The sequence below is a fragment of the Propioniciclava sinopodophylli genome (assembly GCF_004324755.1).
Classification (GTDB): domain Bacteria; phylum Actinomycetota; class Actinomycetes; order Propionibacteriales; family Propionibacteriaceae; genus Propioniciclava; species Propioniciclava sinopodophylli.
The window spans coordinates 1-57033 of the sequence record NZ_SDMQ01000015.1; the positions used below are offsets into that span (position 1 = coordinate 1).

Annotated in this window: 52 protein-coding genes and 1 pseudogene (1 of these 53 only partly in view); 40 read left to right on the plus strand and 13 right to left on the minus strand. The window is 69.9% G+C overall.

What is annotated here, in order from left to right; translation table 11 throughout:
* Positions 1-196 (minus strand): hypothetical protein (locus ET989_RS12615; protein ID WP_131169541.1); only part of this gene is annotated, 196 nt, incomplete at its 3' end.
* Between the two features lie 327 nt (positions 197-523).
* On the opposite strand from ET989_RS12615, the gene ET989_RS12620 reads away from it, so the two are divergent.
* On the plus strand, positions 524-1135 hold the full coding sequence (locus ET989_RS12620) for a cytidylate kinase-like family protein (RefSeq protein ID WP_165490167.1): 612 nt from the start codon (positions 524-526) through the stop codon (positions 1133-1135).
* 6 nt (positions 1136-1141) lie between these two features.
* Here the strand turns inward: ET989_RS12620 and ET989_RS12625 are convergent, their stop codons facing one another.
* A complete protein-coding gene (locus ET989_RS12625; protein WP_131169545.1) occupies positions 1142-2482 on the minus strand; it encodes a GntP family permease in 1341 nt (446 codons plus the stop codon).
* 84 nt (positions 2483-2566) lie between these two features.
* Between ET989_RS12625 and ET989_RS12630 the strand changes: the two genes are divergently transcribed.
* The 9 genes from ET989_RS12630 to ET989_RS12670 all read left to right on the plus strand — a co-directional run bounded on the left by ET989_RS12630 (position 2567) and on the right by ET989_RS12670 (position 12610).
* The gene (locus ET989_RS12630; RefSeq protein WP_206662352.1) at positions 2567-4189 is read left to right on the plus strand and encodes a sensor histidine kinase; all 1623 of its coding nucleotides are present in this window, start codon (positions 2567-2569) and stop codon (positions 4187-4189) included.
* Positions 4182-4865: a response regulator gene (locus tag ET989_RS12635; RefSeq protein ID WP_131169547.1), complete on the plus strand. Its 684-nt coding sequence runs from the start codon at positions 4182-4184 to the stop codon at positions 4863-4865. Before ET989_RS12630 ends, ET989_RS12635 begins: the two co-directional genes overlap by 8 nt.
* Positions 4866-5042: 177 nt before the next feature.
* Entirely contained in the window at positions 5043-6569 is a 1527-nt protein-coding gene (locus ET989_RS12640) for a sodium:solute symporter family protein (protein ID WP_131169549.1), read from the plus strand.
* Positions 6566-7789: an AGE family epimerase/isomerase gene (locus tag ET989_RS12645; protein WP_131169551.1), complete on the plus strand. Its 1224-nt coding sequence runs from the start codon at positions 6566-6568 to the stop codon at positions 7787-7789. The genes ET989_RS12640 and ET989_RS12645 overlap by 4 nt, the downstream gene beginning before the upstream one ends.
* Positions 7790-7802: 13 nt before the next feature.
* Positions 7803-8546, plus strand: a complete 744-nt coding sequence (locus ET989_RS12650; protein WP_131169553.1) for a 6-phosphogluconolactonase — start codon at positions 7803-7805, stop codon at positions 8544-8546.
* Positions 8539-9294: a sugar isomerase domain-containing protein gene (locus ET989_RS12655; RefSeq protein ID WP_206662353.1), complete on the plus strand. Its 756-nt coding sequence runs from the start codon at positions 8539-8541 to the stop codon at positions 9292-9294. Before ET989_RS12650 ends, ET989_RS12655 begins: the two co-directional genes overlap by 8 nt.
* Positions 9285-10409 carry an N-acetylglucosamine-6-phosphate deacetylase gene (locus tag ET989_RS12660; RefSeq protein ID WP_131169555.1) on the plus strand — a complete coding sequence of 375 codons (1125 nt, stop codon included), beginning with the start codon at positions 9285-9287 and terminating at the stop codon, positions 10407-10409. The genes ET989_RS12655 and ET989_RS12660 overlap by 10 nt, the downstream gene beginning before the upstream one ends.
* Positions 10406-11644, plus strand: coding sequence for a neutral/alkaline non-lysosomal ceramidase N-terminal domain-containing protein (locus tag ET989_RS12665; protein ID WP_165490168.1), 1239 nt, complete (start codon positions 10406-10408; stop codon positions 11642-11644). The genes ET989_RS12660 and ET989_RS12665 overlap by 4 nt, the downstream gene beginning before the upstream one ends.
* Before the next feature lie 27 nt (positions 11645-11671).
* Entirely contained in the window at positions 11672-12610 is a 939-nt protein-coding gene (locus ET989_RS12670) for a LacI family DNA-binding transcriptional regulator (protein WP_165490169.1), read from the plus strand.
* Positions 12611-12684: 74 nt separating this feature from the next.
* On the opposite strand, the gene ET989_RS12675 is transcribed toward ET989_RS12670, so the two are convergent.
* Positions 12685-14655: an acyltransferase family protein gene (locus tag ET989_RS12675; protein ID WP_131169560.1), complete on the minus strand. Its 1971-nt coding sequence runs from the start codon at positions 14653-14655 to the stop codon at positions 12685-12687.
* A 239-nt stretch (positions 14656-14894) separates the two neighbouring features.
* On the opposite strand from ET989_RS12675, the gene ET989_RS12680 reads away from it, so the two are divergent.
* The 7 genes from ET989_RS12680 (at position 14895) to ET989_RS15675 (ending at position 21148) form a co-directional block, all read left to right on the plus strand.
* The gene (locus ET989_RS12680) at positions 14895-15335 is read left to right on the plus strand and encodes a helix-turn-helix domain-containing protein (RefSeq protein WP_131169562.1); all 441 of its coding nucleotides are present in this window, start codon (positions 14895-14897) and stop codon (positions 15333-15335) included.
* A gap of 41 nt (positions 15336-15376) precedes the next feature.
* On the plus strand, positions 15377-15982 hold the full coding sequence (locus tag ET989_RS12685) for a PIN domain-containing protein (RefSeq protein WP_206662354.1): 606 nt from the start codon (positions 15377-15379) through the stop codon (positions 15980-15982).
* A 596-nt stretch (positions 15983-16578) separates the two neighbouring features.
* Positions 16579-17112 (plus strand): PadR family transcriptional regulator, encoded by a 534-nt coding sequence (locus ET989_RS12690; RefSeq protein ID WP_131169564.1) that lies wholly within the window; start codon positions 16579-16581, stop codon positions 17110-17112.
* Positions 17113-17144: 32 nt separating this feature from the next.
* A complete protein-coding gene (locus tag ET989_RS12695) occupies positions 17145-18833 on the plus strand; it encodes an ABC1 kinase family protein (protein WP_131169566.1) in 1689 nt (562 codons plus the stop codon).
* Positions 18834-18933: 100 nt separating this feature from the next.
* On the plus strand, positions 18934-19416 hold the full coding sequence (locus ET989_RS12700) for a glutathione peroxidase (protein WP_131169568.1): 483 nt from the start codon (positions 18934-18936) through the stop codon (positions 19414-19416).
* An 84-nt stretch (positions 19417-19500) separates the two neighbouring features.
* On the plus strand, positions 19501-19758 hold the full coding sequence (locus ET989_RS16020) for an AlbA family DNA-binding domain-containing protein (RefSeq protein WP_206662356.1): 258 nt from the start codon (positions 19501-19503) through the stop codon (positions 19756-19758).
* Positions 19759-20167: 409 nt separating this feature from the next.
* Entirely contained in the window at positions 20168-21148 is a 981-nt protein-coding gene (locus ET989_RS15675) for an AAA family ATPase (protein ID WP_131169572.1), read from the plus strand.
* 1459 nt (positions 21149-22607) lie between these two features.
* On the opposite strand, the pseudogene ET989_RS16025 reads toward ET989_RS15675, so the two are convergent.
* Both ET989_RS16025 and ET989_RS12720 read right to left on the minus strand, forming a co-directional pair.
* Positions 22608-22765: pseudogene (locus ET989_RS16025) on the minus strand (sterol carrier family protein); the annotation flags it as partial.
* A gap of 110 nt (positions 22766-22875) precedes the next feature.
* Entirely contained in the window at positions 22876-23520 is a 645-nt protein-coding gene (locus ET989_RS12720) for a TetR/AcrR family transcriptional regulator (protein WP_206662357.1), read from the minus strand.
* Between the two features lie 67 nt (positions 23521-23587).
* On the opposite strand from ET989_RS12720, the gene ET989_RS12725 reads away from it, so the two are divergent.
* From ET989_RS12725 to ET989_RS12790, 15 genes are all read left to right on the plus strand, one after another.
* Entirely contained in the window at positions 23588-24193 is a 606-nt protein-coding gene (locus tag ET989_RS12725) for an anthrone oxygenase family protein (protein ID WP_206662358.1), read from the plus strand.
* A complete protein-coding gene (locus tag ET989_RS15020; protein ID WP_165490170.1) occupies positions 24193-24339 on the plus strand; it encodes a hypothetical protein in 147 nt (48 codons plus the stop codon). Before ET989_RS12725 ends, ET989_RS15020 begins: the two co-directional genes overlap by 1 nt.
* A 17-nt stretch (positions 24340-24356) precedes the next feature.
* Complete coding sequence (locus ET989_RS15025; RefSeq protein WP_165490171.1) at positions 24357-24662, plus strand: LysE family translocator; 306 nt, start codon at positions 24357-24359, stop codon at positions 24660-24662.
* Between the two features lie 155 nt (positions 24663-24817).
* On the plus strand, positions 24818-25219 hold the full coding sequence (locus ET989_RS12735; RefSeq protein ID WP_131169578.1) for a hypothetical protein: 402 nt from the start codon (positions 24818-24820) through the stop codon (positions 25217-25219).
* Between the two features lie 92 nt (positions 25220-25311).
* A complete protein-coding gene (locus ET989_RS12740; RefSeq protein ID WP_131169580.1) occupies positions 25312-26493 on the plus strand; it encodes an ATP-binding protein in 1182 nt (393 codons plus the stop codon).
* 4 nt (positions 26494-26497) lie between these two features.
* The gene (locus ET989_RS12745; RefSeq protein WP_131169582.1) at positions 26498-26695 is read left to right on the plus strand and encodes a BREX system ATP-binding domain-containing protein; all 198 of its coding nucleotides are present in this window, start codon (positions 26498-26500) and stop codon (positions 26693-26695) included.
* Between the two features lie 391 nt (positions 26696-27086).
* Positions 27087-27449, plus strand: a complete 363-nt coding sequence (locus ET989_RS12750) for an antibiotic biosynthesis monooxygenase family protein (protein WP_131169584.1) — start codon at positions 27087-27089, stop codon at positions 27447-27449.
* Between the two features lie 191 nt (positions 27450-27640).
* Positions 27641-28951, plus strand: a complete 1311-nt coding sequence (locus ET989_RS12755) for an ABC transporter substrate-binding protein (RefSeq protein WP_131169586.1) — start codon at positions 27641-27643, stop codon at positions 28949-28951.
* A 76-nt stretch (positions 28952-29027) separates the two neighbouring features.
* A complete protein-coding gene (locus tag ET989_RS12760; protein WP_131169588.1) occupies positions 29028-29975 on the plus strand; it encodes a carbohydrate ABC transporter permease in 948 nt (315 codons plus the stop codon).
* Complete coding sequence (locus ET989_RS12765) at positions 29972-30910, plus strand: carbohydrate ABC transporter permease (RefSeq protein WP_131169590.1); 939 nt, start codon at positions 29972-29974, stop codon at positions 30908-30910. The genes ET989_RS12760 and ET989_RS12765 overlap by 4 nt, the downstream gene beginning before the upstream one ends.
* A complete protein-coding gene (locus tag ET989_RS12770; RefSeq protein WP_131169592.1) occupies positions 30907-32328 on the plus strand; it encodes a glycoside hydrolase family 1 protein in 1422 nt (473 codons plus the stop codon). The genes ET989_RS12765 and ET989_RS12770 overlap by 4 nt, the downstream gene beginning before the upstream one ends.
* Positions 32329-32346: 18 nt before the next feature.
* Positions 32347-33351: a LacI family DNA-binding transcriptional regulator gene (locus ET989_RS12775; protein WP_206662359.1), complete on the plus strand. Its 1005-nt coding sequence runs from the start codon at positions 32347-32349 to the stop codon at positions 33349-33351.
* Between the two features lie 25 nt (positions 33352-33376).
* The gene (locus ET989_RS12780; protein WP_131169596.1) at positions 33377-34624 is read left to right on the plus strand and encodes a hypothetical protein; all 1248 of its coding nucleotides are present in this window, start codon (positions 33377-33379) and stop codon (positions 34622-34624) included.
* 38 nt (positions 34625-34662) lie between these two features.
* Entirely contained in the window at positions 34663-35376 is a 714-nt protein-coding gene (locus ET989_RS12785) for an alpha/beta fold hydrolase (RefSeq protein ID WP_131169599.1), read from the plus strand.
* A gap of 56 nt (positions 35377-35432) precedes the next feature.
* A complete protein-coding gene (locus ET989_RS12790) occupies positions 35433-37751 on the plus strand; it encodes a 3-hydroxyacyl-CoA dehydrogenase/enoyl-CoA hydratase family protein (protein ID WP_131169600.1) in 2319 nt (772 codons plus the stop codon).
* A gap of 12 nt (positions 37752-37763) precedes the next feature.
* On the opposite strand, the gene ET989_RS12795 is transcribed toward ET989_RS12790, so the two are convergent.
* The 3 genes from ET989_RS12795 to ET989_RS12805 form a co-directional block, all read right to left on the minus strand.
* Positions 37764-40019, minus strand: a complete 2256-nt coding sequence (locus ET989_RS12795; RefSeq protein ID WP_165490172.1) for a catalase — start codon at positions 40017-40019, stop codon at positions 37764-37766.
* Positions 40020-40180: 161 nt separating this feature from the next.
* Complete coding sequence (locus ET989_RS12800; RefSeq protein ID WP_131169602.1) at positions 40181-42301, minus strand: MMPL family transporter; 2121 nt, start codon at positions 42299-42301, stop codon at positions 40181-40183.
* A gap of 68 nt (positions 42302-42369) precedes the next feature.
* Positions 42370-42840, minus strand: coding sequence for a MarR family winged helix-turn-helix transcriptional regulator (locus ET989_RS12805; RefSeq protein WP_131169604.1), 471 nt, complete (start codon positions 42838-42840; stop codon positions 42370-42372).
* Positions 42841-43068: 228 nt separating this feature from the next.
* Between ET989_RS12805 and ET989_RS12810 the strand changes: the two genes are divergently transcribed.
* Positions 43069-43518, plus strand: coding sequence for an Hsp20/alpha crystallin family protein (locus ET989_RS12810; protein ID WP_421958227.1), 450 nt, complete (start codon positions 43069-43071; stop codon positions 43516-43518).
* Positions 43519-43600: 82 nt separating this feature from the next.
* On the opposite strand, the gene ET989_RS12815 is transcribed toward ET989_RS12810, so the two are convergent.
* A complete protein-coding gene (locus tag ET989_RS12815) occupies positions 43601-45994 on the minus strand; it encodes an FtsX-like permease family protein (protein WP_131169606.1) in 2394 nt (797 codons plus the stop codon).
* The gene (locus ET989_RS12820; RefSeq protein ID WP_182818609.1) at positions 45991-46707 is read right to left on the minus strand and encodes an ABC transporter ATP-binding protein; all 717 of its coding nucleotides are present in this window, start codon (positions 46705-46707) and stop codon (positions 45991-45993) included. The genes ET989_RS12815 and ET989_RS12820 overlap by 4 nt, the downstream gene beginning before the upstream one ends.
* 103 nt (positions 46708-46810) lie before the next feature.
* Between ET989_RS12820 and ET989_RS12825 the strand changes: the two genes are divergently transcribed.
* Positions 46811-48052 (plus strand): cytochrome P450, encoded by a 1242-nt coding sequence (locus tag ET989_RS12825; protein WP_131169611.1) that lies wholly within the window; start codon positions 46811-46813, stop codon positions 48050-48052.
* 29 nt (positions 48053-48081) lie between these two features.
* A complete protein-coding gene (locus ET989_RS12830) occupies positions 48082-48726 on the plus strand; it encodes an NAD(P)-dependent oxidoreductase (RefSeq protein WP_131169613.1) in 645 nt (214 codons plus the stop codon).
* 64 nt (positions 48727-48790) lie between these two features.
* Here ET989_RS12830 and ET989_RS12835 read toward each other — a convergent pair whose 3' ends face one another.
* Entirely contained in the window at positions 48791-49093 is a 303-nt protein-coding gene (locus ET989_RS12835; protein WP_131169615.1) for a hypothetical protein, read from the minus strand.
* A gap of 271 nt (positions 49094-49364) precedes the next feature.
* On the opposite strand from ET989_RS12835, the gene ET989_RS12840 reads away from it, so the two are divergent.
* The 3 genes from ET989_RS12840 (at position 49365) to ET989_RS12850 (ending at position 52845) form a co-directional block, all read left to right on the plus strand.
* On the plus strand, positions 49365-51218 hold the full coding sequence (locus ET989_RS12840; RefSeq protein WP_131169618.1) for an outer membrane protein assembly factor BamB family protein: 1854 nt from the start codon (positions 49365-49367) through the stop codon (positions 51216-51218).
* 5 nt (positions 51219-51223) lie between these two features.
* Complete coding sequence (locus tag ET989_RS12845; protein WP_131169620.1) at positions 51224-51988, plus strand: OmpL47-type beta-barrel domain-containing protein; 765 nt, start codon at positions 51224-51226, stop codon at positions 51986-51988.
* Between the two features lie 173 nt (positions 51989-52161).
* Positions 52162-52845: an NAD-dependent epimerase/dehydratase family protein gene (locus tag ET989_RS12850; RefSeq protein WP_131169622.1), complete on the plus strand. Its 684-nt coding sequence runs from the start codon at positions 52162-52164 to the stop codon at positions 52843-52845.
* 35 nt (positions 52846-52880) lie between these two features.
* Here the strand turns inward: ET989_RS12850 and ET989_RS12855 are convergent, their stop codons facing one another.
* Entirely contained in the window at positions 52881-53906 is a 1026-nt protein-coding gene (locus ET989_RS12855) for a LacI family DNA-binding transcriptional regulator (protein WP_131169624.1), read from the minus strand.
* Between the two features lie 63 nt (positions 53907-53969).
* Positions 53970-54743, minus strand: a complete 774-nt coding sequence (locus ET989_RS12860) for a Gfo/Idh/MocA family oxidoreductase (protein ID WP_165490173.1) — start codon at positions 54741-54743, stop codon at positions 53970-53972.
* 268 nt (positions 54744-55011) lie between these two features.
* Between ET989_RS12860 and ET989_RS12865 the strand changes: the two genes are divergently transcribed.
* Positions 55012-56148, plus strand: a complete 1137-nt coding sequence (locus ET989_RS12865; RefSeq protein ID WP_206662360.1) for an extracellular solute-binding protein — start codon at positions 55012-55014, stop codon at positions 56146-56148.
* 130 nt (positions 56149-56278) lie between these two features.
* Positions 56279-57033: the 5' portion of a carbohydrate ABC transporter permease gene (locus ET989_RS12870; RefSeq protein ID WP_241656347.1), read on the plus strand. Its footprint extends 91 nt past the window's final position; the window shows 755 of its 846 coding nt (coding positions 1-755); its start codon is at positions 56279-56281; its stop codon lies beyond the right edge, outside the window.

Consider the following 57033-nt stretch of genomic DNA (forward strand, 5'->3'; position numbering starts at 1 on the left):
CAGCAGCCTTGGCCCGATCAGCCTCGGCGATCAACACCACCCGCAAAGCCTCCACCTGACGCCCCAGCGCGACGACCTCGCTCACCAACCCAAGCCGCACCTCGGCGTCCAACCGACGGCGACCAGCGTGGTCGATACTCGCCAGCAGCGAACGCGCACCAGCCAACGCCCTGGCAGTGGGGGTCGGCTCGTCCATGCACCCAACGCTAAACACCACCACCGACAATCAGAACCTCACATTCGACCCTGTGGAGAACTCCGCGAAGTTGTCCACATTGTCCGAAACCCCTTGACACGGGGCCCTTCGAGGCTCGCTCCGCTCACACCTCAGGGACCTCGTTCCCAGCGCCGACGCATGGCGGACAGTCCCGGCGTCCACGACCACGCCCCACAGGGGCGGGTCATGCGTCCTGTTGTACCGACCCCGCGGCGCCCGCGCCGGTGCTGGGCGATTGTTGCCGCCCACGGCGTCCGCGCTGGGCGGTCGGTTAGCCTGACGTCACGCTTCCGTGGGGAGGAAACGATGACGATCAGCAGGCCCTTGGTCACGATCTTCGAGATGTACGGATCGGGCGCGTCCGAGGTCGGCCCGGCGGTGGCGGACGCCTTGGGCGTCCCCTGGGTGCCCCCGTTCTACTCCTCGGAGGACCTCGAGGCCGCGGAGGGCCGCGGGCCCGAGGAGGAGTCCCTGCTCTCTCGCGTGCTCGCGGCGCTGGGACGGACCGCCGCGACCGCGGATGTGGGCGTCTACTCCGGCCAGCTCGACCAGCTGGACGCCGAGGATTCCATCCGCGAGCTGCGGGCGCAGGTGGCCGAGGGCGGTGTCGTGCTGGGACGCAACGGCACCGTGATCCTCGCCGACGAGCCCCGCGCCCTGCACGTGAAGCTCGACGGCCCCGTCGAGCAGCGCATCGCCCGCGGCGCGAGGGCCGCCGGGATCGACAGCGCCCGGGCGCGAGCCCGCCAGCAGCGGGAGGACTCGGCCCGGGCGGCGATGTCCCAGCGGCTGTTCAACTGGGATCCGCGCAGCAACGACCAGTTCGACCTGGTCATCAACACCGGTCGGGTGCCGCTCGACCGTGCGGTGCAGATGATCCTGGACGCCTACCGGTTGAAGGTCGGCTCCGACCAGTAGGACGCGCTACGCGATCAGCGAGGCGACCATCACCAGCGGCAGGGACACCACCGAAGCGATGGAGGTGACCGTCGTCATGGTCTTGAGCGCGCCCTGGGTGGTGAGGCCGAGCAGGGACTTGAACATCCAGAAGAAGTTCGAGTTGACCTGGAGGGCGAACAGCGCGCCGGAGGCGATCGACAGCGCCAGGATGACCGGCGCCACGTCGAGCTGTCCGGCGATCGGGGCGATGATGCCCGCGGCGGTGATGGCGGCGACCGACACCGACCCGATGGCCAGGTGCAGCAGGGCCGCGATGAACCAGGCGAGCAGGATCGACAGGATCACCGGGGCGCCGGAGTCGACCGAAAAGAGGCCGCCGAGCAGGTCGGCCAAGCCGGTGGCCTTGATGACCGCGCCGAGCGAGCCGCCGACGCCGGTGACGAGCAGGATCTCGCCGGTGGTCTTGAGGCCGTCGCCGAAGGCGTCCGCCGTCTGCTCGGTGCCGACGAAGCGGCGGGCCATCACGTAGGCGCCGAGCAGACCGAGGAACAGGGCCACGTTGGCGTCACCGAAGAAGGCGATGATCGGGTTGGAGAAGCCGGCCAGCTCGGCGAACGCGCCGAAGGCGATCATGAGCAGCGGCACGACGATGGGGGCCATGGCCAGAGCGAGGCTGGGGCGCTTGCCGGCTCCGGCGTCCTCGGCGGCCTCGACCTCCTCGAGCGCCTCGGAGTGCTCCTCGTCCTTGGCGGGGTTCCACCAGCCGAAGTTGATCATCCGACGGAAGATCCACACGGTCGCGGTGGCGGTGATGATGCCGATGACGATGCCGTAGATCATGTACAGGCCCAGCGGCACGGACAGCAGCCCCGCGGTCGAGATGGCCGACAGGCCGGGGATGACGAACACGTAGCCCACGAAGATGCCCGTGCCGAGCGCGCCGGCGAGCCAGCCGAGGCCGTGCTTGTCGATGAACTTGGCCGACGAGCGGGCGACCGGGGCGGCCAGCACGACCTGGACGTCGACGTAGATGGACGGGGCGATCGTGGTGAGGGCGAGCGCGAGGGCGTAGGGCAGCTTCTGGGCTGGCACGACGCGCACGAGCGCCTCGACCATGACCGTGAAGGCGCCCATCCGGTGCAGCAGCGCGCCCATCAGGACGCCGAAGCCGATGAGCAGGCCGATCTTGGCCATGATGTCGCCGAAGCCGCCGGTGATGGCCTCGACGGTCTCGACGAAGCCGACGCCGGAGGCGAGGCCCAGATACAGGGCGCCCAGGACAAGGGCGACGATCGGGTCGACCTTCACCTTGATGATGAGGAAGATGATCGCGACGATCGCGATCGACGTGTGCAGGGCAATCATGAGGACTCTCCGGGTCAGGGCCACACCGGTGTGGCGGGAACAGCCTGCGCCGGGCCGCGCTGCGAGGGCATCCTTGTGTTCATAGTGTTCACCCGCCCGACCAGCAGAACCCCCGGCCGCAGCGTCGCGTCGCACGTCCTCGCCGTGCTGGGTGGCGTCGTCGTGCTCGTGGTCGGGCTGTCGTTGGCGATGGCGTGGTGGCAGGCCGTCCGCCACGTCGAGGACTCCGCCGCCGACAAGGTCACCGACATCGCCATCACCATCGCGAGCACCGACGACGTGCGGGACGGCGTCCGCTCGGCCGACCCGGCCGCAGCGCTGGGGGCGTTCATCGAGCGCGAACGCCAGGCGACCGGCACCGACTTCATCACCGTGATGTCGCGCGACGGCGTCCGCTACACCCACCCCAACCCCACCCAGGTCGGCGGCCGGTTCGTCGGCAGCATCGCCGCCGCGCAGGCCGGCGGCACGGTCGTGGAGCAGTACACGGGCACGCTGGGCCCGTCGACGCGGGCGGTCGTCCCGGTGGTGATCAACGGGGAGGTCGAGGCGCTGGTGTCGGTCGGCCTCCTGCGCACGCGGGTCGGGCAGCAGCTGGCGGCCGAGCTGCCGCAGATCCTGCTGCCCGGGTTGCTGGCGGCCGTGCTGTCGGGGGCGGGCGCCTGGTTCGTGGCCCGACGCGTCCGCTCGCAGACGCTCGGGCTGAACGCCCAGGAGCTCCGCCGCCTGCACGACCACCACGACGCGGTGCTGCACGCCGTCCGCGAGGGTCTGGTGATCACCGACACCGAGGGCCGCGTCCAAGTCGTCAACGACGAGGCGCGCCGTCTGCTCGACCTGCCCCCGGACGCCGTCGGCCGCGAGGCGTCCGACCTGGGCCTGGCCCCGGAACTGGCCGCCCTGCTGGCCGGGCGTGAGCAGCAGGTCGACGTGCCGCACGCGAGCGGGGGGCGGGTGCTGCTGGTGAGCTCCGACGTGGTTCGGCGGCAGGGACGCGCCGTCGCGACCCTCGCCACCCTGCGCGACCGCACCGAGTTGGAGGCGCTCACCGGACGCCTCGACACGACCCGGTCCCTCGCCGACGCCCTGCACGCGCAGGCGCACGAGGCCGCCAACCGGCTGCACACCGTCGTCACGCTCATCGAGCTCGGACGCCCCGACGACGCCGTCGCCTTCGCCACCGACGAGCTGCGCGCGAGCCAGCGCCACGGGGATGCCATCGCCGCCGCCCTCGAGGACCCCGCCGTCGCCGCGCTGGTCATGGGCAAGTCCTCGCAGGCGGCCGAGCGGGGCGCCACCCTCGACGTCGATCCGGACGCCCACCTCCCCGCCGGGCTGCTGCAGTCGGGCGCGGTGGTGACGATCCTCGGCAATCTCATCGACAACGCCCTGGACGCCGTGGCGGCCCAGCCGGCCGGGTCGGCGAAGGCGGTGCTCCTGGACGCCCAGGCCGCCGACGGCGTCGTGACGCTCACGGTCGCGGACACGGGCCCGGGATTGCCCGGCCCCGAACGCGAGCGGGCGTTCGAGCGCGGAACCACCTCGAAGGCGTCGACCGGACCGGCCGGGCGGGGCATCGGCCTCGCGCTGGTGCGCCAGACAGTCAACCTGCTCGGGGGGCGGATCGAGGTGTCCGAACCACCGGGGGCGACGTTCACGGTGACCCTGCCGGTGGTCATCGCGCAGGAGGAGGGCGGCGATGACTGACCTGCGCGTGTTCGTCGTCGACGACGAACCCGAGGTGGCCGCCGGGCATGCGGCCTACGTGCGGCGGGTGCCCGGGTTCGAGGTGGTCGGCACGGCCGGGACGGTCCAGGCCGCGGTCGCCGTGCTCACCCGCCAGGCGGTCGACCTTGTGCTGCTCGACCTGAACCTGCCCGACGGGCACGGGCTCGACGTGGTGCGGGGGATCCGGGCGGCGGGGCGTCCGATCGACATCCTGGCCATCACCGCCGCGCGCGAGGTCGAGCACGTGCGGTCGGCGCTCGCGCTGGGCGTGGTCGGGTACCTGCTCAAGCCGTTCACGTTCGCCGACCTGCGGGAGCGTTTGGAGGCGTACCGACGCTTCCGCGAGGAGCTGGCCGGGGCGACGTCGGCGAGCCAGGCCACCGTCGACGCGATGTTCGGCGAGCTCCGCCGGCCCACCTCGTCGGGTACCTCACCCAAGGGGCTGGCCCGCGACGTCCTCGAGGCGGTGATCGGGGCGCTGACCGACGCCCAGCCGTCGGCCCTGTCGGCGTCCGAAGTCGCCGACGCGGTCGGGACGTCGCGCGTGACCGCCCGTCGCTACCTGCAGTACCTCGCCGACGAGGGACGCGTCGCCCGCGCCCAACGCCTCGGCGGTTCTGGACGCCCCGAGGTCACCTTCGCCTGGCGCCGCTGAGACGATCGAAGACCGCAATTTCCCGCTGAAAGCTGCTGGTCAGAGGCTCGGCCTTCCCCCGAGTTGCAGTCTGATCAATCCCACGCGCCCTCTTGTCATGCAAACGTTTGCATGCGACGGTTCCCCACCAACGCCCCCTGCACGGACGCCTGGGGGGCCAACGCAAGGGAGGGAACCATGGGGACGCTTGACTGGATCGTGGTCGGCGCTTACTTCCTCGTCATGGTGTGGATCGGCTGGTGGTCGAAGCGCCGCATCAAGAACGCCTCTGACTTCTTCGTGGCCGGTGGCAACGTGCCCTGGTGGCTCGTCGGCATCTCGCACCACATGTCGGGCTACTCGGCGGCCGTGTTCGTCGGCTACGCCGCCCTCGCGTACACCGTGGGCTTCGCGGTGTATGTCTGGTGGGCGCTGTCCATCACCTTCGCCTGCATCGTGGGCACCGTGCTGTTCGCACCCCGGTGGCCCAGGCTCCGCAAGCGTCTGGGGATCATCTCGCCTCTGGAGTACCTCGCCACTCGCTTCAACGTCGCGACCGAGCAGCTGCTGGCGTGGTCCGGCGCGCTGCTGAAGGTGTTCGACGTGGCGGCCAAGTGGACCGCCTCCGCCATCCTCCTCAACGTGTTCGCGGATGTCCCGCTGGTGTGGGGCGTCCTGCTGGTCGGCGGCGTCACCATGGTCTACTCCACCATCGGCGGCATCTGGGCTGACGTGCTCACCGACTTCGGCCAGTTCGTCATCCAGCTCATCGCCGCTGTGGCGCTGGCCATCGCCGTGATGGCGCGCCTGGACGGCGTCGCCACCCCGTTCACGATGTGGAGCCAGCTGCCCGAGGGCCACTCCAACCCCTTCAACGGGACCCTGACTCTCGGCTTCTTCCTGGCCTACTGCGTCATCGCGACCCTGTCCTACAACGGCGGCACCTGGAACCTCGCCATGCGCATGATCTCGACCAACGACGGCCGCGAGGCGAAGCGCTCGATGATCCTGTCCGCGGTGCTCTACCTGCTGTGGCCGCTCGTCCTCTTCTTCCCGATGTGGGCCGCCCCCATTCTGATCCCCAACCTCGACAAGCCAGACCAGAGCTACGCCCTGATCACCACCGAGCTGCTGCCCCAGGGCCTCATCGGGCTGGTGCTCGCCGGAATGTTCGCCCACACGATGGCGATGACGTCGTCGGACTCCAACGCGATCGCCTCGGTCGTCGTCCGCGACATCATCCCCCAGTTCCGCAAGGGGAAGTCGTTCCTCCCGGAGAAGAGCGAGCTGTTCTTCAGTCGTCTGATCACCTTCTTGTTCATCACGTTCTCGATGATCATCGCCCTGACGTCGGAGAGCTTCGGCGGCGTCCTCGGCCTGCTCATCCTGTGGTTCGGCGCCCTCGTCGGCCCGGTGGCCGTGCCGATGCTGTTCGGCATGCTGCCGGCATTCAAGCGCTCCGGCTCGTCCGCGGCGCTCATCTCGACAGCAGGCGGCCTGATCATGTTCGCGCTCAACCGCTGGGTGATCACAGACTGGATCACCACCCTCGGCGCCAATGCCCAGGCGTGGTCGGTCGCCACCCCCGTCCTGGTGTCGATCATCCTGTTCACCGTCATCGGCTGGATCAAGCCCGAGAACACTCCCGAGACGGACGCGCTGGTTGACTCCCTCTCCGTCGACACCGATGAAGAGGCCGTCGCGATCCGCGGGAGCGCGGCGTGACCAAGCACTCACCATGGGCTTCCCACCTGGTGCAGGACGTCCTGCCCTGGTGGGAGGCCCACGGTGCCGACGACGAGCACGGCGGCGTGCGGACCGGCTTCGACAACAACGGCGAACCGACGACCAGCGACCGGTTCACCTGGTCCCAGGGTCGTTGGGCCTGGCTCTCCGGTGAGCTTGCCGACGAAGTCACCGCCGGCCGCCTGGATCTGGACGCCGCCCTCTGGCGTGACCGGTGCCTCGCCACGTGCGAGCGTCTGCTGGCCCACGCCGTCCGCGAGGACGGGCGGACGCACTTCCGGGTGACCGAGGCGGGAGAGCCGGTCCCCGACGACGCGGGCGAGACGGCCACCAGCGTCTTCGCCGACCTCTTCTGCGTCCTCGGCCTGTCAGCCGGTCTCCGCCAGCTCCCGGACGCCGACGCTCGACTCCACACCTGGTCGGCCACCGCCAACCACATCCTCTCCACGGCCCGACGGTCGATCGAGGACCGCACCGCCACCGCCGAGCCTTACCCCGTCCCTGACGGCTTCACCGACCTCGCCGGGCCGATGACCCTGCTCCACGTCGCCGCCGAGCTGCTGGGTTCACCGGTGGAGGACGCCTCGGTCGCCCGCTCCGTCCGCGACTGGGCCGGCGGGCAGCTGGCCACCGTCCACCTCGGCGATGGTCGGTGGCGCGAGTTCGCCCCCACCCGCCCCGGGCTCGACGACACCCTGTTGGCCCGCCACGTCACCCCCGGGCACCTCCTCGAGGTGCTCTGGATGATCGAGCACGCCGAGGCCGAGGACCCCGACTTCCACGTCCTCAGCCGCCCCGAGAGACTGGCCCTGGTCGAGCTCGCGATCACGGTGGGCTGGGACGAGACGCACGGCGGTGTGCTGCGCTACACCGACCGGGACGGGGGCATCCCCCGGGGTGAGCCCACGCCGGGATCACCGTATGAGACTCTCGTCAGCCGGACTTGGGGCACCAAACTGTGGTGGGTGCATGTCGAAGCCGTCTACGCCTTGGCGCTGTACGCACGGGAGTCGGACGCCATAGCGCGGTGGGCCTCCCGCGCGGCCGAGTGGACGATGAAGGTCTTCCCCAGCCCCGGCGCAGAATGGATCCAGATCCGGGACCGAGCGGGAGCACCGTTCAACGAGGTCGTCGCCCTGCCCGTCAAGGACCCCTTCCACATCATCCGCTCGCTCATCTTCCTGAACCGCCTCAGCTGACGAAAGGATCGTCATGTCGTTCCACCCGTTGAACGTCACCGTCCACGCCACCCCGGCCGCCCTGGGCGAGGTGACGGGGCGCCGCGCGGCCGCGGTGATCAACGCCGCCATCGAGGCTCGCGGCCGGGCGCGCGTGATGCTCGCGGCGGCCCCCAGCCAGACACCCACCTTGACCACGCTCGCGGCCCAGGACGTCGACTTCGACAAGGTCACGTTCTTCCACATGGACGACTACCTCGGGCTCGCGCCCGACGCACCCCAAGGCTTCGGCAACTGGCTCGAGACCAACTTCTTCGCCCACGTCGACGGCCACCCGACCTTCCACCGCATGGACCCCCAACTGCCGGCCACGGACGCCCTCCGCGCCTATACCGAAGCCCTCGGCGACGAGCCGTTCGACCTCACGCTCTGCGGCCTGGGCGTCAACGCTCACCTGGCCTTCAACGACCCGCCCGCGAACTTCTCCGACCCGGACCCGGTACGCCTCGTGCAGCTGGACGAGACATCGCGCCAGCAGCAGGTGGACGAGGGCCACTTCCCCACCTTTGACGCCGTCCCCACTGAGGCCCTCACCGTGACGATCCCCCGGCTCCTGAACGCCGACGTCGTGATCTGCTCCGTCCTGGGCACGGCGAAACGGGATGCCGTGCGGAACACGCGGCGCCTCAACCCTGACCCCGAGGTGCCGGGCACAGCCCTGAAGTTCCACCCCCGGGCCGAACTACACCTCGATGCCGAGGCGGCCGGCGGTGAGTGACCTCGGCATGCAGTACTTCGACGCCGTCACGGGCCTGATGCGCCGGATCCTCGACACCCAGCAGGCAGCCATCGCCGAGGTCGCCCTGGTTCTGGCCGATCAGATCGCCGAGGACCGCCTCGTCCACGTCTACGGCCCTGGTGGGCACTCCAACCTCGCCGCACAGGAGGTCTTCTTCCGTGCGGGCGGGCTCATGCACATCTCCGCGATCCTCGACGAGGGCACTCTGATCTCGTCCGGTGCGCTGCGCTCGATGGCGATGGAGCGGACCCCACGGTACGGCCGGATCGTGATCGACGACGCCTCGCTGGGCGAGGGCGACGTCCTGGTGCTGGTGAACGCGTACGGCATCAACGCCGCCCTCATCGACGCGGCCCTGCGCGCCCGCGAACTGGGTGTCCGCACCATCGGTATCTCCTCACGCGAGCACGCCGACAACACCACACCCGATCATCCCGCCCGGCACCCTTCGCACCAGAACCTTCACGACGTCGTCGACCACCACGTCGACACGCTCGTCCCCATCGGTGACGCACTCATCGAGGTCGAGGGGGCACTCGAGAAGTCGGGCGCGAGTTCCACCTTCGCGAACGCCTTCGCGCTCAACTGGTTGATGCTCGAGACCCTCCAGGAGCTCGGCGCCCGGGGAGTGGCGGTCCCGCAGTGGCGCTCCGGCAATGCCCCCGGCGGCGACGAGGCGAACCAGCGCTTCATTGCCCGATTCAAGGGGCGCGTGAGATGCCTGTGATCGAGGGCCGCTGCCCGCGCACCGGCGACCTGCTCCGCGTCGAGACCGCCGGTGACCGGATCGCCTCGGTCCAGCGTGCCCGGACGGCCGATGCGACCATCCCCTGGCTCGTGCCCGGCTTCATCGACGTCCAGGTGAACGGGTACGCGGGCCACGACGTCAATGGCGAGGGGGCGACCCCGGACGCGGTGGCCGCCATCACCCACACCCTCGCCACCCGCGGCGTCACCTCGTGGGTGCCGACCATCATCACGGGCTCGGAGGAGGCGATCATCCAGTCGATGCGCGCCGTCACGTCCGCCCGGGAGCAGGACCCGACCGTCGCGCGCGCCATCCCGTTCGTTCACGTGGAAGGCCCGTTCCTCTCACCAGAGGACGGCCCGCGAGGCGCACACGCGCTCGACCAGGTCCGTACCATCGACCCCGATGAGGTGGCGCGCTGGGCCCAGCACGGGCCGCTCGGCTACGTGACGGTATCCCCGCACGACGACGAGGCGCCGGCCCGCATCGCACAGATCGCCGCCGGCGGGGTCCGGGTCGCGCTGGGCCACACGCACGCCTCCCCGGAACAGCTCCTCCGGGCCACGGACGCCGGCGCCACGCTCTGCACCCACCTCGGCAACGGTATCTTCGCCACCCTGCCCCGGCATCCCAACCCGATCTGGACGCAGTTGGCCGACGACCGCCTGACGGCAGGGTTCATCGGGGACGGACACCACCTGCCTCCGGACACCCTGACAGCGATGGTGCGGGCCAAGGGGCAGGGGCGACGCTTCCTCGTGTCCGACTCCGTCGCCCTCGCGGGATCTGCCCCCGGTGTCTACCAGCAGCCTGTCGGAGGCGCCGTGGAACTTCACGACAACGGCCGACTCACCCTGTCCGGCACCCCGCTCCTGGCGGGATCCGCGGTGAACCTGGCCGAGGTCGTTGCCTACACGCTGACCCACACGCCGATCGATCTCAACACCGTCGTCGAGATGGTTTCGGAGACGCCGGCGCGCATCATCGGCGACCCCACCCTCGCGCGGGTCCAAGCCGGTGCGCGGGCGGACCTCCTGCTGCTCGACCCATCCGGGACCGTGGTGGACGTGGTGCGCCAGGGGGCGCGACCGTGAGCCTCACCGCCGGCGTTGCGGTCCGGACGGTCGAGGTACCGGCAGGGACGCCGCTGGCAGGGTTCGCCGGTCGGTTGTCCGCCAACACAGGCGTCCACGACCCCACGAGCGTTCGCGCCCTGGTCCTGGACGAGGTCGCGATCGTGACGGTCGACGTATGCGCCCTGCACGAGCGCACGTGCGCAGCCATCGAGGCCGCCAGCGGTCTGACCACAGTCGTCGTGACCGCCACGCACACCCACAGCGGGCCGTCGGTCGGGTGCGGCCGCGTCGGGCCCCACGCACCCCAGGTCCACGACGCGATCGTGGACGCCGCCCTCGCCGCTCTGCACGAGGCCGCCGATCGGCGCCGACCGGTGACTGTCGACTGGGCGCAGGTGCACGGCCTGGGCGTCGCGCACGACCGCCGGCACCTTGGCCGCCCGATCGACCCCCCGCTCGTCGCCCTCCGGTTCACCGACTCTGGGACCCAGGAAACCATCGCCACGCTGGCGAGTTATCCCTGCCACCCCGTCGTGCTCGACGCGACCAACACCCTCGTCACCGCCGACTACGTACACCCCCTCCGTGCGGGTGTCGAGGACTCCACGGCCGCACCCTGCGTGTTCCTCACCGGAGCTGCGGGGGACGTGAACACCGGGCACGAGGCGACGTCCTCCTTCGGGACCCAGAAGACGCCCCAGCGCACCTTCGAACAGGCCGAGACGTTGGGGGGACGCATCGCCGCCGGGCTGGAGGCCGCCCTGTGGGCACCGGTCGAGGCGAGGATCGCCACTGCACTCAGCGAGGGTCTGGTCTTCGACTACGAGCCACTCACCCAGGCCCGCGTGGACGCCCGCCGCGCAGAGTGGGAGACCCAGCTCGCCGACTCCGACCCGGGCCAGCGGGCGGTCTTGACCTGCTGGATCGCGTGGGCCGAGGACTGGCGTCCCGAGTGGCTCACCGAGCGCTGGGCAGGGCGGGTGACCTGTATCGACTTGGGCGGGGCCACGGTGCTGATGTTGCCGGGCGAACCGTTCCTCTGGGCCGCCGACACCCTGATGGGTGTCCGGCCCCGCGTCATGGTCGCCGGCTACGCGGACGGGGTGGCCGGGTACCTCCCAACCTCCGACGCCTACCCCGAGGGCGGCTACGAGGTGGAGGATGCCTGTATGTACTACGCCATGCCGGCACCGTTCGCCCTAGGATCACTCGAGCGTGCCGTCGAGGTGGCCCGATCCCTGCTGGAGGCCTGAGTGCCGGGGCGGTCGACGATCCAGCAGGTGGCGCGTTCCCTGGGCGTCTCCCCCTCGACCGTGTCCCGCGCCTTCAATGCCCCGCACTTGCTGAAGGAGGAGACAGTCTCAGCGGTCGTGGCCACGGCCGAGCGCATGGGTTACGTCCCGAACCTCCACGCACGCGCCCTGGTGACCGGGAAGACCGGCCTCATCGGCTTGATCGTGCCGGACATCACCAACCCGTTCTTCCCACCTTTGGTCCGCGCGGCCCAGCGCGCTGCGGAGACACGCGGCCTCAGTGTCATGATCGCCGAGACGAACTCACTGCCGGAGCGGGAACGCGCCCACATCGCCTCCCTCGCCCCCCACTGCGGCGGACTGATCATCGCGTCCTCACGCCTGACGCCCGAGGAACTGCGCCACGTCGCCGACTCCACGCGCGTGGTACTGGTGAACAATGACACCGAGGGCGTCGCACGCGTGCTGATTTCCTCGGCCTCGGCGCTGACGGAAGGGATCCACGCGCTCGTCGCACGCGGCGCCCGCCGCTTCTGCTACGTGGGCGGGCCACACCGCTCGTGGTCGGAGTTCGAACGGCGGTCCACCTTGGAGCAGCTCGCAGCCGAACTCGATCTCGATGCCACCTACCACCGCGACGAGTCGGGGACCTACCACGAGGCCCGGATGATGACCGCGACCGTCGACTGCGAGACGGACGCCGTCATCGCCTTCGACGACGTGATCGCGTGCGGTGTGCTCGACGGCCTCTCGGATCGAGGTCTCCGGGTTCCGGAGGACATGGCCCTCCTCGGGTGTGACGACGCCCTCCCGGTCCAGACGCGCCCCCGCCTGTCCACCATCCGGCTGAGAGCGGCTGAAGGGGTGACCGAGGCGGTCCGCATGGTCACGGAGGCGACCGGTTCCACCGTCGACGAGGAGCGTGTGCTCCTGCCTGGCGTGCTGGAGTTCCGGGAGACGACCTGATCCCCGCACTGTGCGGAGCCTGTCCTCGACAAGCCACGGCCCTTCGAGGCTCGCTCCGCTCGCATCTCGGGGACCTAGGGCAGCTGGTGCTCCACCAGTTCGGGCGCGACACCGGTGTGTCGCTCGACCAGCTCGGCGAAGGCGGACTGCACGGCGCGCGCGTACAGGTGCGAGCCACGCAGGCTGGGGTGCTTGCGGTCGGACTGGACCGCCCGAGGGTCGTCGCGCACCACTTGCTGCCAGTCGGCGATGGCCACGTTGGCCCGGCCGGCCACGGCCTGGCTCAGGGCGGCGTTGTCGGTCTCGACGCGGGCGAACGTGCCGTAGAGGTTGACCAGGACGACCATGCGGTCGGGGCCCAGTGCGTCCAGGACGGCGGTGACGTCCTCGGGCTTGGTGCCCGCGTTGAGTCCGAAGTGGACCACGACGGCGCGACGGGCGTCCTCGCCGCGGGCCTCGATGGCGGCTTGCCCCGCGGCCCAGCGCCGGTTGGACTCCGCATCGATCCGGATGCCCGGGAAGTACAGCCTCAGCGCGTGAACGCTGGAGACCATCATCGAGTCACCGAAGCCGTCGACCTCGTCGCCGGTGGGCATCGACCAGTCCTGCCCGACCGCCGAGGGCTTGCCTCCGGCCGGCTCGGACGCCGCGGGCGCCACCTCGGCGGCGGGCACGGGCCCGGCGGCAACATCGGCGACGGCCGGCTCGACCGGCACCGCGGGCGCCACCGGGGCGTCCGGCACCTGCGCCTCCTGCGCGTTGGCCTGCAGCACGCGGGCGGTCTCGGTCATGGACGGGGCAGTCGCGACGACGGTCGTCAGCGCCAACCCGAGCAGCAGCGACGCCGCGACCAAGCCACGGGCCCGGCTCCAGGGCAGGGCCCGCACCCAGCCGCGGACGCGGCGTCCGGTCTCGTGGAAGCCCGCCTTGCGGATGGGCTCCTCGACGAACCGGAACGACAGCTCGGCCACGCCCACCGTGAGGGCAACCGCCAGGGCGCGGGAGGCGAGGAACTGCCAGCTGTCCACGGCGGCGGGCCACAGCTGGTCGACGATCACGATGGCGGGCCAGTGCCACAGGTAGAGGCCGTAGGAGCGGCGTCCGATCCAGGTGACGACCTTGCCGTCGAGCACGTACTGCAGGGGCGTACGCGGGCCGCCGCCGCGGGTGATGGCGCTCAGCACGAGCACGCCGGTGGCCGCGCTGACGACCGTGAAGCCGCCACGGTAGGTGAGCGCGGACTCCTCGGTCAGCACCACCATGCCGACCGCGACGACGGCGAGCGCGACGGGGCCGACCCAGTGGCGGTGGCGCAGCAGGAAGACCTCCAGGGGGGCGCGCTGCGCGCCGGCCCACAGGAAGGCGAGGGTGGCGCCGAGCATGAGCCCCATCAGGTGGGTGTCGGTGCCGTAGTAGAGACGGGTGACGTCCTCGCCGGGGACGTACAGCAGCGCCATCGCGAGGGTGGACGCCGTCGCAACCGCCAGCGGGACCGCCCAGCGCGCGTTGCGGTGCAGGCGCACCAGCAGCACGAAGCTGACGATGGGCCAGACGAGGTAGAACTGCTCCTCGACAGCGAGCGACCACAAGTTCATGAACAAGGTCGGCGCGGTCTGGTCGAAGTAGCTCTGGCCGCTGATGATCTCCACCCAGTTGGTGGAGAACGTCGCGGCGCCGAGAACCTGGCGCCCGATGCCGACGGTGAGGTCGGCGCTGACCAGCCGGGCGAGCAGCGTGCCGGCCACCACGCACAGCACAAGCGCGGGGATGAGCCGGCGGGCGCGCCGCGTCCAGAAGCCCTTGAGGTCGATGATGCCGTTGTCGGCGATCTCGCGGGCCAGGAGGCTGGTGATCAGAAACCCGGAGATGACGAAGAAGACGTCCACCCCGAGGAAGCCGCCGGGCAGCCACCCGTCGTGGAGATGGAACACGAGCACGCTGATGATGGCGAGCGCCCGGAGTCCGTCAAGGCCCGCGAAGAACTCGCGTGACCGAGCCTTCGTCGAGGGCGCCGCGGGCCGGGGAAGGACCTGCGAGGTCGGCATGTAGGTGAGCGTAGGACCTGCCCCGGACAATCCCGGACGCCACGCCGTACGGCGCGCGCCGGGCACCGGGGCGGAGCTTCGCGGGTGAGCTCGAGACGTTCCAGCGACGCCCTTGGAGGTCGCTTCGTCGTCGTGGTGGTCTGGCGGTCGCTCAGGGCACAGGCACCATCACCCCTTCCCGAACAGATACAACTGAAACTATTTACAGATACAAGTGAAAGGCGTGTATCGTGGGCCGCATGGCGACAACGTTGGCATCCCCCGAACGCAGCCGTGTGATCGCAACCGAACGTGAGGTCTCTCAGGCTCGCGACGTGCTCGCGCAGCTGGAGGGCCCACAGGGCACCTTGGTCGTCGAGCGCGTCGGGGAAGCCGCGAGCACGATGCCTCCCGAGGTCGGACGGATTCTCCAGCAGGTGCTGGACGCCATGGCTCGCGGTGGCACCATCACGGTCACCTCGGTTCCGAAGGAACTGACTCCTGCGGGCGCTGCCGAGATCTTGGGCATCTCTCGACCCACGTTGATGAAGCTGGTCAAGGAAGGACGCATTGTCTCGCACCGCGTCGGCACCCATCATCGCCTGAAGTCCGAGGATGTGTTCGCCGAACTGAAGGCGCGACGCGCACGGGAACGCGCGGCATTCGCCGCGTTGTTGGAGGCTCAGGGCGACGACGACTGAGCCTCCGACTACCGGCTGAGCGTCGCCGCTAGGCTCGGCGCATGCCCGCCCCGGGAACCATGGTCGTCTTTGTCGACGCGAACGTCTGGCACTCACGGACGCTTCGCGATTGGGTGGGCACGTTGTACACGCTTCCGGAGACTCCGCCGTTCGAGGTGCGGTGGACGGAGGACGTCATGGCGGAGGTGCTCTACTCGCTTCGACGCAAGCATCCCGACTGGGATGGTGGACGGATCACGCGGATCCGAGACCTGCTCCAGTCGACCTTCGAGGTGGGACGTGTGGAGAGCTTCCCCATGGACGAGCGCTACCAGGGCAAGGATCCACTCGACGCCCACGTGCACGCCGCAGCGGTAGCCTGCGGGGCGGGGATCCTCCTCACGTGCAACGTCTCCGATTTCGTCTGGGACGAGGCCACCGCACCGTACGACGTGCTCAATCCAGACGCGTTCCTGACGCTGATGGACGACTCCGCACCGGAACTCATCAGGGCGGCGACGCTGAGCATGAACCAGTACTGGTTCTCCAAGACTGGAAGTGCCAATCTGCCCGCTCGACTCAAGAAGGCGGGGTGTCCTGAGTTCGCGGAACGTGTCCGGCGCCACACGCAGGGTCAGGAGCACGCATTGCTCAAGACGACCGACTGACCCCCATTGCGGGGCGGCAGGTGGCCCCGTACGCGTCTCAGGCTGAGTGAAACCAGCCATGAGATTCCTAAGCGGGCCGCACGAGAGGCCTTTGAAAAGCTGGGACCGAGCCCGTGCGAGAAGGCGAAGGTGGCCATACACCGCAGCAATGGCCATCACCTGGGGTCGGTCTACGAGACGGACGCCGGGCGCGTCTTTCACTCGGTCCTCACCTCGCGCGGTCGCGGTTGCAAGGACCTGCCGGTGAGCCGGCACCGGGTCCGACGAGGGACGCGACTGGCTGGACCTGTTGGACGCTGGGGAGGACCCGACCGTGCCGGACCAGCTCCAGTCAGGGCGCGCGTGCGGGTCCTACCAGCTGTCCCGGGCGTTGCTGGTCAGACAGATCAAGGTGAGCGAGAAGCGCGCCATCGCGGAGTGAGGGGGCTCATCCCCCCTCGCTGAGGCCCAGGCCGTCCAGGTGTAGGCGTCGCGGCGCTGGTACAGGACGCCGCGGTCATCCATGAGGCGGACGAGCCACGGTTGCCCCTCGCGCGGGGCGCTTGCCTGCCTCGCCTAGAATGGCGACGGGTCGCGATATGTCGTTAGGAGACACCATGCACCATCGTCACGCCCATGGCCCAGGCGGCCGTGGCTTCCAGCAACTCATGGACCTGATCGGGCTCCAGGACGCTCCCCCTGCCGGCGCCGGGCGTGCCCGACGCGGCGACGTCCGGACGGCCACCCTGCTGCTCCTCACCGAGCAGCCCATGCACGGCTACCAGATCATTCGGGAGATCACGGACCGCAGCGGCGGCGCGTGGAGCCCCAGCGCGGGGTCGGTCTACCCCACCTTGCAGATGCTCGCCGATGAGGGCCTGATCGACTCGGAGCACTCCGAGGGCAAGAAGGTCTATCGCCTGACCGAGTCCGGCGCCGCGGCGGCCGCAGGCCTCGGTGGGCAGCGCGCTCCGTGGGAGGAGGCCGCCGGGACCACGTCCGACCGCACGGCCCTGCAGCAGTCGGCCGCCCGCCTGGCCCAGGCGGTGTTCCAGGTGGCCCGCACGGCCTCGGAGAGCCAGCGCACCAGCGCGACCGAGGTCCTCGACGAGGCACGCCGGAAGCTGTACAGCATCCTGGCCCAGGACTGACGCCACTCGCCCCCGACCGACGCGGAGCACGCATGAAGGAATCGACCCTACGCCTGCGCTACTGGCGCATCGTCCTCTTCTTCGGTCGGGTGGTCTTCGGCTTCATCGCGTGGGAGGTGGTCGGCCCCCGTCTGGGGCTCCGCCGGCTCGCGGAGCGGACGCGCGAGCGGCGCCTCCAGCAGGCCGCGGCACGCTTCCGCGTGCTGGCCATCGCCCTCGGCGGGCTCATGATCAAGCTGGGCCAGTTCCTGTCGTCCCGACTCGACGTGCTCCCACGGTCCATCACGAACGAGCTGTCGGGCCTCCAGGACGAGGTGCCCGCCGAGGAACTCGACGCTCTGCTCTCCGTCGCCACGGCCGAGCTCGGTGGTTCCCTGTCGCAGCACTTCGCCTGGTTCGACGAGGAACCGCTCGCCGCCGCTTCCCTGGGGCAGGCGCACCGTGCCCGGCTGCGCGACGCGGACGCGGACGAACTAGGGTTCCGCGACGTCGTGGTCAAGATCCAGCGGCCGCACATCCAGCAGGTGATCGAGGTCGACCTTGCCGCCCTGCGTCGGGTCGGTCGGTGGCTCACCCGCTATCGCCCCATCGCGTCGCGGGCCAACGTGCCGGGGCTCGTCGAGGAGTTCGCCCACACCTCGCTGAACGAGGTGGATTACCTCGCCGAGGCGGCGAACGCCGAGCGGTTCGCGGAGAACTTCGCCGCCGACGCGCGCGTCAAGGTGCCGCGCATCGTGTGGGAACTCACCAGCCGTCGCGTGCTGACCTTGGAGGACGTCTCGGCCATCAAGATCGCCGACCACGCCGCCATCTCCGCCGCGGGGATCGATCGTGGGCAGGTCGCCACCGTGCTGGTCGAGAGCTACCTGCAACAGATCTTCCGGGACTCCTTCGTCCACCTCGACCCCCACCCCGGCAACCTGTTCGTCACGCCGATCACCGACCCCGCCCCCGGCGAGCCGGCCTGGAGGCTCACCTTCATCGACTTCGGCATGATGGGCGAGGTCCCCGAGAACCTCCGCGAGGGCCTGACCGAAGCGCTGATCTCCGTCGGCCTGCGCGACGGTGCCCGTGCCGTGCGGTCGATGGAGATCCTGGACGTCATCCTTCCCGGCGCCGACATGCACCTGATCGAGCGGGCGTCCACGGAGGTATTCGCCCGGTTCGGCGGGATGAGCATGGACGAGTTGGTCAACGTCCCCCCCGAGGAGATGATCGAGTTCGCCAGGCAGTTCCGCGAACTGGTCTTCGAACTGCCCTTCCAGGTGCCCGACGACATGCTGATGCTCGGCCGATCGGTGGGGATCCTTTCGGGCGTCGCGACCGGCCTGAAGCCGAGCTTCAACGTCTGGGCGGTGCTCACGCCATACGCAGCCACACTCGTGTCCGGCGAGGGCGGGCTGTCCGTGGACCGGATCGTCAAGGAGGCGGCCGACCTCGGCCGGGCCCTCCTGGCGCTGCCGGGGCGGGTCGACCGCGTCCTTACCAGCGCCGAGCGGGGCGAGCTCACGGTGCGGACGCCACGGGTGACGGCCCAGGTGGAGCGCCTCAACCGCACGGCCCGCGGGACGAACGGGGTGCTCGTCTTCGCGGCGCTGCTCCTCGCGGGCGCGGTCGTGCTCGCGACGGATCCGGTGTTGGGTCGGTGGTTGATGGGGCTGTCCGCGGCGCCGCTGCTGTGGGCGATGATCGCCGGGCGCCCCCCGCGTCCGTTCCACTGAGGGCCTCGCACCGCGGAGGCCGCCGCCAGGAACCCGGATGAAACTCGCGGGTTCCGGCGTTGGGGAGGAGGACAGCGCACCTCGACGACGAAGGATCAGCATGCCGACCCTGTACGACTTCACCGCCACGACCATCACCGGCCAGGAGCGCAACCTGGCCGACTACCGCGGGAACGTCGTGCTCGTCGTGAACACCGCGTCCAAGTGCGGCTTGGCGCCCCAGTTCGCCGGGTTGGAGGAGCTGTACAAACGGCACGCCGACGCCGGCCTCGTCGTGCTGGGGTTCCCGAGCGACCAGTTCATGAATCAGGAGTTCGGCGACGACGCGCAGATCGCCGAGCACTGTCAGCTCAACTACGGGGTCTCGTTCCCGATGTTCTCCAAGGTGGACGTCAACGGCAAGGGCGCCCACCCGGTGTTCCAGTGGCTGCGCAAGGAGACCGGCGGCCTGCTGGGCGACGCGATCAAGTGGAACTTCACCAAGTTCCTCGTCGACCGCGAGGGTCGCGTCGTGCGGCGGTACGCGCCCACCGTCGAGCCCGCGCAGATCGAGGCCGACCTCGTGAAGGCGCTCGCGGGCTGATCACAGGGGAGACGCCTGAGCTGGCGCTATCGTCGCGTAGCAGTCTCCGCGGGGTCAGAGGCCCATCGCTGCACGGAGTTGGCGGTGAAGTCGGGTCGCGTCAGCCCCGCCGACGCGGCCAAGACGCTGGTGGCATTCGCCAACGCGGACGGCGGGACGCTGCTCGTCGGCATCCATGACGGCGAGGTGGACGGGGTCTCTCGTCGTGCGCGTGGACCCCGGAGACCACGTGCGCACGCTCACCAATGGCCAGTGCCTGCTCCGCATCGGGGACGAGTGCCGCCGCCTCGGCACGGCACAGCACCAGGAGCTCTTGTTCGACCGCGGTGCGGCGCCGTCTGACTCGACCGCCGTGCCCGACCTCACCACCTACTGCAACATTGATGTTGCAGTAGGTCCCGGCCTCAGTCATCGACGTGCCCATTACCTCGGCCAAACGGCTGCGGACGGTCACCGGCACCGTGGCGGAGCTCCGCAAGCTGGCTGGCGATCTGGGCGACGACTATCTACGCGTGGTCGTGAAGGAACCAACCCGGGCGGGACTACGCGACGAGGTGGTCGAGGCCCTTCCCAACACGCTGGAGATCCGTATCGACCCCGCGTTCATCAAGGCCGGACCAACTCCCCCTCCGCTCATGTCGGCAAGTCGCCGCGCGAGCTGTTCGCCACCTACTGCGAGCAGGTCGGCATCGACGATGCCCGGGTCGCCGCCTTGTTCGATGATCTCTACGACGAGAGCACGAGGTAAGCCATGCGCCCGGTTCGCCTGGAGATGGAGGGCTTCGCCTCCTTCCGTTCCGCTACCACGGTCGACTTCATGGAGGCCGACTACTTCGCGCTCGTCGGGCCCACCGGCTCGGGCAAGTCAACGGTAATCGACGCCATGGTGTTCGCTCTCTATGGCACCGCTCCCCGCTGGGGTCGTTTGAACGCCATCGCGAACGCCTTGGCGCCCACCTCAACCAAGGGCACCGTACGACTCGTATTCGACGTCGGTACGCGCCGCTATCAGATCGCTCGCGAGGTATGTCGCGTCGGCAGTGCGGGTGAAGTGCTGCAGAAGGGTGCATTCCTCGAGCGATTCCTGGACCCCTCAGCAACGAGCGTGAAGAGTGACGAGGTACAGACGGTCGCCGCTGAGCTGCTTGAGGTCAAGAGCGCGGTCGAACAGCTGGTCGGTCTAGACCTCAAGCAGTTCACCCAAGCAGTGGTTCTCCCGCAGGGACGCTTTGCGGAGTTCCTGAGTGCCAAGTCGTCAGACCGTCAGGACATCTTGCTCAAGCTGCTCGGCGCGGACCGGTACGAACGGGTGCACAAGGCCGCCGCCGAGCGCCAACGGGACGCTGAGGCGCAGGCCGCCCAAGTTGCGGCATTGCTGGAGGAGACCGGCACCGCCACGCCGGCTGTCGAGCACGAGTCCGTCGCGCGTGTGGCTGAGCTGAAGGCTCTTCACGCCGAGGTCGAGCATGGGCTCGAGGCCTTGGCCGTACTCCGCTCCACTGCTCATGAAGCGGAGGGTCGTCGACAGCATCTGGAGGACAGGGCAGCCACGCTCGGCGGCGTCGAGGCGCCGACAGGGGTCGCCGACCTCGGTGTGCGGGCCGAATCACTGGCGCGCTCGTTGGCCGAGGCCCGCGAGGCCGAGTCGGTGGCCGTCGAGGCGTCGGACGCCGCCCGGGAGGCGCTGGAGGCCTTGGGGGCACGAGGCGCTTGGGAGAGGCTGCGCGATTAGTGGAAGGAGTCGACGTCGCTCGCCGATAGTCTGCCCGGGCTCCGGGAGACCGCCGAGGCGGCTCGGGCAGAGGTCGCCCGCACCGAGGCCGAGCGCGAGCGGGCTGACCTAGCCGCCCGGGCAGGCGACCAGACTGCCGAGCAGGCGGAGGTCGCCCAGAACGAGGCTCAGGCTGCCCTTGCCGAGGCGCAGCAGCGCCGCGCGGGCCCTCGTGGCCGTCACCCGACCCGATGGCGTGGGTGAGCTGGCCGGCAAGATGCACCAGGCGGCAGCCGCGCTCACGAGGGCCGAAGCGAAGCTCACCGACGCCGAACGGGCCGACGATGAGGCCCGGGCTGGGCGGGTTCAGGCCGGCGACGCCGCAGAGACGCGCCAGTCGCTCGGGTTGCTGCAGCAGCGGGCGTCCGTGGTGGAGGAGATCGGACGCCTCGCGGTAGAGCGCGACGCCGCCGGCGCGCAGCTGGCCGCACGGCAGACCGCCCTGGACGCCGCCCAGCGTGTCCTCGACGAGGCGGCCCAGCACGTGCACGCCGCGCAGGCGGCCGGTCTGGCCGCCGACCTCCGGACACAACTCACCGTGGGCGAGGACTGTCCCGTGTGTGACCGGCGCGTCGACGCACTGCCCGCCACTCTCGATGCGCTCGACCTCGCACCGGCCAGAGCGGCGGAGTTGGACGCGCGGGCCGCCGTCAAGGCGGCGGACCGAAGCGTGCGCGAGGCCGACAGACTCGCCACGCATCTGGCGGCCCAGCTCGCAGGAAGCCACCGCACGCTGGAGGATCTCGAGCGCTCGCTCGCCGACGCCCATCCCGGGGCCGACCTCGCGTCCCTCGCGTCGTTCCTCGCTGACCGCCTTGGCGGCATCGCCGCTGCGGAGGGGCGCGCTTCCGAGACGGACGCCGCCCTCAAGGTCGCCCGTAGGGAGCGCGGGGAAGCCCAGGCACGGGTAACCGAACTCCGGGCGTCGTACGATGCCGGGTGGCGACAGTTCCGCGTTAAGCGTGCGGGCCTGCTGGCGTGGGGGTGCCCGACAGACGAGCCGGCAGACCTCGTCGAAGCGTGGGGCGTCCTCGCCGACTGGGTCGGCCAGGAGGTCGGGCGAGTCGACAACGACACCCTCCCCGCGCTCGCGGCGCGATCGGAGGAAACTGCCGAGGCGCTCGGCGCTGCAACCGACCTCGCCCGGCTGGGGCGCGAACGTCGCCGGGAGGCCGAGGCGGCAGCTACACAGGCCGCCCGGGTGGACACCAGTGCGTCCGACAGCGTAGCCCGAGCCGAGGCGCGGTCCCTGGCGCTCGGCACCCTGCCCACCGAACAGGCTGATGCGGACGCGGTGGCCGACGCGCTGGAGCGACTGTCCGCCGCGGAGGCTACGGGAAAGGAGGCGCGCGAAAGGCTGGCTGACCCGCAGGTCGCCGGCCGCCACGGCCTCGGCCCACTCCCGAGCGCCGGTCGCGAGCGCGAGCCAGGTGACGGCATCCGTCTCCACGACGTTCGGTGGGGTGCCACGGGTGTGGGTGGGCCTTCGATGCACTGGACGGCGCCGAACGGGTGCACGCGCACCTCGACGCTGCGGCCCGGGGCGCGCGCGCCGAGCTCCTCGAGGGTGAAGCGCACGGCCGTGGCGAGTGTGGTGCGGTCGACGGCATCCGGATCGAAGAGCCACGCGGTGAGTGCTGACTCACCCGCGGCGGGGTCGGTGCGGCGGGGGAGGCATGGTGCCGACGCTACCCGCGAGGACTGACGTGCAGGGCGACGAAGGTGTCGACGGCCCGCTCGGCGTGGTCGCGGATCTCGTCGGCCACGGGCGGGCGATCGCCGAGGAGGACACGGATCTGGGTGTCACGCACGACGAGCCCGAAGAAGGTTCGGTAGGCCTCGCCGGGGTCGGGGACACGGAGGATGCGGTGTTTGTCGAGGTGCGCCAGGTATCGCTCGACGACCGGGCCGATACGTTGCCGGCCCGACTGGAGCAGCCGATCGGACAACGCGGCTGACGTCATGGCCGCCCGGTTGAGCGACACCGACGGTTCGCTGGTCAGCAGCCGCAGAAGCGACTCGGCGTAGTTGGCAAGAGTGTCGCGCGCGTCGTCCACGGTTGTGGCGTCGGCCGCGAGAGCTGCCTCGACGCGCTGCGCGGAGTCGTCGGCGGTCGCCTCGATCACGGCGCCGATGAGGTCATCGCGGGTGCCGAACCAGGCGTACAGAGTCTCCTTCGAGGCGCCCGCGCGGCGAGCCACACCCTCCATCGTCAGGCCGGCGGCGTCACGCTCGACGAGTTCGTCTCGGGCCGCCACGATCACCTCCGCACGACGACGCTCGCGAAGCTCTCGCGGCAGACGGCCACGGCGGGGGGCGGATGACGTGCTCACTTGACAAATGTACCCGAACGTACGGATAGTCTTTTCCGTACCCAACCGTTCGCTTAAGGAGTGTCCCGTGCGTCGACCCCCTCTCCTCGTCCTGACCTCGCTCGTCGCCCTCGTGCTGACCGGCGCGATCTTCGGCTTCTTCTACGCCTGGGTCTGCTCGACCATGTGGGGCCTGGACGACGCCGACCCGCGCGTGGCGATCGCGGCGATGCAGGCCATGAACGCCTCCGTGCGCAACGCCGTCTTCTTCCCGGCGTTCTTCCTCACCCCGGTCGCCTTGTGCGTCGCCGCGGGTGTCGCGCACCGGTACCGCCATCGGGCATCGGCCGCGTTGTTCCTCGCCGCGGCGGGCATTTACACGCTCGGCGGGCTGCTGTTGACCATGGCGATCAACGTGCCGATGAACGAAACCCTGGGCGCGATGGCGGTTCCGGAGTCCCGGGAGGCCGCTGCACTCATCTGGGCCGACTACTCGGGCCGCTGGCAGCGCTGGAACATCACGCGAACGGTGGCCAGCGGCACCAGCCTCGTGCTCGCGACGCTGGCCATCCTTGCCCTGCGGACGTCCTCGACCGACAAGGGCCTCGGCGAGGCCGCGGCCCACGTTTCTGCGCCTCACGTGACTGCGGCTCACAGGACTGCGGCACCCGATGGCGTGGCCCGGGTCCACTGATGCTCGAGTTCCTCGTGGCGTCAGTCATCGTCGTGGCCTCCCCAGGCCCAGGTGCGACGTTCACCATCGCCACCACCGCGTCGCAGGGCTGGCGCCTCGGGTGGTTCGCGGCCCTCGGATGCACGCTCGATGTCGCCCCCACCTGATCGTTGCGAGCACCGGCTTGGCCACCGTCCTTCGATCCGGCGGCGCCGCCTTCGAGGTCCTGCGCTGGGCCGATGTCACCTACCTTGCGTTCCGCGCGATCCAGGCACTGCGGAGCTGCCGCCCTCTCCCGGAGGTCCCGGACTGCGCGGTGGCTGCGCCGCCCGCGACGGAGCCGACGCTCACGGCATCCGGTGTCCTGCGACGAGCGATCACCATGAACCTGCTCAATCCCAAGCTCACCGTCTTCTTCCTGGCGTTCCTTCCCCAGTTCGCGGGACGCTCGCCGACCTCACCTGCGAACGACTGCGGTACGGACCGATGAAGGCGGGCTACCACGGCGGCGCAGCACCGGCCGAAGTGGTCGTTCCCGTGGCCGTTTTGGCACCCACCTCCCTGGAGCATGACCTGACGCCCGCGGCTCCGCCCGAGCCGGAGTGGTGGGAGGGTCACGTCCCCGTAGCGTCCTCGGCTCCGTCTGTGGCGCGTCCCGTCCCGACCAAGATCGCGGCGTCCGCGCAGCCGGACCTGTTCAACGACGTCCCTGAACCGACGCGCGGTCCCTCGACGACGGCCGCAGACCTGCTGGCCAGCGCCACGTACAAGGTGCAGCGCAAGCTGGTGGGGCGCCTCGCCGTCACCGATGAGGCCGTCCAGCAGCTGATCGACGCACTCACACTTGCCCCTGACCACCGGCTTACCGCTGCCCGAGCAGCCGGAACGCTGGGGGTGCCCACCAACAGGGTTCCGATGATGGTCAGCCAGGTTGCGAAGCTGTTGAACGTCGAGGGCTACCCGGTCGTGTCGAGCGATCCCGCCACCCAGACAGTGGTGCTTGATCCTGCGTTGCTGGCCGAGCAGTACGGGGTCCGGCTCGCTTGAGATTCCCGCCCTGCAAGAGCGTTCCGGTGAACAATCAGGATCTCTATACTCATCTATGGATTTCCGTTATACGGCTAGATAGAGTCTGACACATGGACCCGGTGGAGAACCCCTTCAGGCCAGGCGCTGGTCGCAGGCCGCCCGTCCTTGCCGGTCGGGAGCGCATTCTGTCGAACTTCGACGTGGTCGTCCGTCGGGCAGAGAACTACGGCGAGGGCGACCGCAGTTGGGTCATCAACGGACTGCGCGGGGTTGGAAAGACAGTGCTCCTCAACGAGCTGATGAGCCAAGCCAACGCACGCAAGTGGATCGTCGCCAAGGTCGAGGCGTCCACGTCCGCACCCCTGCGCCGGGTGCTGGCCACGGAGTTGGTGAAGGCACTGCGGACGGCCACAGGCCGCCACGCAGATCGCTCGAAGTGGAAGCGCGTGCTGGGAGTGCTCCGTTCGTTCACATTCAAACTCGGGATCGATGGCATCACGTTGGGCATCGACGTGGATCCCGTCCACGGGGTGGCGGACAGTGGAACCTTCGGAGACGACTTGGCAGCCCTGCTGGAGGTCATCGGTGAAGCCTCGCTCGAGTTCGGCATCGGCACGCTGATCCTGGTGGACGAGTTGCAGGAGGCTGGCACCGACGACCTCGAAGCCGTCAACATGGCAGTCCATTCACTGGGACAGGCACCCACCCCCCTGCCGGTCTTCTTCGTGGGAGCTGGGCTCCCTTCCCTCCCAGCCCAGCTGGCGGATGCAGCCAGTTACGCGGAACGGCTGTACGTCTACCAGCCGATCGGCCTCTTGTCCCCGGACGACGTCCGCACCGCGTTGGTGGAACCCTGCGAACAACGGGGAGTCACCTGGCAAGAGGATGCGCTGGCGGCTGCGTTCGAACTGGCGCGTGGATACCCCTACTTCGTCCAGTCCATCGGCAAGCACGTCTGGGACCTGGCTGCGGGGCCCGCCTTCACCATGGACGATGTGCAAGCTGGGGGTGCCTTGGCCCGCGAGGAGATCGATGCCGGCCTGTACAGGTCGCGTTGGGAACGTGCCACGACCGCTCAACGCAGGCTGCTCACAGGGATGGCGCACCTGAAGGGGGAGGACCCAGTGGAGATCGGCGAACTCGCGGCTCACCTCGGCAAGGCCAGGACGTCTGACCTGTCGGTCGCCCGACAGGAACTCATCAAGAAGGGTTTGGTCTACGCGCCCGAGCGGGGTCTGGTCGCCTTCACCGTCCCCGGAATGGCGGACTTCGTCATCGCCCAGGATGCGTGACTGCATGGAGTCGGTCTCGCCTCGACGGCGTCGCGAGGTCATCGACGCCCTGCGGCGCCGTACCGTGCCCGCCAATGGCTTGGATCTCCTTGCGGTCGGGCTGACCCCCTTCGAGTCGGCTCTGGGTTCTGATCTGGAGTCGGTCGCCGGTGGCGCGGCTGTCTTCAAGGCCGTCCGCGCACGCACGCACTCGCGTTCGTGAGCTGCTGTTCCTTGTCCGAGTGCGGGTGAAGTCGGCACCGATGGGTACGGCGAGCCCTACGTCCGAGTGACGAGCGCTTGGAGGCGCATGCCGACTACATGCGTCAATGGGCGGAGTGAGATGACCTGGCCACATACGTCCTGTCCGACGGTCTACGGCCTCGAGGGCAGCGGGCCGAAGTCTTCCTTCGGCGGCGACATCCGCAAGAGCGACATCCGCAAGCTGGTGAGCTTCCAGGGCGTGTACGGCTACCGCGACATCGCGGTGCAGTTCTCCCACGCCAACAACGGCAAGACCACTGGCGACACCTGCTTCGGCGACTCCGGCGGCCCCACGTTCGACATCTCCACCGATCGCTGCCCGCACCCACCGCGTCCGCCATCATGGGGACATGACGATCCTCAAGATCAACGCCATCACCGTCCCCGCCGACAGCGGCGACGAGCTCGCACACCGCTTCGCCAAGCGCGCCGGCGCCGTCGACGGGCAGGACGGCTTCGAGGGCTTCGAGCTGCTCAAGCCGCTGGACGCCGACCGTCACGTCTGGCTCGTCCTCACCCGCTGGCGCGACGAGGAGTCCTTCCAGAACTGGATCACCTCGGCCAACTTCAAGGGCGCCCACGGCGGCCGCGACACCGAGATCTCCCGCCAGCACAGTGCGTCGGACGCCGGAGGACCCCCGCCCCACGGCGACGCGCGTCCGGTCGGCGTCAGCGCGGAACTGTGGAGCTACGAGGTCGTCGACCTCACCTGACTCGAGGCCCTCTGGGCCTGCACCGTCGCGTTACCCAACCGTGATGCGGGCGGATCTTGACACCAAGACTGGGAAAGAGCGACTCTGAGACACATCCCCCTGAGAGCGCTCCCATTCCCTCTCAGTCTCTACTGAGAGCGCTCTCAGGATGACAGGCGGACCTTCATCCGCACACAAACAAAGGAGTTGCTGTGCACAAGTCACGCATTGGGGCCCTCGCGGCGATCAGCGCCCTGGCCATCACCCTGTCCGCCTGCGGCGGTGCGAACACGGGGTCGACACCGGCCCCCGGCGGAAGCGCTGCGCCCGCGACGTCGGACGAGAAGATCACCCTGACCGTCGCCACCTTCAACGAGTTCGGCTACGAGGAGCTCGTCAAGGAGTACACGACGCTCAACCCGAACGTGATCGTCGAGCACAAGAAGGCCGCGACCGCCGACGAGGCGCGCGACAACCTGAACACCCGCCTGGCCGCCGGCTCCGGGCTGGCCGACATCGAGGCCATCGAGGTCGACTGGGTGCCCGAGATGATGCAGTACGCCGACAAGTTCGTCGACCTCAAGGACGACGCCGTCAAGGGTCGCTGGCTCGACTGGAAGGAAGCCGCAGCCACCACGCCCGACGGCAAGCTCATGGGCTACGGCACCGACATCGGCCCCGAGGCCATCTGCTACCGCGCCGACATGTTCGAGGCCGCAGGCCTGCCCTCCGACCGCGCCGAGGTCGCCAAGCTGCTCGACGGCGGCTGGGACAAGTACTTCACCGTCGGCAAGGACTTCGTCGCCAAGAGCGACGCCGCCTGGTTCGACGCCGCCGACGGCGTGTTCCAGGGCATGATCAACCAGATCGAGACACCGTTCGAGAACGCCGACGGCACCCCGATCCCCCTCGGCGAGAACACCGAGATCAAGAAGGTCTACGACCAGGTGATCACCGCCGCGGTCACCGACGACCTCTCGGCCGACCTCGCGCAGTGGAGCACCGACTGGTCCACCGCCTTCCAGAACGACGGCTTCGCGACGATGCTCTGCCCGGGCTGGATGCTCGGCGTGATCGAGGGCAACGCCGAGGGCGTCGAGGGTTGGGACATCGCCGACGTCTTCCCCGGCGGCGGCGGCAACTGGGGCGGCTCGTACCTGACGGTGCCGACCCAGGGCGCGCACCCTGAGGAGGCCAAGAAGCTGGCCGCGTGGCTGACCGCCCCCGAGCAGCAGCTCAAGGCCTTCGCGTCCAAGGGCACCTTCCCCAGCCAGAAGGAGGCCCTCGCCTCCCCCGAGCTCCTCAAGTCGACCAACGCGTTCTTCAACGACGCCCCCACCGGCCAGATCCTCACCAACCGCGCCAACGCCGTCTCGGTGACCCCCTTCAAGGGCCCGAACTACTTCGCGATCCGCGCGCTGACGTCTGACGCCATCAACCGCGCCGACGTCGACAAGACCGACGACCCCGAGGCCTCCTGGGCCAAGGCCGTCGCAGCCTACGGCGACCTCGGCCTCAGCTGACGCACCCTTGGCCGACCGGACGCCACGGCGTCCGGTCGGCCCCCACCCGAACCCACCACGACCGCGAGGAGGCTCGATGTCGAGCACCACAGCGCGCCAGCGGCTGTCCCGCCTGGACGTGCGCCTGTCGCCGTACCTCTACATCAGCCCCTTCTTCATCCTCTTCGCCGTCGTCGGCCTCTACCCGCTGCTCTACACGGCATTCGTCTCCGTGCACGACTGGCACCTCATCGGCGGCCAGGGGGACTTCGTCGGCCTGAAGAACTACGTCGACGTCCTGGGACAGCAACGCTTCGGCCGCGCCCTGGGCAACACCTTCTCCATCTTCCTGCTGTCGTCGGTCCCCCAGGTGATCGCCGCCATCGCGATCGCGGCCCTGCTCGACGCGAACCTGCGCGCGAAGACCTTCTGGCGCATGGGCGTCCTGCTGCCCTACGTGGTGGCGCCGGTCGCGGTGTCGCTGATCTTCTCCAAGCTCTTCGCCGACCAGTCGGGGTTGGTGAACACGCTCCTGGCCACGATCGGCATCGACCCCATCGGCTTCCACTCCGACCGGCTCGCGTCGCACCTCGCGATCGCCACCATGGTCAACTTCCGCTGGACCGGCTACAACACCCTGATCTTCCTCGCCGCCATGCAGGCCGTGCCCCGGGATCTCTACGAGGCCGCGATCGTCGACGGGGCGTCGCGCTGGCGCCAGTTCTGGTCGGTCACCGTCCCGATGCTGCGCGCCACGATCATCTTCGTGGTCATCACCTCCACCATCGGCGGTCTGCAGATCTTCGACGAACCCCGCATGTACGACACGCTCGGCCTTGGCGGGTCGGACCGGCAGTGGATGACGATGACCATGTATCTCTACGAGCTCGGCTGGGGGGCGCAGAAGAGCTTCGGCCGTGCAGCCGCCGTCGCCTGGATCCTCTTCGGGATCATCATCGTGATCGGCATGGTCAACTTCCTGCTCACCCAACGCATCGCCTCCGGGGACGCGCCCCGGCGAGTCCGCAAGGGGGCCCGCGCATGAACTCCGTCGCCGCCATCGAACAGACCGCCGGGCGCGGTGCCGCCCGCGCCGCCCGCCGTCGGTTGAACCGACCGCAGCCCGGGGCGTCAGGGAGCAGCACCGCGTGGGGCGCCGACCGCCGCCCGTCGTGGCTGTCCTACGTGCTGCTCGGCCTGGTCCTGCTGATCTCGGCCTACCCGCTGTGGTTCGCGGTGCTGCTGGCCAGTTCGGACGCCGCGACCATCGCCCGCAACCCGATCCCGTCGCTGATCCCCCAGGGCCGGCTGCTGGAGAACATCGGCCTGGTCATCTCCTCCGACATCAACTTCTGGCCGGCGCTGTGGAACTCGATCCTCGTCGCCGTGATCACCTCGGCGTCGGTCGTGATCTTCTCCACCCTGGCCGGCTACTCGTTCGCCAAGCTGAACTTCCGCGGCCGCGGGCCGCTGCTGGTGTTCGTCATCGCCACCATGGCCGTGCCGACCCAGCTGGGCATCGTGCCGCTGTTCATCGTGATGTCGAAGCTGGGCTGGATCGGCCAACTGCAGGCCGTCATCGTGCCCGGCATGGTCACCGCGTTCGGGGTGTTCTGGATGACCCAGTACCTCCGCGACGCCCTGCCCTACGAACTGATCGAGGCGGCACGGGTGGACGGCTGCTCGATGATTCGCACGTTCTGGCACGTCGCGCTGCCCGCCGCCCGCCCGGCCGCCGCGATGCTGGCCCTGTTCACCTTCGTCGGCTCGTGGACCAACTTCTTCTGGCCCTTCATCGTGCTGGGTCCCACGAACCCGACGCTGCCCGTGGCGCTGCAACTGCTGCAGGCGTCGTACTTCAAGGACTACTCGCTGATCATGGCGGGCGTCGTGGTGGCCACGATCCCGCTGCTGCTGGTCTTCGTCGTCGCTGGCCGACACCTCGTCGCCGGCATTATGCAAGGAGCTGTCAAGGGATGACCGAACTCACCTTCCCGCCCTCGTTCTCGTGGGGCACCGCCACCGCGGCCTACCAGATCGAGGGAGCCCGCCACGAGGGTGGCCGCCGCGACTCGATCTGGGACACCTTCGCCCACACCCCCGGCGCGGTGGTGAACGGCGACACCGGTGACGTCACCTGCGACCACTACCACCGCATGCCCTCCGACGTCGCGTTGATGGCCTCGCTCGGCCTCGACACGTACCGGTTCTCGGTGTCGTGGGCGCGTGTGTGCCCCGACGGCCGGACCCCCAACCCGGAAGGCCTCGACTTCTACGACCGCCTCGTCGACGAGCTCGTCGGGCGCGGCATCCGACCGTGGCTGACGCTCTACCACTGGGACCTCCCCCAGGCCCTCCAGGACCGGGGCGGCTGGACGAACCGCGACACGGCGTCGGCGTTCGCCGAGTACGCCGGCACGGTGCTGGAACGACTCGGCGACCGCGTGCCCGTCTGGACCACGCTCAACGAGCCGTGGTGCTCGTCGTTCCTGTCCTACGCGGCCGGCGAGCACGCGCCCGGCCACACTTCCCCGACCGAGGCCGTGGACGCCGCCCACCACCTGTTGCTGGGCCACGGCCTCGCCGTGCAGCGGATCCGCGCCGACCGACCCGACGTCACCGTCGGTATCACCACCAACCACACCGTCGCCGAGCCGGCCGACCCGTCGAACCCGGCCGACGTCGACGCCGCCCGCCGCATCGACGGCGCGTTCAACCGCGTGTTCCTCGACCCCCTGTTCCGGGGCGAGTACCCCGCGGACGTGCTCGAGGACATGGCGGAGGCGGGGCTGGGGCGCGCAGCCCGTGACGGCGACTTCGCGGTCATCTCGTCGCCGATCGACGTGCTGGGCGTGAACTACTACAACGGTGCGGCCGTCGCCGGCGCTGTGCCGGGGGACGAGTCGCCCCTGGTGTTCGCCGGCCCGGGTGAGCTGCCCCGGCGCAGCCCCTACGTGGGCTCGGAACGCGTGCGGTTCGTCCCGCGCGGGCTGCCCGTCACCGCGATGGGGTGGGAGGTGCAGCCCGAAGGCCTCACCCGTCTGCTCGTCCGGCTGCAGGAGGAGTACACCGGTCCCGCCGGCGTCCGTCTGCACGTCACGGAGAACGGCGCCGCCTACGACGACGTGCCGGACGCCGCGGGCTTCGTCGACGACACCCACACCCGCCGCGCGTACGTGCGCGACCACCTCGCCGCGGTGCACGCCGCGATCGAGGCTGGCGCCGCCGTGGACGGGTACATGGTGTGGTCGATGCTGGACAACTTCGAGTGGGCGTGGGGGCTGGCCAAACGGTTCGGTATCGTTCGGGTCGACTTCGACACGCTCCAGCGGACCCCCAAGGCGTCCGCACTCTGGTACGCCGAGGTCGCACGGTCGGGAAGCGTCACCCTCGACTGAGGAGGCGAGGTGGACGACGTGCGGTCACGCACCACGTTGGAGGACGTCGCGCGCGTGGCGGGGGTGTCCCGCGCCACGGCGTCCCGGGCCGTGCGCGGCGGCGAACTGGTGAGCCCCGTCGCCCTCGAGGCGGTACGCCGGGCGGTCGAGCAGCTCGGGTACGTGCCCAACCCGGCCGCCCGCAGCCTCGTCACCCGGCAGACCGACACCCTGGCCGTGGTCGTCCCCGAGGACGACGCCCGCGTGTTCTCCGACCCCTTCATCGCGCAGGCCATCGGCGGGGTCGCCGAGGCGCTGGCCCACACCCCGAAGCAGCTCGTCCTGCTCATGCGCGCCCGCGGCCAGGAGAACGATCGCCTGCTGCCCTACCTGCGCGGCGGGCATGTCGACGGGATCGTGGTGCTCTCCCACCACCGCGACGACCACCTCGAACGCGAACTCGCCGCCTTGCACCTGCCGCTCGCCTTCATCGGACGTCCCCTCGAGCCCCAACTGGCCGTGCCGTACGTCGACGTCGACAACGTCGCCGGCGGACGCCTCGCCGCTGAGCACCTGCTCGCCGCGGGCGCGCGTAGGCTCGCCACCATCAGTGGCCCACTGGACATGCCGGCCGCTGTCGACCGCATCACCGGGTGGTCGGAGGCCCTGGCCGAGGCCGGCGTCACCGAGGTCGCCCGGTACGAGGGCGACTTCACCCTGGTGCGCGGCGAGGAACTCGGCGCGCGGCTGCTGGCCGAACACCCGGAGGTGGACGGCGTCTTCGCCGCCAACGACCTCACCGCCGCCGGCGTGCTGCACGCGGCCCGCGCCGCCGGGCGCTCGGTCCCCAGGACCCTGCGCCTGGTCGGGTACGACGACACCCAGCTCGGCCTGACGACCCACCCGCAGCTCACCTCGATCACCAACCCCGGGCGCGACCTCGCCCGCCGGGCCACGCGCATGGTGCTCGACCAGCTCGCCGGGCAGCCCGCGCCGCCTCCGATCATCATCACGCCCGTCCTCGTGGAGCGGGCCTCGGGCTGACGGGCCCAACTGGCAGGCTGTGCCCATGAGCAACCCCGAGGAGCTGCTGGAGCTGGCGCAGGCGTGGGCGACCCAGCGCGGGCGCACGTTCGCCCCCGAGTTGGTCGACACCGCGATCAGGCTGCGCGATTCCTACGACGGGCTCGAGGCCCACCGATGGCCCGCCCGGACGGTCGAACACCTCATGCTCGTCCGTTGGCCGTCGCACGGTCCGCACGGTGTGCCCGACGTCGCAGCCCTGGTCGCCTCGCTCGACACCTTCTGGCGCTTCCTCCGCTCGACAGGGCGCATGGCGGGCGGGTCCGCCGAACCGGCCGCGCTGGCCCAGGAAGCCAAGAAGGCCGGCAAGCGGATGGCGGCCGCCTGTACCGACGACCGCAACTTCGGGTCCAACAAGATCCTGCTCGGCTTCGGCGAGGAGATCGGCGTCACGCTCGACGACGCGACCTCCATCGAGGAGGTCCAGGAGCGCTTCCAACGGATCACGGACGCCTGGAACGCCCTCCCGATCGACGAGCGGCGCCGACGGACGCCGGGGCTGGACGCCCTCGAGGCCGAGGCCGGCGCCGAAGGGGTCGACGACGGATACGAGTGGACCGCCGACCTCAGTGAGCCGGCCACGAGCGCACCGCACCTGAGGGCGTCCGAGTTCGTCGCCACGCTGCGCGCGCTCGTCGATTGGGTCGGGGCCGGGCGCGAGGTCACCTCGACCGGCGCGCTGCGGCCGGTCATCGCCCGCGCGGCCGTGGACGCCCTCGGCCTCGGCGAGTGGGACCGGAGCTGGCGCAGCGCGATGGACTGCCTGCCGCTGCACCGCCTCTGGCTGGCCGCCGTGGGGACGGAGCTGGTCGAGCTCCGCGCCACCAAGGCGGTCGCGCACCCCGAGGCGTGGCCCACGAGCGACCGGGAGTGGGTGGCCTTCGGGCTCGCGGCCGTGCACGAGTTGTACGACCTGGCCATCTACGAGGGCGTGGAGTACCCCCTCACCGAACTGCTCTTCGAAATCGACGGCCACCAGGGCGCCCCGAAGAAGCGCTCGGCCGTCGCGGACTGGTGGTGGCAGTCCCCCGGCAACCCCCTCGCCGGCCCCGAGCACGACGCGGTCATGCGTCCCATCAGCGACGACACCCTCGCCGGCTGCCTGGAGTTCTTCGGCGACCTCGGCCTGTGGACCGAACGCGCCGGCTACCTGATCGGCACCGACTTCGGCTGGGACTGCGCGGTGTACCTCGCCGCCACCCACAGCCCCGACGGCCAGGAGTTCGAGGGCTGACGTCCCGCCGGCCACGATGGCCCACGTACGCTGGATCCATGCCCCGACCGCTGGTGATCCTGCTGCACGGTACGCGTTTCAACGCGCGGTCATGGGACGCCTACGCCGACCTCGTGGACGCCGAGTTGCGGGCCGTCGACCTGCCGGGCCACGGCGTCCGGGCCGGCCAGCCGTGGACGACCGACGCGGCGCTGGCGGTGATCGACACCGAGGTGGCAACCGCGGCCCCCGATACCCCCATCGTGCTCGTGGGTCACTCCTTGGGCGGGTTCATCGCCACCACCTGGGCCCAGCGCCACCCCGACGCGTTGGCCGGGCTGGTGCTCGTCGGCGCGATGGCTGATCCTCGGCGCCACCGGATCCTGACCCGGGCCTACACCGACTTCGCCAAGCTGCTGCCGGTGGTCGGCCCGCAGCGGATGGCGTCCATCGCGAACACCGTGCTGCGGGTGATGGGGATCCGCGGGGACGCGATCCCCGACGCCACCGGCTACGCGGTCGCGCCCGACGCGTGGCACAGCGTGGTCGCCGAGGCCGGCTGCCACCAGCTGCCCGACGTCACCTGCCCGGTGTGGCTGGTCGCCGGCGCGCTCGACCAGCTCGCCATCGACACCCGGCGCTACGCCCGGGCCTGCCAGGACCCCCGCATCGTCGTCGTGCGTTCCGCCACGCACCTGCTGCCGTTCACGCACCGTCGGCAGCTGGCGGAGGTCATCAACGAGGCGTCCGGGGTGGTAACCGCCGTCGCTTGACCGGGGTGACACGATGGGGTGACCCCGCTCAGAGTCGAGCCCCCGGAAGGACGCCCATGACCATCGCCGACCGCCAGCCCCGCATCCCGATGACCGACGGGTTCGAGCCCGTCCGCCGCGCGGTGGTGATCGGCGCGGGAACGATGGGTTCCGGCATCGCTGCCCACCTGGCCAACTGCGGCATCGTGGTGGCGCTGCTCGACCGGGTCGCCGACGGCGACGACCGCTCGGCGCTGGCGCGCACCGCGATCGAGCGCCAGGTGCAGGTCGGCGGGTTCATGGTGCCGGCGTTCGCGGCGCGGGTGACCCCGGGCAACGTGGAGGACGACCTCGACGTCGTCGCCGAGGCGGACTGGATCGTCGAGGCCGTCTTCGAGGACCCGAACGTCAAGCACGAGCTCTACGCCAAGCTCGAGGGCCTGCGCCGGCCGGGCACGCTGATGTCGTCGAACACGTCGGGCATCCCGGTGGCCGAGTTGGTCCGCGGGCACTCCGAAGAGTTCGCCCGCGACTTCACCATCACCCACTTCTTCAACCCGCCGCGCACGATGGAGCTGCTGGAGGTCGTCGCCGGTGAGGCCACCTCGCCGGAGGTGCTCGAGCGCACCATCCGCGTCGCCGACCGCCAGCTCGGCAAGACCGTGCTCGAGTGCCGCGACACCCCCGGCTTCATCGCCAACCGCCTCGGGTCGCACTGGATGGCCGTCGCCGCCCTGGAGGCCTTCGAGGCCGGGCTCGACGTCGAGACCGCCGACGCGATCATGTCGCGCCCGTTCGGCATCCCCCGCACCGGCGTCTTCGGCCTGTTCGACCTCGTCGGGGTCAACCTGGTGCCGCTGCTGTGGCCGGTCCTGACCCGCGCGCTGCCTGCCGACGACGCCGCCCAGCGTTACGACCTCATGGGCGACCGCGTCTTCCAGCACCTGCTCGACAACGGCCTCATCGGACGCCGCGGCCCCGGTGGCTTCACCCGCCGCAAGAACGAGTCGGGCGAGAAGGTGGACGAGGTCATCGACCTGGAATCTTTGCAGTACCGCGCGCGGCGTCCGGTGACGGACCCGGCCGGGTCGGCCGCTGACCTGCCGACCCTGCTCGCCGGCGACTCCCCCGGCGCGACCTACGCCTGGACCGTGTTCGCGCAGGTCCTCGACTACGCCTGCCACATCGCCCCCGAGGTCGGCGACGACGTCGCCGCCGTGGACGCGGGCATGGAACTCGGCTACGCCTGGGCGCGCGGCCCGTTCAAGCTCGCGGACGCCGTGGGCGCGGCCCAGCTGGTGGTCCGGTACGAGGCCGAGGGACGCGCGGTGCCCGGGCTCTTGGCCGCCGCGGCGAAGGCCGGGGGCTTCTACCCGGACGCCGACACCGTGCTGTCGTCGACGGGTTCGGTGGTGGAGCGGCGGAAGGTCGAGGGCGTGCTCACCGTCGCCGACGCGCAGCGCGCCCACGGCGTGCTCGCCGAGTCGGAGGCGGCCGCCATCGTCGACCTCGGCGACGGCGTCGCCTGCCTGGCGCTGCGCACCAAGATGAACACCTGCGACGCCGGCGTCATCGAGATGGTCGAGCGCGCCCTGGCGCTGGGCGAGGAGGGGGCCTTCAAGGGCCTCGTCATCGGTTCGGACCACCCCCGCGCCTTCTCCGCCGGGGCCAACCTGGCGACGTTCACGCACTTCATCGAGTCCGAGGACCCGGACGGCCTGCGGGCGCTGATCCGACGCGGGCAGGTGGCGTTCCACGCGCTGCGGAACTCCGCGTTCCCGGTGGTGGCGGCTGCCAAGGGCTTCGCGCTCGGCGGCGGCTGCGAGCTGATGCTGGCCGCCAACCGGGTCGTCACGCACGCCGAGCTGTACGCCGGGTTCCCCGAGCGGTCGGTCGGACTGCTCCCCGCGTGGGGCGGCACGGTGCAGTCGCTGGTGCGCGCGCTGGGGGCGGGCGAACCGCTACCCGCGGCGTCCGCGTTCGCGGTGACGACCAGCTGCGAGGTCAGCACGTCGGCGTGGCAGGCCGCCGACTGGCACCTGCTCACCGACCACGACGAGGTCGTCGCGTCGGTGCACCGCGTGCTCGCCGAGGCCAAGGCGGTGGCGCTCGACCTGCTCGAGGGCGGTTGGACGCCCCCGGCCCCGGTCGAGCTGCCCCTGCACTCCCCCGACGCCGAGCCCCTCGACGCAGGGTGGGCGGACGCCTCCGAGACCGACCGTGCGATCGTGGCCCGCATCGCCGGGATCCTGACCGGCGGGCGGCCCGGGGCGACGGCGTCCGAGGAGGACCTGCTCCCCCTGGAGGTGGACGCCGCAGTGGACCTGCTGCAACGTCCCCTCAACCAGGAGCGCGTCTGGCACCTGCTCCGGACGAACAGGCCCCTGGCGAACTGACCGCCTCCCGGCTCACCGTCGGGCGGCGTCCGAGTCCTCGGCCACCGGCCCGAAGCGGTGCCAGACCCGGTGCTCGGCGAGCAGGGCCGCCAGTTTTCCGACCACCGCGGCCGGCTCCCCGACGACCACGCCGGGGGCGTCCTCGGGCACGCCGGCCGCCGTCAGGACGTTCGTCGCGTCGGAGGCGACCCCGATGGCCTTGAAGTGCCGGAACATCTCCGCCACCAGCTTCGCCACCCGCGGGTCCACGGGCCGGCCGGCCCTCGCGTGCCCCGCCTTGGCGTCGAACAGTGGGACGGCGTCCGGGGCGGGCGCGGGAGCGTCCACGACGAGAAGGGAGTCGAACTCGATCGATGCCGCCGTGAGGAACGTCCGGTCGACCACGACATCCCCGAGCTTCCCGCCGGAGGGCGCCATGACGAACGCCATCATCCCCGCGGCCGTGACGGCGTCCTTGGCCGCCTGCACCGCAGTGGGGTCGGTGTCGGCGTCCACGACAAGGGCCACCTTGCGGCCGGCGACCGGCCACGTGCCGCCCACCTGCGACAGCGCCGGGCTGGGCTCGACGTCCGCCGGCGGCACGGTCGGCTCGGGGGCCGGCAGGCCGAGCCCGCGGGCGACCTCGGCGCACAGGTCGGCGTCGATGTTCGCGAGGCACTGCAGCTGGCGGAGCCGGATGGCCTCCTCGTAGCACTTGCCCAGCTCGAAGGTGTACGCCCGCGTGAGGTGCTCGCGTTCCACCTCACTGAGCGAGCGCACGAAGAGCGTCGCCTGGCTGAAGTGGTCGTCGAAGCTGGCCGACAGCTCCCGCACCTTGGCGCCGGACGCCACCGGCTGCGGCACGTCGATGAACGCGCCGGAGTCCTCGGACGCCTCGGCGGGGTTGCCGCCATCGAGCGAGTTCGGTCGATAGGGCGTGACTCCGCCGTGCACCGCGTGCTGGTGGAACCCGTCGCGGAACATGTCGTTGACCGGGCAGTGGGCGCGGTTGATGGGCAGCTGGTTGAAGTTCGGCCCACCCAGGCGGGTGATCTGGGTGTCGATGTAGGAGAACAGGCGCACCTGCAGCAGGGGGTCGTTCGTCACGTCGATGCCCGGCACCAGGTTGCCGGGGTTGAACATGACCTGCTCCACCTCGGCGAAGAAGTTGATGGGGCGCCGGTTGAGGGTCATGGTGCCGATGATCTCCACCGGGCACAGCTCCTCGGGGACGAACTTGGTCGGGTCCAGCAGGTCGATGCCCTCGAACGTCTCGTCCTCGGTGTCGGGCATGACTTGGACGCCGAGGTCCCAGACCGGGTACGCGCCGGCGTCGATGGCGTCGTAGAGGTCGCGGCGGTGGAAGTCGGGGTCGTTCCCGGCCGTCAGCTGGGTCTCCTCCCACACCTGCGAGTGGACGCCCTGGCGCGGCTCCCAGTGGAACTTCACGAGGCTGGTCTCGCCGGCGTCGTTGATGAGCCGGAAGGTGTGGACCCCGAACCCCTCCATCATGCGGTACGAGAGGGGCACGGCCCGGTCGGACATGGACCACGCCACGTGCGCCTGCGCCTCGGTGTGCAGCGACACGAAGTCCCAGAAGGTGTCGTGCGCGCTCTGCGCCTGCGGGATCTCCCGGTCGGGCTCGGGCTTCACCGCATGGACGATGTCGGGGAACTTGATGCCCTCCTGGATGAAGAACACCGGAATGTTGTTGCCCACGAGGTCGTAGTTGCCCTCGGAGGTGTAGAACTTTGTCGCGAAGCCCCGGGTGTCACGGACCGTGTCCGACGACCCGCGGAAGCCCTGGACGGTGGAGAACCGCACGAACGTCGGTGTCTCCACGCCCTTCTTCAGGAATGCCGCGCGGCAGATCTTGGCCGCCCGTCCGTTGGCGACGAACACGCCGTGGGCGCCCGTGCCGCGGGCGTGCACGACCCGCTCCGGGATGCGCTCGTGGTCGAAGTGGGTGATCTTCTCGCGGAGGTGGTGGTCCTGCAGGAGAACGGGCCCGCGCCGACCCGCCTTGAGGGCGTGGTCGGTGGTCCGCAGCCGCGCCCCCTGGGCCGTCGTCAGGTACTCGCCCTGCTGGGCCATGGCCTCGGGCGGCGCGCCCGTGGGGGCACCGGTGGGCGTCACCGTGGCCGGGCCCTGTTGGGACGCCTTGGGCGGGGGCGGAGCCACCGGGGCCGTGGGCTCGTCCAGGGCGGGGTCCTCCACACCGGGGCCGGGTGGCCGGGGCGGGGGTGGCGCCATGTCCGCGGCGGGGGTCTTCTTCTTGGCTGGCGACATGCGGTTCTCCGTTTGCTCGGGCCGTTCCGGTTCAGGTCAATGGCCTCTCATCCTGCGGGGCCGCCCAGCACCACGCAACACCCATAGGGGTACTCGGGCTCGCGGAGGACGCCCGGCCCCGGCGGCTCAGAAGCGCGGGTTCCGGCGGGCAATCTCCGCCGTCAGCCTCCGCCGGGGAGGGCCCTGCGGCCCGCGGTCGCGGGCCGGCGCGGCCACCAGAAGGCGTCACCCAGCAGGATCGCGATGGCCGGGACGAGGACGGTGCGCACAAGCAGGGTGTCGAGCAGCACACCGACGCCGATGATCACGCCGATTTGGGCCAGCACCACCAGCGGGAGCACACCGAGCACCGCGAACACCGCCGCGAGCAGGATGCCCGCGCTGGTGATGACCCCGCCGGTGGCCGTCAGTGCGCGGAGCATGCCCCGCTTGCTGCCGTGCCGCAGGCCCTCCTCCCTTGCCCGGGTGACCAGGAAGATGTTGTAGTCGATGCCCAGCGCCACCAGGAAGAGGAAGGTGAGCAGGGGCACGCTGGAGTCCAGCCGCTCGAAGCCGAGCACCTCGACGAACAGCACCCAGGAGGCCCCGAGGGCCGCCGCGTAGGTCCCAACCACCGTGGCCACCAGGACCAGCGGGGCGACCACCGAGCGGAGCAGCAGGAACAGGACGCCCAGCACCAGGGCCAGGATGAGCGGGATGATCGTGCGCTGGTCCTGGGCCGAGCCGTCCAGGCTGTCCACGGCCTGGGCCTCGGTGCCGCCGACGACGGTCATGTCCAGGCCCTCGAAGGCCGTGCGCAGGTCACGGATGGTCTGGCGCGCCTCGTCGCTGCCCGGCTCCGGCTCCAGCACGACCCGGACCTGGGTGAGCTCATCCGCGGTGTCACCCACGGTGGCGGAGGCCACCCCCGGGACGGCCTCGGCCAGCTCCACGACACGGGACGGGTCGTCCTCGGTGATCACGAGGGCGGGGTCGGACTCGCCGGCGGGGAAGGACTCGCCGAGACGGTCGAGCGCGACGATGGCCTCGGGCTTGCGCAGGAACTGGTCGGACGGGCCCAGCCCGGTCTCGATGCGGAACAGGCCCGCGCCCATGACGGCGATCAGCGCCAGGCTGGCGGCGATGAAGGCGGCGGGACGCTTGGCCACCTGGTTGCCGACCCGCGCCCAGACCGACCGGTCGCTGTCCACGAGGGCGGCCTGCCCCACGCGGGGGACCAGCGGCCAGAACACCCAACGGTTGACGAGCACGAGCACGGCGGGGAGGACGACGAGGGCGTAGCCGGCCGCGATGACGATGCCGACGGCGCTGGCGAGACCGAGGCCGCGCGTCGCGGGGAACACCGACAACAGGAGGGTCAGGACGCCCAGGACCACCGTGGAGGCACTGGTGACGACGGCCTCGCCCGCGTGGCGGAGCGCGCGGCGCATCGCCAGGAACCGGTCCTCGGTGGCGCGCAGTTCGTCGCGGTAGCGGGAGATGATCAGGAGGGCGTAGTTCGTGCCCGCACCGAAGACGAGCACCGAGAGGATGCCGATGGTGGACTCGTCCCACGGCACGCCGGCCAGGCGCAGGGTGTGCGTCGCGACGATGGCGGCCAGGCGGTCTGCGAGACCGACGACCAGCAGCGGGATGATCCACAGGATGGGGCTGCGGTAGGTCAGCAGGAGGAGCAGGGCCACGACCGCGGCGGTGGCGGCGAGCAGCCGGAAGTTGGCGCCGTCGAAGACCGCACCCAGGTCGGCGCGGATGCCCGCGGGCCCGGTCACCTGCACGGTGACGCCGTCGGCCGCCTCGTCCACCAGCTCGGCGCGCAGTGTGGCGATGGCGTCGCGGTTCTCGGCGCCGTCGGCGGCGTCGATGGCGATCGTGCCGAAGGCGGCGGTCCCGTCCTCGCTGACCAGCGGCAGCGGGGGAATGCCGGCGGGCGGACCGGCGGCCCCCGCATCCACCCCGGCGGGCGGACCCCCGGCACCGGCGAACGCGTCGTCGGGCAACCGCTCGAAGAGGGACTCGCGGGCCGCGGCCAGCTGCTCCTCGGTCAGGGTCTCGCCGTCGGTGGACGTCCAGAGGATGAGGGCCGTGCCGTCACCCTCCTGGGGGAAGCGCTCGGCTAGTTCGACGACGCGCGTGCTGTCGTAGCCCTGGGCCAGGGAGTCGGTGGGCGAGGCGTCCCGCTCGGCCTCGGGCAGGAAGCCGACGACAAGACCTCCCAACAGGAGGAAGAAGAGGGCGACGATCCACGATCGGCCGCGGCCGATGTAGAGGGAGGGAAGGGACATGGTGGACTCCTGGGGAGACGAGGTTGGAGGGATCGGGAGAGAACGGGAATCGTGCGTGCGGGGCCGTCTCACCGGTCCGCCTCTTGGGCGGCCAGCGTCGCGGCGTGGTCGGTGAGGTGGGTGGCCGTGACCTGGAGGAACTCCGTCACGAGCTGGGCGTCCTCCGGACGCAGGGCCTTGACCCAGGCGTCGGTTGCGCCCATGAGGGGGCGCATGATCTCGACGATCTTCTGCCAGGCCAGGGGGGTCGGCTGGATGGTGACCAGGCGGCGGTCGGTCTCGGCCCGGTTCCGCTGGGCGTAGCCCGCCCGCTCGAGCCGGTCGACGATGGCGCTCGTCGTGGCCGCCGTGGTGCCCAGTGCCGCGCCCAGACCGGTCATCGTGACCGTCTCCTGGCGGGACAGCTGCTGCAGCGCCGACAGGGCACGGTAGTCGGTGGCGTTCAGCCCCAGCAGCCGGGCGAGCTCGCGCTCCACAACGTTCGACTGGGCGATCACGGCCTGCAACGCGAAGGTGGCGGGGTGGTACGCGTGGGACATCAGGAGCCTCTCTGGCGGGGACGCGACCAGAGTAACTCAAAGCCGTTTGATGATAAACCGCTTTGAAGGTTCAATCCTCGAAGCACCTTCCCCACCCACGCGTCGGGGCAGCGCGGCGTCGGTGGGGCGTCCGGAAAAGAGCACGATCAGGAGTTGAGCCCACCACGCTCAGGTATATAATTGACGCAACCACGCTCAACCTGCACACTCCACGAGAAAGGAACAGTCATGGCCATGTTCGATCCCTTCCGCGAGATGGACCGCCTCCTGGGCGACGTCACCCGCACGCCCGCCTCGGTCGCGATGCCCATGGACCTGTACCGCTCCGGTGACACGTTCGTCGCGCACATCGACCTGCCCGGAGTAGAGCCGGGCAGCATCGACATCGACATGGACGGCGCGACGGTCACGATCCGCGCCGAGCGCACGCCGTCGGTCGATGAGGACACCCAGTGGCTGACGCGCGAACGGGCCGTGGGCACGTTCGCCCGCCAGCTCACGCTCGGCCGAGGGCTCGCCACCGACCAGATCAGCGCCGACTACCGCGACGGCGTCCTGACGCTGACCATCCCGGTGGCCGAGGCAGCCAAGCCGCGCAAGATCGCGGTGCAGCACTCCACCCGGGATGTGCCGGGTGAGATCACCGAGGGTGCCACAACCGAGGAGCAGCCCGCCTGACCGGCGCTGTCTGCGAGGCGGTCCCGCGCGTGGGCCGGCCGGAGCGCCTCGGCGCCGCCCGGCTGGCCCTCGCCTGTGGGCCCTACTCCCGGAACTTCAGCACCTCCGTCACGGGCACCGTCCTGGTGTCACGGGCCGTGGCCACGCGCACCACGGCATAGGCGCCCAGCGCGAGCCCGGCCATCAGGGCCACGTCACCCGGGGTGACCAGGAACGGGATGCCGATCGGCAGGTGGGCCGTCATCAGCCGCCAGACCTCGCCCATGATGGCCACCGACGTCGGGACGGCGATGGCGACGCTCGCCGCCACCAGCCACAGGTAGTTGTCGAGGTAGAGCCTGCCCACCTCACGATCGCTGTAGCCCAGCGCCTTCAGCAGCGAGATCGAGTACCACTGACGGGCCACCACCAGGCGGACGAGCACGTAGAGCACCACCACCATGATCAACATGGACGACCACGAGACGAGCGCCACGATGCGTGACAGGAGGGCGTTGAACTTCTCCACGCCACCGAGCATCTCCTCGCGCGTGCTGTGGCTGACCAGCCGGTCGGGGTCGATGTCCAGGGGCTGGTCGGAGAACACGGCGTTGTAGTAGGGCACGACGCCGTCGTCGTCCGCGCCCGGGCGGGCGCCGGCGCCGGCCATCGACCGGGCCGCGAGCAGGACCGCCGGATCCACCAACGCCCGCGCGTGCTCCGGGGTCGTGAACCCGAACGCCGAGGTGGTGTAGTCGGAGACGCCCACGACGTCGAAGGCCCACGAGAGCTCCCCATCGTGGAGGGTGAGGGTGTCGCCTGCTCCCAGCCGGTACTTGTGGGCCGCGGCCCGCGAGATCACCAGCTCCTGCGCCCCCAGGGCGTCCACGTCCACCGCGAAGTAGGGATTGTCGGCGGGCACGCCGAGCACGGTCAGCGACTCCCCCGGCAGCCCGTCCGCCCCGACCACCCGCAGGGGGACGGCCACGGCCTCGTGCCCTCCGGGCGGAACGGCGGCCAGGTCGGGGAACCGCAGGGTGTAGAAGTCGTGGAAGAGGAGTTCGTCCTCGGCGCGGGTCAGGTAGGTGTCCATCGAGCTTCGCATCCCGAGCCCGAAGACCAGCAGGAGGATGCACAGGAACGTGCCCGCGGCGATGAGGAGGTAGCTGCCGGGGGTGCGGAGCGCCTGACGCAACCGGAACATGCTCACGAAGGGCAGCCGGTCCAGGCGCACCGGCAGGCCCGGCCCGCCGGCCGGCTGGGGACGCAACAGCTCCTGCGTGGGGCGGCCCAGCGCGGCCCGGATGACGAGGGCGTTGACCGCCGTCACCAGGGTCACGGGTGTCACGATGCTCAGCAGCGCGACCAGCGGGGTGGGTTCGACCGGGGCCGCGGGGAACGAGTAGTAGTCGGTGACCAGTCCGAGGAAGGGGGCCAGCGCCCGGCCCAGCAGGAGCCCCAGCAGCGAGCCGGCGAGCGTGACGGCCAGCGGCAGGACCAGGTAGTGGGCCAGCAGGGCGCGCTCGCTGGTGCCGTGGGCCGACTGGGTGCCGATGACCACGGAGTCACGGACGATCCGGTCCCGGGAGAACTCGGCGAGGACGTAGGCGACGAGCAGCAGGACGAGGACGGTCGTGACCAGGGTGACGGCCATCGTGGTGCGGGCGTCCGAGATGGCCCCGTTGATGCGCGGGTTGTCGTCGGCCGGCAGGAACAGCGACACCGCCGGGTAGCTGACGGGCAGGCCGGCAGCGCGGGCGGCGTCCGTGGCCACGGCGACGTAGGGGTTGGACGCCCTCGCCGGATCCAGGGTCGCCTCGCCCAGGAGGCGGCGCACCTGCTCGTGGGTGGCGCCTTCGAGGGCGTAGCCGTACACCCACGAGACGGCACGCGGGTGGGCGGCCGCCACCTCCTCGAAGGCGTCCGGAGCCACCATCACCAGCGCGAACAGCTCGGGGTCGCCCGACTGGCCCACGTGGGGGGTGACCGAGGCGTAGTCGGGAAGGCTGCCGATCCCGGTGATCCGCAGGGTGCGGCCGTCAACCGCCAGGGTGTCACCCACGCCCAGGCCGTGCACCCGGGCGTGCAGTTTCTCGACCATGCCCTCGTCGTCGGCCGAGGGCAGGACGCCGGCGTCCAGCGTGGGACGGCTCAACGCCTGGTCCGCGCGGAGCACGCGCACGGTCGTGTCGGTGCCCGCGGTCCGCCCCGGGACGTCGACGAACGGCGTCGGGACGATGCGCGCCCCCAGCGCCTCCACGTCGGCGACCTGCTGCTCCGTCAGTGGGATCTCGGTGACGACCATGCCGTCGGCGAGCTGTCCCTCGCGCGCGCCGCGTTCCAGCGCGCCCAGCGTGGCGGACGCCGAGGTCAGGAGCCCCACCACCACGCCCAGCCCGACGGTCAGGAGCACGGCTATCGCGGTCCAGCGCGCCCACGTGGAGCGGAAGCCGCGCCACTGGCGGCGGAGGCCGAGGGCCACGGCGTCCCTGTTCACCAGTCGAGGTCCCGGGCCGCGAGCGGATGGGGGTTGAGCCGGTCGCGGACGATGCGCCCGTCGCGCAGTTCGATGACCTGGTCGGCGAGGGCCGTGATGGCCTCGTTATGCGTGACCATGACGAGGGTGGCGCCGTACCGCCGGTGGACGTCGTCCAGGACCTCGAGCATCTGCTGGGAGGTGTGCCGGTCCAGCGCCCCGGTGGGCTCGTCGGCGAGCAGGAGGTCGGAGCCCTTGACCAGGGCCCGGGCGATCGCGCACCGCTGCTGCTGGCCGCCCGAGAGCTGCGCGGGGAACTTGTGCCGGTGCTGGGTCAGGCCCAGGTGCTCGAGCAGCTCGTCGATGTCCAGGGGGCGACGGACGAGCTGCGCGGTCACCTGGATGTTCTCGGTCACTGTCAGGTCCGGGACGAGGTTGTAGAACTGGAACACGAACCCGACGTGCGCGCGGCGGTAGCGCGTCAACTCCCTGGGTGACCTCCCCGTCACCTGCTCCCCCGCGACATGGATCGTCCCGGCGTCAGGAGCGTCGAGGCCGCCGATGGCGTTGAGCAGGGTGGACTTCCCGGACCCGGAGGCGCCGACGATGACGCAGCGCGCTCCCCGGGCGACCGAGAACGTCACGTCGTGGAGCACCTCGACGCGCGACTCACCGGCTCCGAAGTGCCGGGACAACCCCTCCACGCGCACGTGCGGCGTTGGCGTCTGGGTCACCCCACCAGTCTTGCACCCGACGAAAACGCCCCTCGCCCTGCACACGTGCACCGGTGACCGACAGTCGACGTCCGCACCGTGGGGGGGTCGGTACGCTCGGTGCATGAGCGTCGATAGCGTGGACCGTCGCGTGTCCCACCGTCCCGGGGAGGCGTCGTCGCCGGCCGCCGAGCTCGTGGGGAACGTCTGGCACCTCCGCACCACCGAGGCGGTGCGCCAGGTACTGCGCGAGAAGGACGCCGCCACCCAGGCGGGCTTCAGCGCCGAACTGATGCCGGAGAGCGTGGGCGAGCGTCCGATCCTGTTCATGGACGGCGACGAGCACCGCAGGCAGCGCACCAAGGTCGCGCGCTTCTTCGCGCCGAAGACGGTCACGAACCGCTACCGCCGTCTCATGGAGGAGCGCGCGGACGCCCTCGTGGCGGACGCCCTCGCGGCGACCACCTTCCGGCTCGACGACCTGAGCCTGCAGTACTCCACCGAGGTGGCGGCCCAGGTGATCGGCCTGACCAACTCCAACGCCAAGGGGATGGCCCGGAGGCTGGAGCGGTTGTTCGCCCAGCCGGACTGGAGCCCCGGCTCCGCCCCGGAGGGACGCCTGAGGAGCGTGTGGCGCTCGGTCCGCAGCCACGCGCCGATGGCGGCCTTCCACCTGGCGGACGTCCGGCCCGCCATCGTGGCGCGCCGCAAGGCGCCGGGTGAGGACGTCATCAGCCACCTGCTCGCCGAGGGCTACCGGGAGCCGGCCATCCTCATCGAGTGCGTCACCTACGGGGCCGCCGGCATGGCCACGACCCGCGAGTTCATCTCCATGACCGTCCTGCACCTGCTCGCGGACGCCGACCTCCGCGCCCGGTACCTCGCCGGCGAGGAGGAGGAGCGGTTCGACATCCTCCACGAGATCCTCCGGCTCGAGCCCATCATCGGGCACCTCTACCGGCGGGCGGCGCGGGACCTCGACCTCACGGTCGACGGGGAGACGGTGGCCATCCGCAGGGGCCAGTTGATCGATCTGTACGTGCGTCAGGCGAACAGCGACGCGTCCACGGTGGGCGAGTGCCCGCTGGACATGCGCCCCGGGCGTCCGCTGCCGCGCGGGATCGGCCCTGAGGTGATGAGTTTCGGCGACGGTCACCACAAGTGCCCGGGCAACTCGCTGGCGATCCAGGAGACCGACATCCTGCTCACCCGGCTGCTCCGCCACGAACTGGTGGTCGCGAAGGCCCCGGTGATGCACTGGGAGGACCTCACCGCCGGCTACGCCCTGCGCGACTTCGTGCTCACGACCCCCAAGCCGCCTCTGCCGGTCCTTGCGGTCAGCGACGAGAGACGAGGACCAGGGTGACGCCGGACCCGCACGAAGGGAAACTGCACATGATCCGCATCACCGTCCTCGGAGGAACCGGCTACGCCGGCGGCGCCGTCGTTCGCGAGGCTGCTCGCCGGGGCCATCAGGTCCTCTCCGTCAGCCGCACCGCCCCCGCCGAGCCGCTCCCGGGCGTGACGTACCTGACGGGCTCCGTGCTGGAGCCCGGAGTCCTGCATCAGGCATTCACCGACGCCGACGTCGTGTTCGAGGCGCTCTCCCCGCGCGGGGACATGGCCGGCAAGGTGGAAGGCGTCTTCGACCAGGTGCTCGCCCTCGCCCGGGAGCACGGGACGAGGCTCGGCATTCTCGGCGGGGCCTCCTCGCTGCTCGTCTCACCGGACGGGCCCCGCCTCATCGACGCCGACCCGCTGCCCGACGAGGTCCGCCCCGAGGCCGACCTCGGCATCCACAAGCTCGAGGTGCTGAAGGCGACCGGCGACGACCTGGACTGGTTCTACCTCAGCCCGCCGGCCGAGTTCGGCGCCTGGGTTCCCAGCACCGAGACCGGCGAGTACCGCACGAGCGACGACGTCCTGCTCCGCAGCCCCGATGGCAGCTCGCAGATCTCGGCGGCCGACCTGGCCCTGGCGGTCCTCGACGAGATCGAGCAGCCCAGGCACCCCCGACGCCGCTTCCACGTCGCCCACTGACCCGGCACTCCCACGGGCTCGGTGGTGCTGAGGTGGACCCTGGTCCGGGGCCAGGAGTCGGCCCCTATCCGACCTTCGTCGCCGACTCGATCAACCAGGTGCCGGTTGCTCCGCGGGCCCGGTCGATGGTGACCTCGCCGACGACCTGGTACCGGTAGCAGCCGTTCTCCTGTGTGCCCTCGTACTCGCAGACCACGACCGGGACGCTGGTTCGTCCGCCTCCCGCGGCGGAGAGACCGGCGACAGGCCGGCCGGACGGATCGGCACCGACCTCACGCAACACGTAGGAGTCGACCCGGCCGGCGCGGCGGCGTTCGATCAGGTCGGTGAGAACCGGCCCGCCGGTCGGGGCGAACAGGCTGGCCACCTCCACCTCGGGCTGGTCGACCCAGTCCCCAAGTGCACGTGGTCAAGCAGCCCAGGCACTTCCTCGGCAGCTTTCATGGGCTCGATGAGGGCGCCGTTCGCGCTCCGGAGGCCATCCGTCCGCCACCATCCGAACATCACCCCTTCCCCCCTCGGCAAACCCTTGCTAGCCTCAGAGAACCTTTTCTCAAGCTATCGCCAGATGGCTTGCTTGAAGCGGCGCAGTGATACGCCGGCGCCTCCACTGACGGATCCGCGACGAAGGGATAAGCATGAAGCACACGGCAGCACGCCTGCTCACCTCACTCCTTCTGGTCGGGGGACTCCTCACAACGTCGGCCGCGCCGGCCGAGGCAGTGGTTCCCCCGACCAGGTTCACCTCGTTGGAGGGGATGCCGCTGACCGGCGTCACCGCCCCGGGGTCCCACCTCGGCTATGGCGCGAACGGCGAGCCGTTGCTCTACTACGTCTCCTCTGGTTCGACCGCCTACTTCAGCGCCGTCGACGCGCGGACCGGCCAACGCGTTTTCGAGGCCCCCATGCCGGGCGCGGGCGGCTCTTGGATCGTGGACGTCGGCCCGAACGGCGAGGTCTACAGCGGCGCCTACGGCAACGGCAGCCTGTTCCGTTGGATCCCCGGGCAGCCGACGATCGAGAACCTCGGTCAGGCGGTGCCGGGGGAGACGTTCATCTGGTCGCTCGACATCACCGAGGACGGCACGGTCTTCGGAGGGACCGGCCAGGTGGGCGGCCACCTGTTCTCCTGGGATCCCGACGCCAAGTCGTTCACCGACTACGGCCCCAACTCGATCGGCGAGCCGCTGCTCATTCACGGCACCGCCATCGCGCCCAACGGGCAGGTCTACGGCCTTGAGGGCCTGCGCCCCGGCCTAGTCCGCCTCGACCCGACGACCCGCCAGTACACTCGGATGACGCTCCCGACCGGGGCCGACCCCACGGTCACCGGATATGACCTTGACGTCCGAGGGAACCTGATGTTCGCCCGCTTCGGCGACAAGCCCTCCTCCCTCCACGTCATGGACCTGACGACTGAGGAGTGGATCGACGCGATCCCGGGCGTCCACGGCCTGCGCATGTCGGAGGTCTCACCCGATGGCCGCAGCACATACTTCGTCAAGGAGCAGCAGCTCTACCGCTATGACCTGCAGGACCGCACGTACACCGCCACCGGCGTCACCGGTCTCAAGGACATGCGCGCCTTCGGTTTCCTCCGGCTCGGACTGCCCGACTTCCCCGGCGAGACGCTGATCGGCAGCGACTACGAGGGCAACGTCCTGCGCTATGACCCGGCGACCGGCAAGTCCGAGACCATGAGGGCGGACGCCGTGGGCGCTCCCGCCCCGATCCGTTCGATCGCCGAGGGTCCCGACGGCAAGGTGTACGCAGGCAGCTACCTGAACGGCGGGCTCGCGTCCTACGACCCGAGGACCGGTGAGAAGGTCGCGTTCGCCCCCGAGGTCGGCCAGGCCGAGGGAATGACCACCCATGCCGGCGCCCTGTACGTCGGCACCTACCCGGGCGCCGACATCTGGCGTTTCGACCCGTCGGAGCCGGCCGTCACGGGGGTCAACCCCCGGCGCGTCCTGCGGCTCAGGGAGCTCGAACAGTCGCGTCCGTACGCCATGGTCTCGGCCGGTCAATACCTCGCGATCGGAACCGTGCCGTCCAACGGCAAGTTCGGCGGCGGCCTCACCCTCCTCGACACCGAGACCGGTGAGTACCACTTCGAGGAGGTCGTCCCGGACCACTCGATCGTCGGCCTCGGCTACCACGACGGCATCTTGTACGGCAGCACCAGCGTCTACGGCGGCGTCGGGGCGGACCGCCCCACCGAGAAGGACGGCTACGTCTTCGCCTACGACATCGAGCAGCGCAAGGTCCTGTGGCAGGTGAAGCCGGTCCCCGGGGAGGGATCGTTCGGAGCACCCATCCTCGACCAGTCCGGCCATCTGTGGGTGCACAGCCCCGCCACTCTGGTGAAGATGGACCCGGCGACCGGTGCGGTCCTCGCCACCAAGACGTTGAGCTCAACTACCCGTGGGACACCATCGCCTACGCCCACGGCGGCGGAGTCCTCTGGATGGACCCGTACTACAGGGACCTGACAGTCGTGAACCAGGCTGCCATGTGGATCATCAACGAGGAGACGCTCACCCGGGCGCGGTACGTCCGGCCGACTTCTCACGGCTTCCTGCACTCGAGCGGTTCGGCCTACTTCGCCCGTGACCTCGCCTTCCAGCGGATGGACTTCCTCGACGGACGTCCTACCGCCACGGTGACCGTCGTCGAGGACGGCAACGGCGGACGCGTAGCGCAGCTGCGCGGATTCGGCGCCCACGAACCGCTGGACGTCTGGCTGCGTCCGAAGCCCGTCGAGCTCGGCGTGGTCACGACGGACGCCGACGGGTCGGTCGACGTCCCGTTCTCCGGGCCACTGCCTCGAGGCGACTATGAGGTGACGGCCTCGCGTCCGATGACCCGGGGGCAGATCGGTGGCGGCACGTTCACCATCGACGACTCCGTCGCACCGACCACGAAGGCGGCCGTGGTCGGGGCCCGGGGGCGTCCCGCTGACGTCTCGGTGACCTTGACCACCACCGACGCCGGTGACTCAGGCTTGGCCCGAACCGAGTACCGGGTCGACGCCGGTGCCTGGACGACCTACTCCCAGCCCATCACCTTTGCCACCGGAGGCAGCTTCACGGTCGCATACCGGTCGATCGATGGGGCGGGCAACGTCGAGGCGACCCAGTCGGTCGTTGTGCCGGTCCGCTGGGACAAGGGCTGCGGGGATCACGGCGAGAACGAAAAGGGCAACGGCGGACGCCCAGGCTGCGGGAACGTGCCGGGTCAGCCGAACGCAGGCAAACCCTGACCACACGCTGCAAGGTTGACACAGTTGGACAGCAGTGGGTTTCCCGCAACAGCGAGAAGCCCACTGCTGGACCACCTTGCGACCTTGAGGTCGCCTGACCCGCCCAGATCTCAGAAGGAAGAGCCATGCACGACAGACGATGCGATGCCCCGGCTCGGGGGGTGCGCTGAGCCATGCGCGTCCTGGTCATCGGCGGGGCCGGACGGGTCGCCCAGTGGGTGGTGCCGCACCTTCGGAAGCTTCATGAAGTGACGACGTTCGACCGCGCGCAGCCGGCGGACATCGTCGGTGATGCGATGTCGCCTGACATGGTGGCCGCCGCCGTCGCAGGGATGGACGCCATCATCCATATGGCCGTAGTTGTTCCGCGCGGCGACGACCAGACCGAACCGGCCGTGCTACGTGAAGCCTGGGCCATCAATGTGGGCTCCTGGTGGGTCGCCTTGCAGCAGGGACGCCTCGCCGGCGTGAGTCGATTCGTGTACGGCAGCACCCTTTCGGTCCACGCCCGTTTCGGCGTACAACTGATGCCCGAGGTATCCACACAAGATCCAGATTCCACGTTGCCCTACGGCTTCAGCAAGCGGGTCGCCGAGGCTGCTGGTGCCCTGTACGCCACCCAGTTCGGCCTCCACGTGACTGCGCTGCGGCTGGCGTTCCCCACCTCGGACGAAGCGGCGCCCCGCTGGGTCCGCCCGGCCACAGGTGAGATCTGTGACGCACGGCTCCCGGACGGCACCGTGCTGCCGGCGGCATCGGCAGCCTACGTCGCCCAACACGTCGAGCGGGGCTTGGTCTTCGACGGCACGTTTCAGGTGCTCGACGTTGTCGCACCCGGCACCCCGTGGGAACCATGACCACAACCGAAGCATCACCGAGACATCGACAGCCCTCAGTCCCCGCTCTGTTCGTCGGGTGAGGGACCGGTCGACCCTCGCGCGACCAAATGCACCTTGAACGTCTGACTGCCCGCTCCCCCCACTGGAGTCGCCAGGGCCAGACGCAGCCCTGCGGCTCCCATCTCGGCCAACGGGAAGTGCACTGTGGTCAAGGATGGGGTGAGGTCACGGGAGACCCAGATGTCGTTGCAGCCCGCGACCGACATGTCCTGCGGCACCGAGATGCCGTGGTCCTTGCAGTAGGCAAGTGCACCTACCGCCATCTGGTCCGCGGTACCGACGATAGCGGTGAGGTCGGGATCCTGCCTGACGAGCGCCGCAGCACCCGCATAACCGCCATCACGAGTCTGGGGAACCTCCTCAACCAACGGTCGGCGCCCCAACCCCTCGGTGAGGCCTGTGATGCGGTCGATGGTCGAAGTGACGTTGGCCCGGCCGGACAGGACGCCGACGTGTGTGTGGCCGAGTGCACGGAGGTGCTCCCCTAGAAGGCGACCAGCGCCGCGGTTGTCTGCCTCCACGCGGATGACGTTGAGCGTGGGGTTGAGGTGGTGCCGGCCCATGACGACGACGCGCCCCATCCCGGCGAAGGATTCGATTCGGGTCTCCAGCCCCGTCCTGTACTCATTCTCCTCGATGCCCGAGCCGGCAACGATGATGATGCTGGCCCCGTGTGATTGCAGCTGCCGGAAGCTCGCCAGTTCCTTCTCGGTGTCGCGGTAGGTCCCGATGATGGTCACAAGGCAGCCCTCCTCGGCAGCCACGCGATGGACACCGTCGATCATGGCGTCGAAGTAGGGATCTCCGACTTCGCCGACGAGCATGCCAACGGTGCGAGCATTTCCAGAGATCAGAGCACGGGCCTGGGCATTGGGTACGTAGTCGAGCTCGGCCGCAACGGCCAGGACACGCTCCCGCAGTTCGGGACTCACCGGGTAGGTGCTCCCCGAGAGGACGCGGGATGCCGTGGCCAGTGACACCCGGGCAGCCCGGGCCACCTGTTTGAGATTCCCAGCCATGGCCGGAGTCTAAGGCGTCATTTCGCACCCCGGGCAGAGCGGGAGACTCTCTCTGGGTCGACGTCACTCAAGGAGATGTGCGAGGAGCTGCACCGACGCGACCAACTCATGGCTGGGCAGGCCATCTGCGCCCTGCAAGAAGGACAGGATCCGCTCCGCGGCCACATCGAAGTACCCCGGCCCCACGGGAACGTCGGTGGAAACGCGTCCACCACCCTCGAGTTCGGCCTCCAACCGGAAGGGCGATCCGGGTTCGAGGAGTTTCAACGTGACCGGGACCGCGCCATCCGCCACTCGCAGGACACGCACCGCGGGCTCGTCTGCCCTCTCGACCACAGCCCCCTCCATGGGGAGGATCTCGAGGGCCATCTCGACCACATGGCAGCCGTAGAAGGCCAGGCCCGCGTTGGGGCTCGACGGATCTGCAGGGCCGGACGCCTCCAGTGCCGTGATGGGCAACCCCTTGAACTGCGCCACCTCAGGGGCGAAGCGGAGCGCAGAGAACGACGTGACTGCTCCCCCAGAGCGTTGTGCCATCGTGAGCATGGCGAGCGCGTCATCCACCCGAGTCGCGAACGGCTTGTCAACGAAGACACGCATTCCCGCCTCCAGCAACGGAAGAGCTTGGCGGGCGTGGTCGCGCCCATCCCGCGTGGTGATCACGGCGACGTCGACCTTGCCCACCAAGTCCTCCACCGTTGCGACCGCTTCGCACGACCACTCACGAACAGGTCGCACCACGGCTGCGAGAAACCCCTCCTGCGGTCGTCGGGTGAGAAGGGATGCCAGGTCGAGTGCATGAGTGCTCTCGTCTCCGACCAGTCCTATGTGCAGCACGGTCACTCCTCATAACGATCTTGCAACGGGCCATAGCCAGAGCCATGCCCAGCCACTAGCATCTCACGAAAGAAAGCGTTTTCGAGGGTGCGTTCAGGCACCCAAACGCCGACTCCACCCGACTCCCGGAGGATCCATGAAGAAGTTGCTCGCAACCACCAGCATGGCACTGGCCTTGACCCTTGCCGCTTGTTCCTCGCCTGCGTCCCCCGGCTCCCAAGCGACCCCTGGGGCAGCGCAGGGAGAGACCAAGAAGGTGACGATGTGGATGTATCCCGTCATCGCCGACAGCGCGAAGTCGCAAGCCTTTTGGGGCCAGGCGGAGAAGGACTTCGAGGCCGCCAACGCGGGCATCGACCTCGTCATCGAACAGCAGCCCTGGGACAACCGCGACGAGAAGTTGGCGACCGCCATCGCGTCCGGCAAGGGCCCCGACCTCGTCGTGCTCGGCCCCGACCAACTTCCCCAGTACCAGGCCTCCGGCGGCCTCGCCTCCCTGAAGAAGGCGTACGAGGGCCAGGAGGACAAGTTCCTCAAGTCAGCCGTTGAAGCCGCGACGGTCGATGGCGACGTCTACGCGGTGCCGATCTACCACACGATCACCACCACCGTGTACAACAAGAAGGCCTTCGACGCTGCCGGCGTGACCGAACTGCCCACCACGTGGGACCAGGTCAAGGCGGCCGCCCCGAAGCTCGCCGCGCAGGGTGTGTCGATCATGGACTACTCCGGTGACGCCAAGATGACGCTGAACCTCAGCTTCTATCCCCTGCTCTGGCAGGCGGGCGGCTCGGTCTTCGCCGAGGATGGCAGGAGCGTCGCCTTCAACAGCCCCGAGGGCAAGGAGACCTTGCAGTTCCTGGTCGACCTCCAGAAGGTTGGCGGCCTCCCGGCTGACGCGGCGACCAAGGGCAACAAGGTCGAGGGGGGCGGGCTTTCCACCGGCAAGACCGCCATGGGTTATGCGCTGGTCAAGCCCGAGGCCGACATCATGATCAAGGCCCTCGGTGAGGACGCCGTCGTGGTCGGCGAACCGCTCAAGAACAAGGAGCAGGTGGCGTTCGGTCTGCCGGGCCTGCTGACCCGCACCTCCATCAGCAAGGACGAGGCGAGCGCCGCGACCGTGGCCAAGTTCTTCTCCTCGGCCGAATTTGCCCCCACGCTCTCCAAGGCTTCCGGGTACTTCAGCGCTCGCCAGGACGTCAAGCCGGACAGCGCCGACAAGGTGGGCGCCAAGTTCGCCGAGGCCCTCGCCTTCGCGAAAGCAGGCGAGATCAACTCCAAGGCCCGTCAGGTCATGGCGTCCCTTCAGCCGCACATCCAGTCCGCCCTTCAGGGCGCCAAGACCGTGGATGCAGCCCTAGCCGACGCCGAGGCCGAAGCCAACGCCGTCCTCAAGGGCTGACCGGCGCAACCAACGGGTGCAGGCGGCCGGATTCGGCCGCCTGCACCCTCCACGAGAGAGAGCCATGACGTCGATCGCGCAAGAGGGCAGGACCCGGATTTACCGATCCAGCAAGGTCAGGAGCCAGGCCATGGCCGGCCTGCTGTTCGTGCTACCCATGCTCGTGCTTTTCGTGGTGTTCCGCTTCGTCCCCACGCTGGGCGCGTTCGGCCTGAGTCTGACCGACTACAAGATCTCGGGTGAGTTCGAGTTCGTGGGCGTGAAGAACTACGCCGACTTCTTCACCAGCACCATCGCCCGCAATGCGCTGGCCACCACCCTGCTGTATGCCCTGATCTACGTCCCGCTCATCCTGCTCATCGCGCTGGCCTCTGCCCTGGTGCTGCACCGCATCGTGTGGGGCTCGAGCTTCTTCCGCGGCACCCTGTTCCTTCCCTATGTGACCTCGTTCGTGCTGGCCGGCATCATCTGGCTCTGGATCTTCGACCTCCAAGGCCCCCTGAACGCCACCCTGGGAGTCATCAACCTAGGACCGGTGCCGTTCCTCACCGGCGCCCAACCCATGGTCCTGACGAGCCTGGCGGCAGTGTCGGCCTGGCGCGGTTTCGGCTACTCCATGCTGATCCTGCTGGCAGGTCTGAAATCGATCCCGGGCGAGCTCTATGAGTCGGCGCGCATCGACGGCGCCTCTGTGGGGCGCCAGTTCACCGACATCACGCTCCCCCTGTTGCGTCCCTCGCTGTTCTTCGTCCTCGTCATCGAGACGATCGGCGCCTTCCAGGTCTTCGACACCATCTACGTGATGACCGGCGGCGGACCAGCCCGGGCTAGCTACTCGCTCGTCTACTACCTGTATGACAGCGGCTTCAAGTTCTTCAACTTCGG

What these genes read in the sequence shown, in the direction of transcription:
- ET989_RS12620 (WP_165490167.1), top strand. Translation starts at nt 524, where the DNA reads ATGACGATCAGCAGGCCCTTGGTCACGATCTTCGAGATGTACGGATCG.
- ET989_RS12625 (WP_131169545.1), bottom strand. Translation starts at nt 2,482, where the DNA reads ATGATTGCCCTGCACACGTCGATCGCGATCGTCGCGATCATCTTCCTC.
- ET989_RS12635 (WP_131169547.1), top strand. Translation starts at nt 4,182, where the DNA reads ATGACTGACCTGCGCGTGTTCGTCGTCGACGACGAACCCGAGGTGGCC.
- ET989_RS12640 (WP_131169549.1), top strand. Translation starts at nt 5,043, where the DNA reads ATGGGGACGCTTGACTGGATCGTGGTCGGCGCTTACTTCCTCGTCATG.
- ET989_RS12650 (WP_131169553.1), top strand. Translation starts at nt 7,803, where the DNA reads ATGTCGTTCCACCCGTTGAACGTCACCGTCCACGCCACCCCGGCCGCC.
- ET989_RS12660 (WP_131169555.1), top strand. Translation starts at nt 9,285, where the DNA reads ATGCCTGTGATCGAGGGCCGCTGCCCGCGCACCGGCGACCTGCTCCGC.
- ET989_RS12675 (WP_131169560.1), bottom strand. Translation starts at nt 14,655, where the DNA reads ATGCCGACCTCGCAGGTCCTTCCCCGGCCCGCGGCGCCCTCGACGAAG.
- ET989_RS12680 (WP_131169562.1), top strand. Translation starts at nt 14,895, where the DNA reads ATGGCGACAACGTTGGCATCCCCCGAACGCAGCCGTGTGATCGCAACC.
- ET989_RS12685 (WP_206662354.1), top strand. Translation starts at nt 15,377, where the DNA reads ATGCCCGCCCCGGGAACCATGGTCGTCTTTGTCGACGCGAACGTCTGG.
- ET989_RS12690 (WP_131169564.1), top strand. Translation starts at nt 16,579, where the DNA reads ATGCACCATCGTCACGCCCATGGCCCAGGCGGCCGTGGCTTCCAGCAA.
- ET989_RS12695 (WP_131169566.1), top strand. Translation starts at nt 17,145, where the DNA reads ATGAAGGAATCGACCCTACGCCTGCGCTACTGGCGCATCGTCCTCTTC.
- ET989_RS12700 (WP_131169568.1), top strand. Translation starts at nt 18,934, where the DNA reads ATGCCGACCCTGTACGACTTCACCGCCACGACCATCACCGGCCAGGAG.
- ET989_RS15675 (WP_131169572.1), top strand. Translation starts at nt 20,168, where the DNA reads ATGCGCCCGGTTCGCCTGGAGATGGAGGGCTTCGCCTCCTTCCGTTCC.
- ET989_RS15020 (WP_165490170.1), top strand. Translation starts at nt 24,193, where the DNA reads ATGCTCGAGTTCCTCGTGGCGTCAGTCATCGTCGTGGCCTCCCCAGGC.
- ET989_RS12740 (WP_131169580.1), top strand. Translation starts at nt 25,312, where the DNA reads ATGGACCCGGTGGAGAACCCCTTCAGGCCAGGCGCTGGTCGCAGGCCG.
- ET989_RS12745 (WP_131169582.1), top strand. Translation starts at nt 26,498, where the DNA reads ATGGAGTCGGTCTCGCCTCGACGGCGTCGCGAGGTCATCGACGCCCTG.
- ET989_RS12750 (WP_131169584.1), top strand. Translation starts at nt 27,087, where the DNA reads ATGACGATCCTCAAGATCAACGCCATCACCGTCCCCGCCGACAGCGGC.
- ET989_RS12760 (WP_131169588.1), top strand. Translation starts at nt 29,028, where the DNA reads ATGTCGAGCACCACAGCGCGCCAGCGGCTGTCCCGCCTGGACGTGCGC.
- ET989_RS12765 (WP_131169590.1), top strand. Translation starts at nt 29,972, where the DNA reads ATGAACTCCGTCGCCGCCATCGAACAGACCGCCGGGCGCGGTGCCGCC.
- ET989_RS12770 (WP_131169592.1), top strand. Translation starts at nt 30,907, where the DNA reads ATGACCGAACTCACCTTCCCGCCCTCGTTCTCGTGGGGCACCGCCACC.
- ET989_RS12780 (WP_131169596.1), top strand. Translation starts at nt 33,377, where the DNA reads ATGAGCAACCCCGAGGAGCTGCTGGAGCTGGCGCAGGCGTGGGCGACC.
- ET989_RS12785 (WP_131169599.1), top strand. Translation starts at nt 34,663, where the DNA reads ATGCCCCGACCGCTGGTGATCCTGCTGCACGGTACGCGTTTCAACGCG.
- ET989_RS12790 (WP_131169600.1), top strand. Translation starts at nt 35,433, where the DNA reads ATGACCATCGCCGACCGCCAGCCCCGCATCCCGATGACCGACGGGTTC.
- ET989_RS12795 (WP_165490172.1), bottom strand. Translation starts at nt 40,019, where the DNA reads ATGTCGCCAGCCAAGAAGAAGACCCCCGCCGCGGACATGGCGCCACCC.
- ET989_RS12800 (WP_131169602.1), bottom strand. Translation starts at nt 42,301, where the DNA reads ATGTCCCTTCCCTCCCTCTACATCGGCCGCGGCCGATCGTGGATCGTC.
- ET989_RS12805 (WP_131169604.1), bottom strand. Translation starts at nt 42,840, where the DNA reads ATGTCCCACGCGTACCACCCCGCCACCTTCGCGTTGCAGGCCGTGATC.
- ET989_RS12810 (WP_421958227.1), top strand. Translation starts at nt 43,069, where the DNA reads ATGGCCATGTTCGATCCCTTCCGCGAGATGGACCGCCTCCTGGGCGAC.
- ET989_RS12825 (WP_131169611.1), top strand. Translation starts at nt 46,811, where the DNA reads ATGAGCGTCGATAGCGTGGACCGTCGCGTGTCCCACCGTCCCGGGGAG.
- ET989_RS12830 (WP_131169613.1), top strand. Translation starts at nt 48,082, where the DNA reads ATGATCCGCATCACCGTCCTCGGAGGAACCGGCTACGCCGGCGGCGCC.
- ET989_RS12840 (WP_131169618.1), top strand. Translation starts at nt 49,365, where the DNA reads ATGAAGCACACGGCAGCACGCCTGCTCACCTCACTCCTTCTGGTCGGG.
- ET989_RS12850 (WP_131169622.1), top strand. Translation starts at nt 52,162, where the DNA reads ATGCGCGTCCTGGTCATCGGCGGGGCCGGACGGGTCGCCCAGTGGGTG.
- ET989_RS12855 (WP_131169624.1), bottom strand. Translation starts at nt 53,906, where the DNA reads ATGGCTGGGAATCTCAAACAGGTGGCCCGGGCTGCCCGGGTGTCACTG.
- ET989_RS12865 (WP_206662360.1), top strand. Translation starts at nt 55,012, where the DNA reads ATGTATCCCGTCATCGCCGACAGCGCGAAGTCGCAAGCCTTTTGGGGC.